General features: G+C 36.4%; 47 protein-coding genes, 3 pseudogenes and 1 other annotated feature. Of the genes and pseudogenes, 14 read left to right on the plus strand and 36 right to left on the minus strand.

Features of this window, described 5'->3' with window-relative positions; genetic code table 11:
* Positions 1-219: 219 nt before the first annotated feature.
* Complete coding sequence (gene rpoE, locus ACFO3L_RS02785) at positions 220-837, minus strand: DNA-directed RNA polymerase subunit delta (RefSeq protein ID WP_379963610.1); 618 nt, start codon at positions 835-837, stop codon at positions 220-222.
* Positions 838-922: 85 nt separating this feature from the next.
* The gene (locus tag ACFO3L_RS02790) at positions 923-1,366 is read right to left on the minus strand and encodes a YwiB family protein (protein WP_379963612.1); all 444 of its coding nucleotides are present in this window, start codon (positions 1,364-1,366) and stop codon (positions 923-925) included.
* Between the two features lie 101 nt (positions 1,367-1,467).
* On the opposite strand from ACFO3L_RS02790, the gene ACFO3L_RS02795 reads away from it, so the two are divergent.
* From ACFO3L_RS02795 to yidA, 3 genes are read left to right on the plus strand one after another with little or no spacing between them, the layout of a single operon-like run.
* On the plus strand, positions 1,468-2,271 hold the full coding sequence (locus tag ACFO3L_RS02795; RefSeq protein ID WP_379963614.1) for a lipoate--protein ligase family protein: 804 nt from the start codon (positions 1,468-1,470) through the stop codon (positions 2,269-2,271).
* Positions 2,272-3,630, plus strand: coding sequence for an HD domain-containing protein (locus ACFO3L_RS02800; RefSeq protein WP_379963616.1), 1,359 nt, complete (start codon positions 2,272-2,274; stop codon positions 3,628-3,630).
* A gap of 17 nt (positions 3,631-3,647) precedes the next feature.
* On the plus strand, positions 3,648-4,460 hold the full coding sequence (yidA, locus tag ACFO3L_RS02805) for a sugar-phosphatase (RefSeq protein WP_379963618.1): 813 nt from the start codon (positions 3,648-3,650) through the stop codon (positions 4,458-4,460).
* A gap of 33 nt (positions 4,461-4,493) precedes the next feature.
* Here yidA and ACFO3L_RS02810 read toward each other — a convergent pair whose 3' ends face one another.
* Positions 4,494-4,949, minus strand: coding sequence for an NUDIX hydrolase (locus ACFO3L_RS02810; protein WP_379963620.1), 456 nt, complete (start codon positions 4,947-4,949; stop codon positions 4,494-4,496).
* A gap of 165 nt (positions 4,950-5,114) precedes the next feature.
* Here ACFO3L_RS02810 and gloA point away from each other — a divergent pair, with 165 nt between their 5' ends.
* Positions 5,115-5,489, plus strand: coding sequence for a lactoylglutathione lyase (gene gloA / locus ACFO3L_RS02815; RefSeq protein ID WP_379963622.1), 375 nt, complete (start codon positions 5,115-5,117; stop codon positions 5,487-5,489).
* Between the two features lie 134 nt (positions 5,490-5,623).
* Here the strand turns inward: gloA and ACFO3L_RS02820 are convergent, their stop codons facing one another.
* From ACFO3L_RS02820 to zapA, 8 genes are all read right to left on the minus strand, one after another.
* The gene (locus tag ACFO3L_RS02820) at positions 5,624-6,652 is read right to left on the minus strand and encodes an alpha/beta fold hydrolase (protein ID WP_379963624.1); all 1,029 of its coding nucleotides are present in this window, start codon (positions 6,650-6,652) and stop codon (positions 5,624-5,626) included.
* 16 nt (positions 6,653-6,668) lie between these two features.
* The gene (locus ACFO3L_RS02825; RefSeq protein ID WP_379963626.1) at positions 6,669-7,931 is read right to left on the minus strand and encodes an ABC transporter permease; all 1,263 of its coding nucleotides are present in this window, start codon (positions 7,929-7,931) and stop codon (positions 6,669-6,671) included.
* Positions 7,924-8,823: an ABC transporter ATP-binding protein gene (locus tag ACFO3L_RS02830; RefSeq protein WP_379963628.1), complete on the minus strand. Its 900-nt coding sequence runs from the start codon at positions 8,821-8,823 to the stop codon at positions 7,924-7,926. The genes ACFO3L_RS02825 and ACFO3L_RS02830 overlap by 8 nt, the downstream gene beginning before the upstream one ends.
* 81 nt (positions 8,824-8,904) lie before the next feature.
* Complete coding sequence (gene uvrC / locus ACFO3L_RS02835) at positions 8,905-10,704, minus strand: excinuclease ABC subunit UvrC (protein ID WP_379963630.1); 1,800 nt, start codon at positions 10,702-10,704, stop codon at positions 8,905-8,907.
* Positions 10,705-10,817: 113 nt separating this feature from the next.
* Complete coding sequence (trxA, locus tag ACFO3L_RS02840; RefSeq protein ID WP_379963632.1) at positions 10,818-11,132, minus strand: thioredoxin; 315 nt, start codon at positions 11,130-11,132, stop codon at positions 10,818-10,820.
* A gap of 78 nt (positions 11,133-11,210) precedes the next feature.
* Positions 11,211-13,577, minus strand: a complete 2,367-nt coding sequence (locus ACFO3L_RS02845) for an endonuclease MutS2 (RefSeq protein ID WP_379963634.1) — start codon at positions 13,575-13,577, stop codon at positions 11,211-11,213.
* 66 nt (positions 13,578-13,643) lie between these two features.
* Complete coding sequence (locus ACFO3L_RS02850; protein WP_379963636.1) at positions 13,644-14,192, minus strand: CvpA family protein; 549 nt, start codon at positions 14,190-14,192, stop codon at positions 13,644-13,646.
* An 18-nt stretch (positions 14,193-14,210) separates the two neighbouring features.
* Positions 14,211-14,651 carry a cell division protein ZapA gene (zapA, locus tag ACFO3L_RS02855; protein WP_379963638.1) on the minus strand — a complete coding sequence of 147 codons (441 nt, stop codon included), beginning with the start codon at positions 14,649-14,651 and terminating at the stop codon, positions 14,211-14,213.
* 143 nt (positions 14,652-14,794) lie between these two features.
* Between zapA and rnhC the strand changes: the two genes are divergently transcribed.
* Entirely contained in the window at positions 14,795-15,727 is a 933-nt protein-coding gene (gene rnhC / locus ACFO3L_RS02860) for a ribonuclease HIII (protein WP_379963640.1), read from the plus strand.
* The gene (locus ACFO3L_RS02865) at positions 15,727-16,845 is read left to right on the plus strand and encodes an NAD(P)/FAD-dependent oxidoreductase (protein WP_379963642.1); all 1,119 of its coding nucleotides are present in this window, start codon (positions 15,727-15,729) and stop codon (positions 16,843-16,845) included. The genes rnhC and ACFO3L_RS02865 overlap by 1 nt, the downstream gene beginning before the upstream one ends.
* A gap of 49 nt (positions 16,846-16,894) precedes the next feature.
* Here the strand turns inward: ACFO3L_RS02865 and ACFO3L_RS02870 are convergent, their stop codons facing one another.
* The 10 genes and pseudogenes from ACFO3L_RS02870 to tnpA form a co-directional block, all read right to left on the minus strand.
* Positions 16,895-18,451, minus strand: a complete 1,557-nt coding sequence (locus ACFO3L_RS02870; protein WP_379963644.1) for a bifunctional metallophosphatase/5'-nucleotidase — start codon at positions 18,449-18,451, stop codon at positions 16,895-16,897.
* A 73-nt stretch (positions 18,452-18,524) separates the two neighbouring features.
* Complete coding sequence (locus ACFO3L_RS02875) at positions 18,525-19,817, minus strand: extracellular solute-binding protein (protein ID WP_379963646.1); 1,293 nt, start codon at positions 19,815-19,817, stop codon at positions 18,525-18,527.
* A gap of 25 nt (positions 19,818-19,842) precedes the next feature.
* Positions 19,843-21,135 (minus strand): MBL fold metallo-hydrolase, encoded by a 1,293-nt coding sequence (locus tag ACFO3L_RS02880; protein ID WP_379963648.1) that lies wholly within the window; start codon positions 21,133-21,135, stop codon positions 19,843-19,845.
* The gene (locus ACFO3L_RS02885) at positions 21,119-21,937 is read right to left on the minus strand and encodes a carbohydrate ABC transporter permease (protein ID WP_379963650.1); all 819 of its coding nucleotides are present in this window, start codon (positions 21,935-21,937) and stop codon (positions 21,119-21,121) included. Before ACFO3L_RS02885 ends, ACFO3L_RS02880 begins: the two co-directional genes overlap by 17 nt.
* 1 nt (position 21,938) lies before the next feature.
* Positions 21,939-22,820: a carbohydrate ABC transporter permease gene (locus ACFO3L_RS02890; RefSeq protein ID WP_379963652.1), complete on the minus strand. Its 882-nt coding sequence runs from the start codon at positions 22,818-22,820 to the stop codon at positions 21,939-21,941.
* The gene (locus ACFO3L_RS02895) at positions 22,820-23,896 is read right to left on the minus strand and encodes an ABC transporter ATP-binding protein (protein WP_379963654.1); all 1,077 of its coding nucleotides are present in this window, start codon (positions 23,894-23,896) and stop codon (positions 22,820-22,822) included. The genes ACFO3L_RS02890 and ACFO3L_RS02895 overlap by 1 nt, the downstream gene beginning before the upstream one ends.
* A gap of 349 nt (positions 23,897-24,245) precedes the next feature.
* Complete coding sequence (locus tag ACFO3L_RS02900) at positions 24,246-25,109, minus strand: MetQ/NlpA family ABC transporter substrate-binding protein (RefSeq protein ID WP_379963656.1); 864 nt, start codon at positions 25,107-25,109, stop codon at positions 24,246-24,248.
* A gap of 104 nt (positions 25,110-25,213) precedes the next feature.
* Positions 25,214-25,456 (minus strand) — a binding site (T-box leader).
* Between the two features lie 114 nt (positions 25,457-25,570).
* The gene (locus ACFO3L_RS02905; protein ID WP_379963658.1) at positions 25,571-25,891 is read right to left on the minus strand and encodes a VOC family protein; all 321 of its coding nucleotides are present in this window, start codon (positions 25,889-25,891) and stop codon (positions 25,571-25,573) included.
* On the minus strand, positions 25,878-26,078 hold the full coding sequence (locus ACFO3L_RS02910; RefSeq protein ID WP_379963660.1) for a VOC family protein: 201 nt from the start codon (positions 26,076-26,078) through the stop codon (positions 25,878-25,880). The genes ACFO3L_RS02905 and ACFO3L_RS02910 overlap by 14 nt, the downstream gene beginning before the upstream one ends.
* Positions 26,079-26,233: 155 nt before the next feature.
* Positions 26,234-26,710 (minus strand): annotated as a pseudogene (gene tnpA, locus ACFO3L_RS02915) (IS200/IS605 family transposase).
* Between the two features lie 362 nt (positions 26,711-27,072).
* Here tnpA and ACFO3L_RS02920 point away from each other — a divergent pair.
* On the plus strand, positions 27,073-27,879 hold the full coding sequence (locus tag ACFO3L_RS02920) for a helix-turn-helix transcriptional regulator (protein ID WP_379963662.1): 807 nt from the start codon (positions 27,073-27,075) through the stop codon (positions 27,877-27,879).
* A 14-nt stretch (positions 27,880-27,893) separates the two neighbouring features.
* Here ACFO3L_RS02920 and ACFO3L_RS02925 read toward each other — a convergent pair whose 3' ends face one another.
* A complete protein-coding gene (locus tag ACFO3L_RS02925) occupies positions 27,894-29,003 on the minus strand; it encodes a Gfo/Idh/MocA family protein (RefSeq protein WP_379963664.1) in 1,110 nt (369 codons plus the stop codon).
* A gap of 16 nt (positions 29,004-29,019) precedes the next feature.
* On the minus strand, positions 29,020-29,751 hold the full coding sequence (locus ACFO3L_RS02930; protein ID WP_379963666.1) for a ThuA domain-containing protein: 732 nt from the start codon (positions 29,749-29,751) through the stop codon (positions 29,020-29,022).
* A 168-nt stretch (positions 29,752-29,919) separates the two neighbouring features.
* Here ACFO3L_RS02930 and ACFO3L_RS02935 point away from each other — a divergent pair, with 168 nt between their 5' ends.
* Entirely contained in the window at positions 29,920-30,711 is a 792-nt protein-coding gene (locus ACFO3L_RS02935; protein WP_379963668.1) for a helix-turn-helix domain-containing protein, read from the plus strand.
* A gap of 49 nt (positions 30,712-30,760) precedes the next feature.
* On the opposite strand, the pseudogene ACFO3L_RS02940 reads toward ACFO3L_RS02935, so the two are convergent.
* Positions 30,761-32,499: pseudogene (locus ACFO3L_RS02940) on the minus strand (glycoside hydrolase family 35 protein).
* A 142-nt stretch (positions 32,500-32,641) separates the two neighbouring features.
* On the opposite strand from ACFO3L_RS02940, the pseudogene ACFO3L_RS02945 reads away from it, so the two are divergent.
* Positions 32,642-33,860 (plus strand): annotated as a pseudogene (locus ACFO3L_RS02945) (IS1380 family transposase).
* A 460-nt stretch (positions 33,861-34,320) separates the two neighbouring features.
* Here ACFO3L_RS02945 and ACFO3L_RS02950 read toward each other — a convergent pair.
* The 4 genes from ACFO3L_RS02950 to ACFO3L_RS02965 form a co-directional block, all read right to left on the minus strand.
* Positions 34,321-34,803 (minus strand): ABC transporter permease subunit, encoded by a 483-nt coding sequence (locus ACFO3L_RS02950; protein ID WP_379963670.1) that lies wholly within the window; start codon positions 34,801-34,803, stop codon positions 34,321-34,323.
* A 643-nt stretch (positions 34,804-35,446) separates the two neighbouring features.
* Positions 35,447-35,749, minus strand: a complete 303-nt coding sequence (locus ACFO3L_RS02955) for a DUF1292 domain-containing protein (protein WP_379963672.1) — start codon at positions 35,747-35,749, stop codon at positions 35,447-35,449.
* 35 nt (positions 35,750-35,784) lie between these two features.
* Positions 35,785-36,213, minus strand: coding sequence for a Holliday junction resolvase RuvX (gene ruvX, locus ACFO3L_RS02960; RefSeq protein WP_379963674.1), 429 nt, complete (start codon positions 36,211-36,213; stop codon positions 35,785-35,787).
* The gene (locus ACFO3L_RS02965) at positions 36,210-36,479 is read right to left on the minus strand and encodes an IreB family regulatory phosphoprotein (RefSeq protein ID WP_379963676.1); all 270 of its coding nucleotides are present in this window, start codon (positions 36,477-36,479) and stop codon (positions 36,210-36,212) included. The genes ruvX and ACFO3L_RS02965 overlap by 4 nt, the downstream gene beginning before the upstream one ends.
* Before the next feature lie 207 nt (positions 36,480-36,686).
* Between ACFO3L_RS02965 and ACFO3L_RS02970 the strand changes: the two genes are divergently transcribed.
* Positions 36,687-37,037 carry a thioredoxin family protein gene (locus ACFO3L_RS02970; protein ID WP_379963678.1) on the plus strand — a complete coding sequence of 117 codons (351 nt, stop codon included), beginning with the start codon at positions 36,687-36,689 and terminating at the stop codon, positions 37,035-37,037.
* 40 nt (positions 37,038-37,077) lie between these two features.
* Here the strand turns inward: ACFO3L_RS02970 and ACFO3L_RS02975 are convergent, their stop codons facing one another.
* Positions 37,078-37,722: a redox-sensing transcriptional repressor Rex gene (locus ACFO3L_RS02975; protein WP_379963680.1), complete on the minus strand. Its 645-nt coding sequence runs from the start codon at positions 37,720-37,722 to the stop codon at positions 37,078-37,080.
* Positions 37,723-37,970: 248 nt separating this feature from the next.
* On the opposite strand from ACFO3L_RS02975, the gene ACFO3L_RS02980 reads away from it, so the two are divergent.
* The gene (locus ACFO3L_RS02980) at positions 37,971-39,908 is read left to right on the plus strand and encodes an ABC-F family ATP-binding cassette domain-containing protein (protein ID WP_379963682.1); all 1,938 of its coding nucleotides are present in this window, start codon (positions 37,971-37,973) and stop codon (positions 39,906-39,908) included.
* A 16-nt stretch (positions 39,909-39,924) separates the two neighbouring features.
* Here ACFO3L_RS02980 and ACFO3L_RS02985 read toward each other — a convergent pair whose 3' ends face one another.
* Positions 39,925-40,068: a hypothetical protein gene (locus ACFO3L_RS02985; protein WP_379963684.1), complete on the minus strand. Its 144-nt coding sequence runs from the start codon at positions 40,066-40,068 to the stop codon at positions 39,925-39,927.
* Positions 40,069-40,201: 133 nt separating this feature from the next.
* Here ACFO3L_RS02985 and ald point away from each other — a divergent pair, with 133 nt between their 5' ends.
* Entirely contained in the window at positions 40,202-41,314 is a 1,113-nt protein-coding gene (ald, locus tag ACFO3L_RS02990; protein WP_379963686.1) for an alanine dehydrogenase, read from the plus strand.
* Positions 41,315-41,371: 57 nt separating this feature from the next.
* Here ald and ACFO3L_RS02995 read toward each other — a convergent pair whose 3' ends face one another.
* Complete coding sequence (locus tag ACFO3L_RS02995) at positions 41,372-42,127, minus strand: MerR family transcriptional regulator (RefSeq protein ID WP_379963688.1); 756 nt, start codon at positions 42,125-42,127, stop codon at positions 41,372-41,374.
* Between the two features lie 184 nt (positions 42,128-42,311).
* Here ACFO3L_RS02995 and ACFO3L_RS03000 point away from each other — a divergent pair, with 184 nt between their 5' ends.
* Positions 42,312-43,118 (plus strand): hypothetical protein, encoded by an 807-nt coding sequence (locus tag ACFO3L_RS03000; RefSeq protein WP_379963690.1) that lies wholly within the window; start codon positions 42,312-42,314, stop codon positions 43,116-43,118.
* A 73-nt stretch (positions 43,119-43,191) separates the two neighbouring features.
* Here ACFO3L_RS03000 and ACFO3L_RS03005 read toward each other — a convergent pair whose 3' ends face one another.
* Genes ACFO3L_RS03005 through yycF form a run of 5 tightly spaced genes read right to left on the minus strand, consistent with a single transcriptional unit; the run spans position 43,192 to position 48,750 of the window.
* The gene (locus tag ACFO3L_RS03005; protein ID WP_379963692.1) at positions 43,192-43,998 is read right to left on the minus strand and encodes an MBL fold metallo-hydrolase; all 807 of its coding nucleotides are present in this window, start codon (positions 43,996-43,998) and stop codon (positions 43,192-43,194) included.
* A gap of 38 nt (positions 43,999-44,036) precedes the next feature.
* Positions 44,037-44,897, minus strand: coding sequence for a two-component system regulatory protein YycI (locus ACFO3L_RS03010; RefSeq protein WP_379963694.1), 861 nt, complete (start codon positions 44,895-44,897; stop codon positions 44,037-44,039).
* Position 44,898: 1 nt separating this feature from the next.
* Complete coding sequence (locus ACFO3L_RS03015; RefSeq protein WP_379963696.1) at positions 44,899-46,212, minus strand: YycH family regulatory protein; 1,314 nt, start codon at positions 46,210-46,212, stop codon at positions 44,899-44,901.
* On the minus strand, positions 46,209-48,041 hold the full coding sequence (gene walK, locus ACFO3L_RS03020; protein WP_379963698.1) for a cell wall metabolism sensor histidine kinase WalK: 1,833 nt from the start codon (positions 48,039-48,041) through the stop codon (positions 46,209-46,211). Before walK ends, ACFO3L_RS03015 begins: the two co-directional genes overlap by 4 nt.
* A gap of 4 nt (positions 48,042-48,045) precedes the next feature.
* Positions 48,046-48,750, minus strand: coding sequence for a response regulator YycF (gene yycF / locus ACFO3L_RS03025; protein ID WP_379963700.1), 705 nt, complete (start codon positions 48,748-48,750; stop codon positions 48,046-48,048).
* A gap of 342 nt (positions 48,751-49,092) precedes the next feature.
* Between yycF and ACFO3L_RS03030 the strand changes: the two genes are divergently transcribed.
* Positions 49,093-50,604 carry a flavocytochrome c gene (locus tag ACFO3L_RS03030; protein ID WP_379963702.1) on the plus strand — a complete coding sequence of 504 codons (1,512 nt, stop codon included), beginning with the start codon at positions 49,093-49,095 and terminating at the stop codon, positions 50,602-50,604.
* The last annotated feature ends 70 nt before the right edge of the window (positions 50,605-50,674 follow it).

Genomic DNA, 50,674 nt, shown 5'->3' on the forward strand with positions numbered 1-50,674 from the left:
ACTTTCTGATTCTAAGTATAATGGGAGATTTGAATATTTTACATATACTCTGTGATTACTCGCTTACTGCTAAACGCCCTTTATTCTTGTGTTTTCATTGCAAACTACGAAAAAAATCAAAATAAAAGAATTCAATCAGAAAACTTCTTTTTAAATGATCGATTCTAAAAAAAGGAATCTCGACGTTATCGTCAAGATTCCTTTTTTATTGAAAGAAGATTATTCTTCTTCCTCACTGTATTCTTCATCGTCTTCGTCGTCTTCAAGATCTTCGTCATCGATGATAGTCAATTCTTCTTCAATGCTACCGTCTAACTCTTCTTCATCATCTTTATCCGCACCGATTTCTTGTAAATCAGAATTGTACGCTTTGATTTCTTCATCATCATCGTCGTCTTCATCTTCGAATAATTCATCATCGTCTTCATCGGCTAGATCAGTATCTTCTGGATCATCATCGTTATAATCAATCGCATCTTCATCGCCAGTAATAAAGGCGTTAACTTTTTTACGTTTTTTACGTTTTGGTTTGTCTTCGTCGTCTTCGTCTTCTAATCCATGGTTAATCTCTTCGTCAATCGAATCAATTGCGTACCATGAACGTAAGCCCCAACGATTGTCGCCTAAAGAAATAAAACTACCATCGATGTTTAAGTCAGTATAAAATTGTGCCAATGAGTCACGAATCTCACCATCTGATTTACCTAAATATGTTTGAATTTGGTTAACTAAATCAGAAAAATCCATTACATCTGCTTTTTGAGATAAAATCGCATGCGCGACTTCAATCATTGATAACTCACTTTTATCGCTGTCTTTAAATACATTAATTTCCACTCGGGACACGTCCTTTCACAGTCTACGTCTAATCATACAAAAATGTAGCGCGAAAAGCAATTTTTTCTCGCATTTTTTTTAATAATTAAGCCGTAAATTTTAAGTATACCTCATAAGTGCCTATTTTTTCATCTTGCATTAATAATTCATAGTTCACTCGAACTTTTCCAGCCATTGGATGATCGGTTAAACTAATTTGTAAATCTTGTGTGTAAACATGGAAAAACATACTACCATATGGTGTTTTATAGATTGTTTCTGTCGTCTCTTGATATTGAAAATGCAATCGCACACGTGCTTCTGCCGTTGTTCGGATTAATTGCACACTTTGGTCCGGATAAATCTTAATCGTCACTGGTGAAAAAGAAACCCCGTCTGGTTGAGGCTCTTCATATCGCACATACAAATTATGCCCCACACGCGCCACTTGTCCCGTAATTTCATATAGAAATTCTTCGTTGCCTTCTTTTTGATTAATCACTGTTTTTAAAAAAATATTCACAGGTATTCCGTTTTTTAAATTCATCATTGTTCTCCTTCTAGTCGTTTCTCTTTCTTTTCATCCACTTTTCTGCTAAATTTCGTATATAATAGGAATAACAGTAAAAATTCAATTAAAAGAGGGTTATTATGCAACGACTTATTTATGATCAAAAAATGGTGAGTAAGGAAAATAATTATCTTCCTTTTGGACTCACAGACATCTTTACCGAATCCGTTCATTCAAATGATATAGAAATTCTTCACTTTTGGCAATTAGAAAACACATTTATCTTAGGAATGAAGGATACAAGAACACCTTTCTTAAAAAATGGACTGAAAAATATCACAAGTCCTTATACGCCAATTGTTCGAAACTCAGGTGGTTTAGGTGTGATTGTAGACGCAGGTATTTTAAATATCAGTCTTATTTTCCCAAAAACAAACGAACTTTCCTCCACAGATGATGCTTATGAAAAAATGTGGCATATAACACAAAAAGCCTTTCCTGAATTAACCATTGAAGCCTATGAAATTACGGACTCTTATTGTCCGGGTACTTATGACTTGAGTGTGAATGGTAGAAAAATCGCTGGTATTGCACAACGCCGTGTAAAAGAAGGGATTGCGGTTATGATGTACTTGAGCGTCAACGGCAATCAAATGACCCGTGGACAGATCGTTGCTGACTTTTATCGAAATAGCCTCTATCCAAACCATCCAGATACAAGTTATCCGACTGTTAATCCCGAAAGCATGGTCAACTTAGATGAATTATTAGGTATGACCTTAACTGTCGATCAAGTCAAACAACGTTTTATCGACTTATTTATAGCAGATCAAACAATCGACGACATTGATGCTTGGGTATCTGAGAATGCGTTTGATGAACAGCTTCAACGAAAACTTGCAAGCATGACTAAACGAAATCAAATTATTCAGGAGGCCGACTAAATGAACATTTATAAAACGCAACTTCTTCCCAATGAAAAAGTTTTCCGCGATCCTGTTCATAATTATATTCATGTCCAACATCAGGTTATCCTCGATTTAATTGATTCAAAAGAATTCCAACGGCTGCGTCGCATTAAACAATTGGGCACTAGTTCTTTTACCTTCCATGGAGCAGAACACAGCCGATTTTCGCATTCATTAGGTGTTTACGAAATTACTCGTCGAATTTGTGACTTGTTTAAACGAAATTATTCTATTGAAAAAATTGGACCTAGTGGTTGGAATGACGAAGAGCGCCTTGTCGCATTGTGTGCTGCCTTACTCCACGATGTTGGACACGGTCCCTATTCGCACACGTTCGAACATATTTTCCAAACGAATCACGAAGCCCTTACGGTGCAAATTATTTGTTCACCCACAACTGAAATTTATCAAATATTAAATAAAGTTGAGGCTGGATTTCCCGAAAAGGTTGCTAGTGTCATTCAAAAAACCTATCCCAATCCACAAGTCATTCAGATGATTTCCAGTCAAATTGACGCCGATCGGATGGATTATTTATTACGTGATGCTTACTTTACCGGGACTGAATATGGCACCTTTGATTTAACCAGGATCCTACGCGTTATTCGCCCTTATGAAGGCGGAATCGCCTTTGGAATGAACGGCATGCACGCAGTCGAAGACTATATCGTCGGACGCTATCAAATGTACATGCAAGTTTATTTTCATCCAACTTCCCGAGGAATGGAAGTTATCTTAGAACATTTACTTCAAAGAGCCAGAGAATATTACAACAAAGAGCCAGAAATTTTCGTCCAAAACTCGCCGCTCCTCGTTCCTTTTTTAGAAGGGTCATTTACGATTGATGATTATTTACGTTTAGATGATGGCGTTTTAAATACTTATTTCATTTTATGGCAAGATGAAGCGGATCCTTTATTAAATGATCTTGCTTATCGCTTCCTAAATCGTAAGCCCTTAAAATCTTGTCGCTTTGAAGAAGAAAAGCAAGCCGATTTATTGCTTCATATGAAGCATTTAGTGGAAAAAGTTGGTTATAATCCAACCTATTATACCGCTGTTCATGCCAGTTTTGATTTGCCTTATGATTTTTATCGTCCAGAGTCAAATAAACATCGAACACAAATTGAATTACAGGAAAAAGATGGTAGCCTCGTTGAATTGTCACAAGTTAGCCAACTCGTTAAAGCCTTAGCCGGCGAAGGTCAAGGCGATCATCGTTTTTACTTTCCAAAAGAAATGGTTGACCTTTCGCTCCAAGATAACTATGATTTGTTTGGAGAGACGTATCAACACTTTGCATCACATATCCATAATGGTGCATTGATTAACTAAATTTATCGGAGGAAACTATGTCTATTAAATTAATTGCAATTGATATCGATGGGACGCTTTTAAATAGCAATCATCAACTAACAGACGAAGTAAAACTAGCCTTAAAACAAGCAGAAGAAAAAGGCGTTAAAATCGTCTTAACAACTGGTCGTCCATTAACTGGTGTGCAAGATTTAATCGCTGAATTAGAGCTTTACAGTGAAAATGATTATGTGATCACTTATAACGGTGCACTCATTCAAAAAACCAAGTCAAAAGAAATTGTTACACAAACGGGTTTAACCTTTGATGATTACATTGCGATTGACGCTTTGGCTCGCAAATTGAACGTCCATTTACATACAGAAACAGAAACAACGATGTACACTTCTAACCGCGATATCAGTCCTTATACTGTTTTAGAAGCACATCTCGTCAACATGCCATTAAAATTCCGTACACCTGAAGAAATGACACCTGAACTGAATATTTTAAAAATGATGATGATTGATGATCCAGCTGTTTTAGATGCTGCGATTACTAACATTCCAAAAGAATTTTATGATAAATATACGATTGTTAAAAGTACACCTTATTTCTTAGAATTCTTAAATAAAGAAGTCGATAAAGGTGCTGCAGTTAAACAATTAGCCGAAGCTTTAGGGTTTGAATCACGTGAAGTAATGGCTTTAGGTGACAATGAAAATGATTTACCGATGATTGAATATGCTGGTCTAGGGATTGCAATGGGAAACGCAACTGAGAACATCAAAAATGCTGCAAGTTTTATTACCGCTTCAAACGATGCTCATGGCGTCGCTGTTGCGATTGAAAAATTTGTCTTAAATTAATTTATACAGCAAAAAAAGGAGATGCGACTTTTGTCAGATCTCCTTTTTATTTTGTTGTAACCATTGCTCAATGGCCCAACGATGGCTTCCTCTTTTTAAAAGTTGCAACGCCTCTGTTGGGGTAACCCAAGCTAAGACATTCGTTTTTTCTGTTGGTTCAGCTACTTTACGCCAGTGTCCAACTCGATAAAAGTAGCCCGGATGTTCATAATAAGTATCGCGATGACGCGAATAAAAATACTCAAGTGCTTCACCAAAATAGGTCGTCATTTCGACTTCATAGCCCAACTCTTCAAGCATCTCACGATTAATTGTTTCTAAGTGGTTCTCACCAAGCTCTATTTCACCTCCTGGTAAAAAATAGGCGCCATTTGGAGCTTGTACAAGAATAATTTTCTCATTTTGTTCGTCTGCAATAACCACATAAGCACCATGTCTGGCTTTGTACGCCGTGCCTTCATTTTTTTCGCCAAAAGTCGGTACGCTCATCGTCATCCTCCAATATTTCTTTTCTTTATTCTAACGAAACTCTCATCAATAAACAAGTATAACATCATCATTTTGTTACTTTATTCAATATCTGAATAGACGTTCTATCCGTGATTAAATCTCTATGTTATGATAATAATATCAATTAGAGAGGATGATTCATCAATGAAAATGGCTCATACTTGTGTACGTGTCAAAGATTTAGAGGCATCACTAGCATTTTATCAAAAAGCTTTCGGTTTTGAAGAGAGTAGTCGTCGTGATTTCCCAGAAGCAAAATTTACCCTTGTTTATTTAACTTTACCAGGAGATGGTTATGAACTTGAGTTAACATACAACTACGATCATGAAGCTTATGACTTAGGAAATGGTTATGGACATATCGCCATCGCGACAGAGGATCTTGCAGGATTACATACCACTCATCAAGAGCAAGGATTCGAAGTCACCGACTTAAAAGGTTTGCCCGGCACACCACCTTCATATTACTTCATCATCGATCCCGATGGTTACAAAGTTGAAGTAATTCGTGCACGTTAGTCACCACGAAAATTGAAAAAAGTCTTAACATAGAAAACACCCATGAAATCAGTTTGCTAAAACTTTGATTTCATGGGTGTTTTCTTATTAATTTTTACTTAAGCCGTTACTTTGAATTGATTTATTTTTCAATTTTACGTTTCAAAAAATTCGAGAATTCGTTGATACACAAGTTGATTGTCAATTTCATTTAATACTTCATGTTTCATACCTTCGTATTCAATTACCTCAACATCAAGATAACCCATCGCTTCAAGCGTAGCTTTCGTATCGGCTAATCCTTTAACACCACCAGTAATCGCCTCGTCTTGTATGCCACTTAAACTTAAAATTGGTAATGTGGGATTTTGACAACGATACTTTTTAATCTGTTTTAACTCATAGTCCGCTTGCCAAATGGTTGAGACACCTTGATTCGTATAGCCTGGTATCATTTGCGTATCGCCATTTAATTTTTCAATCTGGCTCAAATCATTTGTTAACCAACTCTTATCTTCAGCACCATAGCCAGAAAGCTTCTTCAAGAGCCATGAATGCTTTTGTTTACCTGTTAAAAGTTGGGCAATTTTACCCAACTGAACGCCTAATGGTGCGAGTTTTTCATAAGAGACGGTTCCTGTTAGTAGTAATTTATCGACTAAGTCATCATTTTCTTTTAAATAGTTTCTCGCTAAAATCGATCCAAATGAATGGCCATATAAATACAATGGCATATCCGGATATTGCGCTTTAATAAAATTCGTCAGATAGACTTGATCAGCCACCATTCGTTCCACTCCTGGCATATGGCCAAGAGGATTTTGCTCATTATTTGACTCACCATGCCCGCGATTATCACTTGTTAGTACCAAGTATCCTTGCGTTGCTAAGAAATCTGCAAAATCTTGGTAACGATTTTTATGTTCCAAAATCCCATGAATAATTTGGACAATTCCTTTGATTTCTCTTCCTACAGGTTTCGTAATCGTCACGGCTAAAGGCAGCCCATCGTCGACCATTAAGAAAAAATTTTTTTGTTCATGGTTAGTTTCTTCTAGGTGCTCGACTTTTTTAGTTGCTAGAACTTGCTTATCAGGTTGGTCACGGAATAAAAAATAGGTCAATCCAACACCAACACCGACTATGCTTAGTGGAATTAAAAATTTTCGTTGTTTTTTATCCATTGTTTTTTGCTCCTCATCAATTTTTTTGACGTTCATTTTTCATTAAAACAAAGGATTGTTTTAATGCCGCCCAAATGCCGTTATCATTATAAATCAACACATTTGAACGATACATTTTAGAAGAAAAAATGACTAAAGTAATTAATGTTGCTATTAATATTCCGAGAGATAATAAGACTTGTAAGAGTGGAACATTATCATTAGCTAGACGAATCGGCATCGTATAGGATGAAAGAAATGGAATATAAGACGTAATTCGAATCGCTGCGTGCCCCGGATTGCTCAAGCCTAGAGTTAAGCCAATCATATAACCAGCTAAAGATAAGTAAGTAACCGGTAAAATCGCTTTGCTCACATCTTCCACTTTACTTACAAGTGAGCCACACAAGGCTGCTAGAACAGCATAAATGAAAATACCTAAAAGTAAATAAACAATTGTAAAGATTAAAAACTCCCCAAAAATATCTTTGATTGAAAATTCGGATAGAAATGCTTTTATACTCGGTTTATCTTTAAACCAATAGAAAGCAATCCCGAAACTAGCTAAATATACCGCAACTTGTGTTAAAGCTACAAGTAAAATCCCACTTAGTTTACCATAGAAATGACTTCTTGAAGAAACGCTTGATAAGATAACTTCCATAATTCTTGTGCCTTTTTCAGACGCAATTTCTTGGGCGATGATACTAGCATATGTCACAATAAAAATAAAAAGCAAAATCGTACTCATCATACCTACAATTGTTCGAATACCTGAAAAATCAGCTTCTTCTTGCAAGTTCCCTGCTTCATCAAAAGAAACCTTTTGCACGTTTACACTCACAGGCTGATTAATTGCCGCAACCTCTTCAGCTCCTAAACCAAGTGCTTGCGCTCTGAGTGACGATTGGAGCTGGCTCAATTGAAAGTTCAGACCCATTAATGTTTCTTGTGAGGCACTCTCTTGACTTAACATTTCAGCTACGAGTGTATCATTTTCAACTTTTAATAATAACAAAGCGTCCAAACCATCCTTTTGCAAGGCTTTTTCACCAGCTTCTTTTGTTTCAAAAGAAGTAAAACCTTCTTCAAAAGCGACAAATTCTTGTAAGCCCTGAAGCGTAGATTCACCTTCAATGACAATTCCAGATTTAAAATCTTCATCACTATTACTCGAAAATTGCCCAATAAAATAAAAAGCAGCGAGCGCTAAGAAAGGCGCCAGTAACATAATTAAAAAAGAAACAGATTTAATATTTTTTAAATAAACGTCTTTTGTAATAATCCAATATTTATGCATGGCGTTCCCCTACTTTCTGTTTGAAAATTTCTTCTAATGTTGGAGGTTGCTGATTAAACATTGGAATATAACCATCTTTTGTGGCAGCTGTAAACAAAACTTTTCCTGCTTCTGGATCATTTAAAGTAATTTCAAATGATTGATCTTCATGAACTTTTATTTGTTCGACACCTGCAATTGCTTGTATTTCATCTAACGTTAAATTTGATTCTAAAAAAACCTTCGTTCGCCCAAATGATTGACGGATTTCATGAACGACCCCATTTAAAACCGTTTGGCCGTTATTCAACATAATCAAATGGTCACAAATTTTTTCGACATGATCCATATTATGACTTGAGAAAATCACACAGGATCCGGAATTTTTTAATGATAAAATCCCTTCTTTTAAAAGTTCTGCATTAACTGGATCCAAACCACTAAATGGTTCGTCTAAAATAATTAATTTTGGTTCATGAATAAGTGTCGCTATCAACTGAACTTTTTGTTGGTTCCCTTTTGAGAGTGTCTTCACTTTATCTGTCTTTTTACCTTTAACCTGAAAGCGTTCCATCCACTCATCAATTTTTGGTTCAATTTCTTTTTTTGTTTTGCCTCGTAACTGCGCAAAATATAATAATTGATCTTGAATCGTAACTTTTGGATATAATCCCCGTTCTTCTGGTAAATAACCAATAATATCATATTCATTTTTACCAATTGGGCGACCATCCCAAAAAACCTCACCTCGATCGGCTTTTAAAAAATCGAGAATCAAACGAAACGTTGTTGTTTTTCCCGCACCGTTTTGACCAATTAACCCCATAACCGTTCCCGGCTTAACCGTAAAAGTCAGATTATCAACCGCACAATAATCATCAAAGGTTTTTCGTAGATTTTTCACCTCTAACATCTATTTCCCTCCTTAAGCCCTTTTTTACTTCCATCTAAAATCATATATTAAATAAGTTATGTTATAAGCATAACACACTTTTTATTCCGAAATAGGTCCTTTAGTCTGATTTTGTAGATGTTCATAAACATTTTTTGCCACATTTTTCGGTAAGCCTTTTTCAATTAACTCTTCTTGCGTCGCAGCTTGAATATTTTTTAGGGATTTAAATTCTTTCAATAATTGTTTTTTTCGTTTCGGTCCAAGCCCCTCTATATTGTCTAACTTAGAAGCAAAACTTGTTTTACTCCGTAGTTGACGATGAAATGTAATCGCAAAACGGTGGACTTCATCTTGAATCCGTTGCAATAAGAAAAACTCCGCCGAATTGCGTGGTAACGAAATAACAGCTAATGGATCACCATAAAGTAATTCACTCGTTTTATGTTTATCGTTTTTAGCTAAACCTGCCACTGGTAAATCAATACCTAATTGGTTTTCTAGTACATCTTTTGCTACATCGACTTGACCTTTCCCACCATCGATGATTATCAAATCTGGTAAGGATAGTCCTTCTTTTAACACTCTCGAATAACGTCGATAAATGACTTCTCGCATCGAAGCATAATCATCTGGCCCTTGAACAGTTTTTATTTTAAATTTGCGGTAATCCTTTCTTGAGGGTTTTCCATCAACAAACACAACCATCGCCGAAACGGGATCAGTCCCCATAATATTCGAGTTATCAAACGCTTCAATTCTGAGCGGTGACGGAATATGGAGGGCATCTCCTAAGCGATCAATTGCACCAATTGTCCGTTCCTCTTTACGTTCAATTAAATTAAATTTTTCTTCAAGCGCAATTTGAGCATTTTTACTTGCCAATGCAACAATTTTCTTTTTATCGCCCCGTTGTGGTTTCAAAACTTTGGTAGCAACAACTGCCTCTACACTTTCTAAATCAATGTCACTCGGAATTAAAACTTCATTTGGCGGAAAGTGTTCATTTTTTTGATAAAATTGACCAATAAAAGTTAAAAAATCTTCGGGTGCTTCATTGTAAAAAGGAAAAATCGAGACATCACGTTCAATTAATTTTCCTTGACGAACAAAAAATACTTGGACACACATCCATCCTTTATCCACACTGTAGCCAAAAACATCACGATTAATAAAATTTGATTGCGTGATTTTTTGTTTGACCATAACCGTTTCAATTGCCCGAATTTGATCACGAAATTCGGCTGCTTGCTCAAAAGCTAAATTTTCAGCCGCCTGGTTCATTTTGTACGTAATATTTTCTTCTATTTCTCGATAATTGCCATTTAAAAATTGACTAATCTCTTCAACAATTCCTTGGTAAACACTTGGATCAACATCAAAATAATATGGACATAAACATTGTCCCATATGGTAATACAAGCAGGGACGCTTTGTATTACCGGGTCCGCATTTGACTAGCGGGAAAAGTCGGTCCAGTAATTTTTTAATCTCATTGGCCGCTTTGACATCCGGATAAGGTCCAAAATAATGAGCTTTGTCCTTCAAGACTTTTCTCGTAATCATTAACCGAGGATATTTTTCATTTGTAATTTTAATAAAAGGATAGGTTTTATCATCCTTTAGCATAATATTATATTTTGGGTCATTTTTCTTAATTAAATTAATTTCTAAAAGCAAAGCTTCAACATTTGATTCCGTCACAATGTATTCAAAATCTTCAATCTCACTAACCAAACGGGTAGTCTTCGTATCATGGCTCCCGGTAAAATAGGAGCGGACACGATTTTTCAATACTTTGGCTTTTCCAACGTAAATAATTGTATTGTTTTTATCTTTCATCAAATAGCAGCCCGGTTCATCCGGTAAAAGGGCTAGTTTATGTTGAATTTGTTCATTCATCCTACTCATTCCATTCTCAATTTATCCACTGAATTGATTATACCACGAAGGTGTGCTCAGCTAAAAAAGAGAGCCTAGAATCCTGTTTCGATTCCGACTCTCTTTTAAATATTTTATAAATGAGGTGCAATTAACGCTTCTAATTGCTCTTTAGTGTGAACACCAATCGCTTTTTCAACGACTTGACCATCTTTTTTCAAAATTAATGTTGGAATACTCATTACGCCAAATTGTGCCGGTGTCGCAGGATTTGCATCCACATCCATTTTCGCAATCTTTAAATCTTCTTCGTCATAAGCTTGACCTAATTGTTCTAAAATCGGTGCTTGCATACGACAAGGGCCACACCAAGCTGCCCAAAAATCAATTAAAACTAAGCCTTTATCTGTTTCTTGTGCAAATGATGCATCTGTAATTTCTACTGTCATTTTATTACCTCCAATTTATGATGAAAGTATAGCATCAAAATCATTTCTTGACTAACTAGATGCTTCACTTTTCATACTTTACTTAAATGTAACGATGGTTGCGCCATTTCCACCTTGGTTGGCGGGCGCAAATTCAAAGTGCTTGACACTACGATGATTTTTTAAATATTCAACAATCCCCTGACGTAAAGCACCAGTGCCTTTTCCATGAATAATCGTCACTTGCGGATAATTTGCAAGCAAAGCACCATCAATATATTGATCAACCTCATTTAACGCTTCTTCGTAACGTTTACCGCGTAAATCAAGTTGTGTTTCAACATGTGAACTGTTACCCGAACGAACGGTTGAAATCACTCTACGAACGGGCTCTTTCGTCGGTGCAAGTGATTCCAACTCGCTTTCAGCGACTGTCATTTTTAAAATACCTAATTGGACTTGCCATTGATCATTGCCAATTTTTTTCAGTAACTCACCACGTTGACCGTAAGAAGTTACCATGACTTCATCACCAACTTTAAGTTTCTTAGCCGCTTTGGCTTTTTGTAAAACTTTATTTTTGTGTAAATGGTCTTCGGCGTGTGATAAATCGGACAACTTCGTTTTCATGTTAATCAATTCATGTTCTTTAACGCGATTTTGACCACTAGTTAATTGCATTTTACGAATATCAGAAATGATTTTTTCTGCTTCTTCTTTTGCCTTTTCAACTAATTGATTGGCTTCTTTTTTCGCTTTAACAATTTCTTTTTCACGTTCTTCATAGAAATAACGGTGCGCTTCTTCTAATTCTTTTTGAATTTTCTCGGAAGCTTCAAGCGATTGACGCAATTCAAGGTATTCGGTTTCTGCCATTTTACGACGATTCTCTAAATCGGCAATCATTTCATTTAAATCTTGACTTTCACCATCAATAATTTGCTTAGCTGAATCAATAATTTGCGCATCTAGACCTAGACGTCTTGAGATTTCAAATGCGTTGCTACGCCCGGGCACACCAATTAATAAGCGATAGGTTGGACTTAACGTATCCACATCAAATTCCATGGAAGCATTTATCGTATTTGGTCGATTGTAACCATAAATTTTCAATTCTGGATAGTGCGTGGTCGCCATTACATATGTTGAACGGCTACCCATCTCATCTAAAATGGCAATCGCCAAGGCAGCCCCTTCTTGCGGATCCGTTCCTGCTCCTAGCTCATCAAAGAGCACTAAACTTTTTTCATTAGCACGACTTAAAATATCAACAATATTAACCATATGCGAGGAAAAAGTCGATAAATTTTGCTCAATTGACTGTTCATCACCAATATCTGCAAAAATCTCGTCGAAAATGCCCATTTGACTTTGCTCATCAACTAAAAGGGGCAATCCTGCTTGCCCCATTAATTGAAGTAATCCCAATGTTTTTAAAGCAATCGTTTTCCCACCAGTATTTGGTCCCGTAATGACAATTGCTTGATAGTCTTTTCCGAGAGCAATATCATTTGCGACTACTTTTTCGACCGGAATTAAGGGATGTCTCGCTTGTTTAAAATCAACCGCATTGTCCAAATTGATTTTAGGAACAATTGCTCGATATTCTTTAGCAAAACGAGCTTTCCCATTCATAAAATCAAATTTACCAATAACATACGCATTATGAATAATCTCTTTGCGATATGGAACTAACTCGGCTGATAATTCTGATAAAATACGAGCAATTTCATTTTTTTCAGCAATTTGTTGCTGACGTAAACGATTATTTAGTTCTACGATTTGCTTTGGTTCAACAAATAATGTCTGGCCTGAAGCACTTTGGTCATGAATGACACCACCAAAAATACCGCGATATTCGCTTTTAACAGGTATCACATAACGCTCATTTCGCATCGTAACAATGGCATCACTTAAATAGCGGGCATTGTTACCACGAATAATCCCATCTAATGTTTCCCGAATATTTTGCTCACTTCGACGAACTTGTTGGCGAATCTGACGCAACGCATCCGATGCCTCGTCAGTAACACGTCCGTCTTCATCAATCGCGGTTTTTAAGCGTCTCGTTAATTCTGGAACGTGCGTGAGTTGTTTCGCCCAATCATAAAGTCGTAGAAATTCAATTTCATTCTCTTCTAATTCCTCAATAAAACGGTGCAATTCACGCGTCGTTGTTAAGACACGGGTAATTTGTGCTAACTCGACACCATTTAAATCGGCACCAATTTCAATCCGTTTCATATGTGGTCGAATATTTTCAATCTTTGGAACAGGAATACCGCCACGTAAGCGTTGGACTTTGATACCGTCTTCGGTTTCCTTTAACCAAGTTTCGATCCGGACACTATCTGAAATCGGGGCTAACTCGGCTAACTCTTCTTTTCCTTGTGCAGTTGCTAAATAAGGAATAATCATTTGTTTGACTTGCTCAAACTCTAATGTTTTTAAAATGCGTGAATTCAATTAACTCACCTTTCTTTCTATAACAATCAAAAGAGGGACGTTTTTGTTCGTCCCATCCCTTATTTTTTAACCAATCATTTGGTCAATCCATATTTTTTGGAAATAATCTGCTAAAAACGGACTTTTCTCAACAATCCATCTCGGAAGCGATCCTGCTTTAAATAAGTTTTGAATGCCATCAAGTGGAATCAACGTCAACAGTTTAAAGAACATGAATATCCAAACATAAGCAATCATCATGTTTAAGAAACCTGCCACAATCCCATCTACCGAAGGAATCAATTGTTGATACCTTAAACCACTTGCTAAAATCCCAATAAATTTTGCCACTAAATAACCCAAAATAAAAAAAGCAATAAATGCCAAACTTGCATAAAAGGATTTATCTAAATCAAATGATTCCTGCTGACTAAAAAAGACCATTTTTGTATCTGGTGAAACGGATAAATACGGTACATATAGTGAGATTTTTTCTCCCCATACTTCGTAATATTTTTTTGCGATTAAAAATGCGACGAAAAATCCGCCGGAATAAACGAGCTGTAAGGCCAATCCTCGACGATACCCGCTATAAAATGCCAGAAGCAATATTAATAAGATTATTAATCCAACCATTTCTTACCCTCTCTCCTGCTAACTTTTTGCCGCTTTACTCTGAATCGTACGCTTTCTTTCCTCATTCAGAATATTTTGCGCTTCCATGTGACTATGAATTTCCACCTCGCCACGTCCAGTACGTTCAAGGACTTCACGTGCTTCAAGCTCAATGGCTTCAATCCGTTTGATTCGGTTTTCCAGTTCAACCGCTTTAATCGCCTGCTCTTTTAACGAATCAACCTTTTCTTTAAGGATTAAAATTTCTTCTTGCTTTTTTAATTGATCAGACAATGCGTTGATACTTAATAAAATTGCTGCTTCTTCTTCACTGATTTGCGGAGACAATTGACGAATGTCTTCTAATTGTTGATTGACTAACTTTGTCACACGATCCATATGTTGGCTCGATTCTTGACCGATAATTGTATATGATTGATTTGCAATGACTGCCTTGTAACGAATTTTTGCTTTGGCCATTGAACTAAACTCCTCCTACTAAAAAACTACTCCTAAACATTATAAAAGAAAAATTGTTTTTTTGCTATGTGCTTTCCTCTTTTATTAACTTATTCTTCATTTTTATATGATAAAATAGAAAAAAATAGTAAAAGAGGTTTATTATGAGTCACGTTGTTATCCAATTACCAAAAAATAAAATCATTGAACTACAACAATTCTATCAAAAAGAATTATTAAATAAAAATATTCCGTATGCCCAGTTTGTTGCAAAAAAAGCTGGGACAACGATTACTGCCTACACTTCCGGCAAAGTACTGTTTCAAGGAGCAAATGCCGAACAAGAAGCTGGTCGATGGCAACTAGGGATTTCTGTGGCGCCTACTACTGCTTCAAAAAAACAAGTTTCAACGAGTACTTTACCTAGAAACTTATCGGAGTTAAGTTTTATTGGCAGTGATGAAGTCGGCAACGGTAGCTATTTCGGACCACTGATTGTTTGTGCGGTATATGCTGATAAAGACAACTTATCGTCCCTTAAACAACTTGGGGTCAAAGATTCAAAAATGTTAACAGACAACGATATTCGTCAAATTGCACCAAAAATAAAAAAAATGGTTCCATTTAAATTACTTGAAGTGACACCAAGTAAATACAATCAAATTCAACCAACGTACAACGCCGTCCATATGAAAGTTGTCTTACATAATCAAGCGATTCGACTTTTACTTGAACAAATCGCTCCAAATCAACCAGAAGGCATTCTAATTGACCAGTTTACACCTGAAAGTAACTATCGAAAGTATTTAAAATCAGAAAAATTCGCAATCACTGAAAAGCTTTATTTTGTCACAAAAGGAGAGCAATATCACCTAGCCGTTGCGGCAGCTTCGATCTTATGTCGCGCCCAATTTTTAGAGAGTTTGGAAACGGGCTCAAAAGAAGTCGGTGTCACCCTACCTTCTGGTGCCGGAACCAAATCCGATCAAGTTGCAGCAACAATTTTGCGTAAAGGTGGCTTAGAACTTTTAGGCCAATATGCAAAGCTACATTTTGCTAACACGCAAAAAGCACAAAAGATTGTTGGTGATTTATAATGAAAAAAATTGCAATTATCGGTGGCGGCATCATTGGTATGACCTTAGCCAATTACCTCGATACTCAACAATTTGAGATTACTTTGTATGATGATGGTATCGGCCAAGCAACAAAAGCGAGTGCTGGTATTATTTCCCCTTGGCTTTCCAAACGCCGCAATAAAAAATGGTATCAATTAGCTAAAGACGGGGCAGCTTTTTTTCCAAAGCTTGTAAAAGATTTTGAACTTGGTACTTCCGTTTATAATCAAACGGGGACAGTTATTTTTAGAAAAGACGACGAGCTAGATGCCCTTTATGATTTTGCCCAACAACGTTTAATCGATACGCCTGAAATGGGTTCGATTGAACGTCTTAGTGAAGAAGAAACGACTGCAGCTTTGCCATTACTAAAACCAAGGAAAGCTTTAAAAATCAGTGGCGGTGGTAAACTTGATGGTCTCGCTTATTTAGAAAAACTTGCTCAACTTGCTAAAGGAAAAGGTATCCGACTCATCAATAAAAAAGTTGAACTGCGACAATTAGATAACAAATTGGTGATTCTAGATAACGGAAATTCAGAAATTTTTGATATCGTCTTCGTGACTGCTGGTCCAGCCATCAAAAATTTACTCGCTCCTTTAGGTTACAATGTCGATATCCGACCACAAAAAGGACAACTTTTAGAGTTCGAAACCACTCATCTTGAAAGTCATGATTGGCCAGTTGTGATGCTCGATGGTGAAGCCGACTTTATTCCTTTTGAACAAGGGAAAATTTTAATCGGTGCCACGCATGAAAATGAAGGTGAATGGGATTTAACACCTACACAAGCCGCATACGATCAACTTTGGTCGCATGCCAAAGAATTTTTAGTAGAGCCGTACAGTTTCCAAAAATCACCATTCAACTACCGGGTGGGCACGCGTGCTTACACATCCGATTTCGCCCCCTTCTTTGGCGAAGTTGAACCAAAGTCAAACTTATTAGTCGCTAGTGGATTAGGATCCTCTGGCTTAACTGTCGGTCCCTTAATCGGCTATCTACTAGCACAAAAAGTTAATCACGGAATTTGGCAGACTGAACATTATCAAAAACCGATTGAGTCATACATAAAAAAAACAAGGATTGTGACCTAAGTCATAGTCCTTGTTTTTCTTACTCATAAACCGTTCATAAACACTTGAGCTATACCGTCTTAATGACAAAGTTATTGTTTGTTTCTGCGATAATTTTCGGGTGTTTTTTTAGGTAATCAGAAATTAATTCGGTCATATCCACTGGGATTTCTTTGATAATTTTGTCTGCTGTAAACATTTGATAATTCCCACCGCCTACACCGCGGTATTGATTCATAACTACTTGCAGAGTATCGGTATCAGCAACAGCTTTCCCCTGATACGATAATGAAGTCACACGTTCACCCATTGCTTTGGTTAAATCAATCGCATATTCAATGCCTTCGTACATATCATAATTATAATATTGCGGCTTTGGCTCAATGTATTTCGGATTGAAAACAACCTCACCATTTTCTATGATAAAATAAGTTGCTGTTTGTTCTAGAGCCATTTTTAAGTCTTGTCCAGTAATTTCTAGTACCGCCAATGTGTTTGGATAAATATAATTGGTTAAGACGTCACGCATCGTAATCATTGAACCAAAGCCTCGACCATCATTATTAAATAATGAGGTTAAGGAAATATCTGCACCACTAGCATCCATTTGAACTTTATTAATAAATTCCACGTATGGATGTTCTGCTAAACGAGCTGCATTTGGATCTTTAATCGTCATATCACCCGTCACTTCTCCAAGTGTTTGGTCTAACCAGATTTCAACTTCTTCACTTAAATCAGCTATTTTTTCGATAATTGCGTTATCTGTTGGTACATTTTCTGTTGAGTGAATTCGAGCTTGACTGTCAATAACTGTCGGCTTGCCGGCTTTTTCTTCGATTGTTAAAGTGATTTCACCAAGAAACGCGCCTCTAAATCCTGGTTGAATTACAGGAACACCGTTGACTTTTGTCGCAATCTCACGATGTTGATGGCCAGTAATTAACGTATCAATCCCTTCAACTTCGTGTAACAAAGCATAACCTTCGTTTTCACCTGTTAAAGCCTCCGTTGGTTCGCCCGTTACTAAGTCACGTTCAAAACCACCATGATACGCCACAATCACCACATCAGCTTCTTCTCTTAGTTTTGGTACGTAAGTTTTAGCCGTTTCGACAATGCTCTTAAAACGTAAACCACGGATTGTTTCAGGTTGTTCCCAATGAGGGATATATTGTGTCACCATACCTAAAACAGCAATTTTAACACCGTCTTTTTCGATAATCATGAAAGGTTGCCCGAAAGCCACTTCACCAGCTTCATTTTCGATGTTAGCTGCTAAGACAGGATGATTGTAACTTGCAATCGCAGATGTTAAATAATCGATACCGTAATTAAACTCATGATTGCCGATGATACTCGCATCATATTGAATATCGTTTAAAACATCAATAATCGCTTTAGCGCCATGTTGCTCATTTTTTCGAACGTAATAACTTAACGGTGATCCTTGAATGAAGTCGCCATTTTCAATTTTTAAAACTGGTCCTTTTGCTTGGGCTTCCAACTCTTTCATCTTCGTTGCGATACGAGCCGCTCCAAAAGGCAGATCCATATTTCTTTCGGTAAAATTAGTCGGTAAAATATATCCGTGTAAATCACTTGTTGCTAAAATTGTTAATTCCATTTATTTCCCTCCTAACTAAAAAAAGAGGAGCGAGTGTTCAATAACGCCCCTCAGCTCCTCTTTTATAACATAATTATTGATTTAAAGCACTTTCTAATAAAGGTGCAGATTCTTCAATTAATGCATCCAAATCTTTTGTTGGGTTTGCTAAAATATTTTCCATGATTACACGGATTTCATTGTAAGCAGCATCGCCATTTTCGATTACTGGAATTGAGAATAGTTCAGTTGTTGCTTCGCCTAATGATACAGGAACTTTCATACCTGAATTTTTGTATTCGTCGCTTTGAACAACAGAATCAACAATTGGCATGTAGCCCGTTGCAATTGCCCAACCTAATTGAGATTCAGGTGTTGCTAAGAATTTCATTAATAGGTAAGCAGCTGTACGTTGTTCTTTTGATGCGCTATCAAACATATAAAGGTCTGTTCCTTGTTGTAAGTTGATTGCTTCTGGACGGTTAACTGCATTGTATTCAAATTTACCTTTTGTATCAGTTGCTGTGTAACCTTCACCAGCAGTAGAACCGATATAGATTGCTAATTGTTCGTTAGCGAATGGACCTGATAAGTATTTATCAGAACCAGCAATACGGAAGTAACCTTCTTTAACACCTTCGAAGTAGTAGTTAATTAATTCTTTCGATTCTGGGCTTGAAAGATCCATTTCAGGGCTTAAATCAACGCCACGGTTTTTCATACCAATTGCATAGAAGTTGTTTAATGAATCAAAACCAGCTCCGACAACCTTACCTTCTGATTTTTCGTAAATTGTTTTTGAAACTTCTTTTAATTCTTCAAAGTTTGTTGGTACTTCAACGTCGTATTCTTCAAACATATCAACATTATAGAATAACATTTCTGTTGATTTATTGAATGGAATCCCAACTTGTTTGCCTTCGATTTTTGCACCATCCAATAATGATGGGATGATTTGTTCTTGTTCGCCCCAACCAATTGTTTCGTTTGACATGTAAGGATCTAAATCAACTAGCATATTGTCTAACGCAGCATCTCTTAACCAACCTGGGTAAGCTTGTGTTAATGTTGGTAAGTCTTTAGGTGATGGTAGCGTTGAATTGATTTTTGCTTGTAAGTCACCATAAGATGATTGGTTTTGCAACTCCACTTTGATATTTGGATTTGCTTCCATGAAAAGATTTGTTAAACGTGTTAACTCTTCTTCTTGTGCACCATTCATTGCGTGCCAGAATGTAATGTTTGTTTCTTCAGTGATTTCTGTTACAACGCTATCTTTAGCGCCTTTATCCTCACTGCTAGAATCAGTATTCCCTCCTCCACATGCTGCTAATGCAAAAGTAGCGGCTACGGCCAACGATGTTACTGCGAAACGTTTGAACTTCATTTTTTTCTCCCCTTAAACCATTTTTTTATAAAATAATGCGTTCGCCCCGTTCAGGCAATATTCTTTCACCATACGGATTTTCCAGCTTTTCTGGTCGAAGCGTATGGATTGGAATCAATAATTTAGGCTCAATCAATGCAATGATTTTATTCAAATCTTCTGGAAATGCATGTCCTGAACATGCTAGTCGTACAAACTCGATGTTGTTGTCCGCTAGCGCTTGTAAAAAGATTGCGTATTTAGGGTCAAATTCTCCTAAAGGTTGGGCGTCACTATGAATGTAAAGACCACCTTCTGGTAAATCTTCATAGTTATCCACAATTTGCCAAATATATTTGGTCCGATCCGCTAATAATGTTTCATAGGAAATTTCAAGCGTTTCATCCAAACTAGCAATTTTCATTGCTGGATTATTATAATAATAAGGAACAACTGTCCCAAATATTTCTAAAATTAAGGCCGCCATTGTTGCTTCTAAGACAACGGTACGCGGAGAATCTTCAATCATCTTCTCAAAACGTTTCACGTTGGCTGGGTAACCATTAAAGGTCAACGAACGTTCTGGGTTTTCAGCGATTAATTTAACGAAATGTTGAATTAAATCTTCTTCGCTTAGAACTTTTAATTGTTTTGGATCTTCTTCTCTTTCTGGGAAACTAACACTCACGCCTTCCATCATTAAAACATCTGTATGTTTCGCTAGTTCACAAAAAGCTAGTGAATCTTCGACATTATGACCGTGTAATCTTAAATCACCTGTATAAGTAATAAATTGGTCTGGTGTCCGAATTAGAAGGGCTGCTGCGCCATAAGCATCATGGTCAACTGGTACAATCTCAACGGAAATCTTCCCCACTTCAATCACATCGTGGGCATTTAAGCCAATCATCTCACGCGTAAAGTTTTTCGCTTCAAATGGAGAAGGAATTAAAAAGTCGCCTGTTTGGTTTAATGTATTTAAAATTGCTTTTGATTCTTTCATTGTATAAAGTGGAACTTTCGGATCCAAATAATTAATCATCCGCGAATGATCTAAATGAACATGCGACATGAAAACCGCTGTATGTTCATATTCGTTCTTATCATCTCCTTGATACTCATAACCTAAACGGGTATCATAAAGTCCTTTTAATTCTGGAATCAAGCCATTTTCTAATAACGTACTTAATTCATCATTGGGTAAATCAAGTTCTGGGCGAAATTCGGTCCCAAAGTCAAAGAAGATATGCGCGTCTTTATATGCGACTTCAATGACAGTTCCACCAATGGTTAAAATACCACTGTGAAAGGTAATTGTTGTGTTATCCTTTGATACCATTTTTTGCCACTCCTCGAATGATTTCTTTTCTAAAGACTAAATAAATAATTAAAATTGGGATAACGGTCAACGTTGCAGCAGCCATTTGCAAATGAACATCACTACCTGCTTCCGTTGTAAAAGCTGAAAGCCCGTTATTCAATAGACGGTATTTTTTATCATTCGTAACTAATAACGGCCATAGGAATGAATTCCAACTTGAAATAAACGTTAAAATTCCAACTGTTACAAGGGCTGGTTTTGACATAGGTACTAAAATACGCCAAATGTACTCTAAATCTGTTGCCCCATCGATTTTCGCAGCCTTATAAAAGGTAGCGGGGATACTTCTTAAATAACCATTTAAATAGTAAATATAAAAGATACTAGTTAAAAATGGAATAATTAGAGCAGTATATGAATTCAATAAGCCCATTTTTAAAATTGTATGATAGTTTGTAAAAATAATTGATTCATAAGGAACCATTAACAGTGAGACCATTACCACTAAGACCAAATTTTTATATTTAAAATTCAAGCTCGTTAAGGCAAACGATGCTAACACCGCCGTCACCACAGTCGCAATTGTCGTTACACTAGAAACAAATACTGTATTAAAGAAGTAACGAACAAATGGTGCTTTTGTAAAAACGGTCGTAAAGTTTTCCCATTGTAATTTTTCTGGAATAATGGTTGGTGGAATACTTGTTGCTTCACTGTAAGTCATTAATCCTGATAAAATCATATAAATGAACGGAAACAGTGTCACAATTGCCATAATTACCAAGAAAAAGAGCGAGATGCCAGTAGCTATTTTTTTCATTTTAATTCCCCACTTTCTTTAATAATTTATTTTGTAAGAAAGTGATAAGTAAAATTAACAAGAATAAGATAACTGTCGCGGCCATTGCAATTCCTGGGCGACCAGAAATATGAAACTTATCATAAATATAATAAACCGCTGTTGTTGCACTGTTCGCAATTCCAGCTTTTCCGCCAAATAAAGCGTAAACTTGTGTGTAAACTTTAAAAGCACTAATCAAATTAACCGTTGATAAAAAGGCAATCGTCGGTACAAGTTGCGGGAAAGTAATCCGACGGAAAATTTCCCAATCTGTTGCGCCAAACATTTTAGCGATCTTAAAGTGTTCTGCATCAATGTTTCTCAAGCCTGATAACAAAATGATAATATTAAAAGCTAAGCTCGTCCAAATTCCAAAAATAATTAAAGTTGTCATGCTCATATCCACTGAATCAAGCCAGTTGATGGCTGGAATACCGACTAAACCTAGTAAATAGTTAACGATACCATATGATCCATTAAAGAAATAACGAAATACAATCCCAATAGCAATCGTACTTGTGACATAGGGCATAAAGAAGATCGTTTCAAAAAACGATTTGTGTTTCACTTTTTCAAAAATAATCCAAGCAATAGCTAATGAAATAATTAACGCGATAGGAACGGTACCTACAGCAAAGAGTGCCGTGTTTTTTAGCGCACGGAAAAATAGTGGATCCGTTAAAACTTTTTGATAGTTCTCAAGTCCACCGAATTCTTGTCTAATTAACGTCCCCGTCTGGAAACTCATAAAAAAAGAACGAAATAAAGGATAAATACTGAATAGTAGAATAACCGCTAAAGACGGAAATAGGAACAACCATGCTTTGCGCTCATTCTCCGGATTATAGTTTTTCTTCATCATTAGTATATTCTTTCTCCATCTTCTTTAAAAATAAAAGCTTTATGGTATGCAAAATCAAAGTGACGGTGTTCGTTTTCTTCAATGACTTCTTCTACACTAACGATTGATTTGACGTTCTCATTACCCAATCGGAAATTTAAAATACGTTCGCGACCGATTAACTCAACGCCTCTAATTGACGTATCAAATAGACTTACTGTTTCCTCGACAGGCATCACGTCTTCTGGACGGATACCAAAGAAATATTTTCCGTCTGTTAATGGTGATTTAAATCGGTTTACCTCGAAGCGGTTTGTATCGAAATTCCATGCTTCATGAAGCATTTGACCGTCTTTGACTTCTACTGGTAAAATATTAATAATTGGGTTACCAATAAATTGAGCAACAAATAAGTTCGCTGGCTCTAAATATAAGTTTTGCGGATCATCATTTTGCTGAATTACGCCTTCATTTAATAAAATAATTTTATCACTGATTGATAGGGCTTCTTCTTGGTCATGTGTAACAAAAATTGTGGTGATACCAACTTCTTTGACTAAACGACGAATTTCTTCACGAATTTTCAAACGTAAACGAGCATCTAGATTACTTAATGGTTCATCTAATAACAAAACTTCTGGTTTTTGAACTAATGCACGCGTAATCGCAACACGTTGTTGTTGACCACCAGATAACGTTCCAGGTTTTTTATGACTCAAATCTTCAATGTTCGTTAATTCCATGTATTCCTCAGCAATTTTTTTCGCTTCATCTTTAGCAATTTTATTTTTTCCAACAGTTAAAGGAAACATGATATTTTCTAAAACAGTCATATGCGGGTATAACGCATAGTTTTGGAATACAAAACCGATGTTGCGATCTTTTGGTTCTGTTTTAATAACGGAATCCCCTTTAAACTGAATATCGCCACCTGTTGGTGAAAGCAAACCGGCAATTAAATTTAGAATAGTCGATTTTCCACAACCACTTGGACCTAGTAAACAAACCAAATCTCCTTTTTCGATTCTAAAATTAACCGATTTCAATGCTTCAAAACCATTATCGAAAACTTTATTCAAATCGATAACATCAATCATTATTAAATAACCCTCCAAGTAAATTTCTTCATTACATATATTAGTTTAACATTCCCTTGACAAATTTATGTTTAAATTACTATGATAATTTCACCTATTTTTTTAATCTAATTTTAAAAGTACTAGTGTTCACAAATACTTACTTTCTGAAAAACATTTATTTTACTGTCAAGACAGTCTCTCTTTCGTTTTAATCTTAATTTGAAGTGGTTGTTTAGTAGTCCTATGTGAAAAAGTATGCGATACTTTTATCTGTAATTTCATTCAATAATATCTGTTTTATTATTCCTTCATGAATTTTTATAAAAAAGAGACGTAACTTGCGTCACATCTCCTCGTTCATCATGTATTAAAATGCTGGTACAACTGCCCCTTTATAGGTGTCATTAATAAATGTTTTTACTTTTTCTGATTGTAAAGCAGCGAGTAATGCTTTAATTGCTTCTGAGTCTTTATTTTCTGGTTTGACTGCAATAATATTTGCATAAGTTTGAGCCGCTTCAGAGTCTTTATCTTCAATTTGTAACGCATCTTTTTCAACATCAAAACCAGCTTCTAAAGCATAGTTCGCATTGATAACTGCAACGTCGACATCTTGAACCGCACGAGCAACTTGGGCTGCATCCAATTCAACGATTTCTAAATCTTTTGGATTTTCAACAATATCTTTTGGTGTTGAAGTAATATCCGCACCTTCTTTTAGTTTAATTAATCCAGCAGCTTCTAATAGTAATAACGCGCGAGCACCATTCGTCGCATCGTTTGGAATCGCAACTTTTCCACCTTTAGCAATAGCATCAAGTGAAGTCGATTTTCCAGGATAAATACCTAGTGGCTCAAAGTGGATTCCACCAACTGAAACTAAATCGATACCATGTTCCTTATTGAAGTTTTCTAAGTATGGTAAATGTTGAAAGAAGTTGGCATCTAAATCGCCATCATTTAAAGCCGTATTTGGTAAAACATAATCATCAAAAACTTTAACGTCTAATTCAAAGCCTTTTTCAGCTAAATCACCTTTAACTTGTTCTAAAATTTCTGCATGGGGTGTTGAGCTAGCTCCCACTGTGATGACTGTTTTTTCTCCTTCTGATCCAGAACCCGCTGCCTCAGATGATGACTCTCCTTTGCCACCTGTACCACAGGCTGCTAATCCTAATGCCGCTGCTGCAAAAACACCAAAACGTAAAACACTCTTTAAATTCTTTTTCATATCATTTCTCTCCTTTATTGTTTAAAACCTTTTATTATTATATTTTACCCAAGATTGGGGATTTCCTATTTTATAAAACAAAAAAGTCCTTTATCAGTAATCTGATAAAGGACGAATCATCGCGGTGCCACCTTTGTTCGGAAGCCTAGACTTCCCTCTGCCCATCACATCAACTAAAATTGTTGTAATGGCGTCCAATATAACGTTTAGACCTGACGAAATCACCTACATATCGATGATTTATCCTACGAGACCATCTTCATTTTCTAGTACATTAGTTCCTTTCACCAAATGGAACCTCTCTAATGAATGCTTTCAAAAATTACTCTTCTCATCAATGGATTAGCTATTAATGTTATACTGTACTTTACATGAGAAGTTTCTCATTGTCAACCATCTTTTTTAATTAAATTGAAATTTAAGAACATTAAACGCTTTCTTTCTTACATCATTTTAGAAGTTTACGCAAAGTGATTATATACGGCTTCTAATTGAGCAATATCAATCTTTTTCATTTTATATAATTCATTTGTGACTGCTTCGGCACGGGCTAAATTGCTCGTATCGACTAACTTGAGCCAATTATTTGGTTGGATTTGCCAAGAAACGCCATATCGATCTTGCACCCAACCAAAATAGTCACTAAACGGATATTCTTGAAGCGGCATAAGCGCAAACCCACCATCAAGTAAAGCATGCCATAACGTGTCTAATTCTTCTTTCGTTTCACAATCAACAAAAAATGAGATCGCTGGAGTAATCTTAAAATCATCCCCCACCATTTAATAAAAGAAAACGTTGATTGGCAATACTGAATTCGACAGTTAAAACACTACCTTTTGGTTTATGTATATCATCCAAATAATATTGTGTCTCCCGGATTTCACCATTTGCAAAAATAGAAGTATAAAATCGAGCGGCTTCCTCTGCTTGATTATATAACCATAAGCAAGGATAAATCTTTTCCATCTTATTCGCCAACCTTCCTTAAATAAATCAAAACCTCCAGTGTGAACTGGAGGTCTGTTCTTCGGCTGAAAGCCTCTATTGCCGGCCTAAGCCTAAAAGGCTTACTGAATCGGTTTCCCTCGTGCACCACATTTACTCACTGATCCTAAAAGGATCTATGATTTCTTCTTATTTTTTTCTCCGGTAAACGGATCATACTCCTCGAATAATGTTAGCTGATCTGCTACGTAATCATCTTGAATTTGGTTTCGTATATATTCTTCTATCTGTTTCTTATTTCTTCCCACGGTATCGACATAGTAGCCTCTACACCAAAATTTTCGATTACCATAACGATATTTTAAATTTGCATGTCGATCGAATATCATTAAGCTACTTTTCCCCTTCAAATAACCAATAAATCCAGAGACACTTAATTTAGGTGGGATACTAACTAGCATATGGATATGATCTTTACATGCGTTAGCCTCTATAATTTCTACGCCTTTTCTTTCACGTAACTCTCTTAATATTTCACCGATACTTTGTTTTTATTTTCCATAGATGATTTGTCTTCGGTATTTTGGTGCGAAGACGATGTGATACTTACATTTCCATGTTGTGTGTGATAAACTTTGATTGTCCTTTTTCATAAGGAACCTCCTATTTGATTGATAGTTTGTGGTCGGGAAACCAAATCTATCTTATCATTTTAGGAGGATTTTTTAATACCCCGCTGGAAGCTCTCTAGAACCACCCGCATAGCAGGTGGTTTTCAAAACATACAAAAAAACTACTTCCTCTTTATTTTAAAGAAGAAGTAGAAAAAAGACTATTGAAGAAAAGGGTTACTTTTTTGATGATTTAAACCATTCTTACATTAGTAATTGAATAAATATATGATTTTTTAAATACCGTATACAAACAATAAAGAAACAAATCTAATCTGACAGAAATTTTTTCCTGTGTTACTATTTTAAATATAAGATTTAGAAACATCGAGGTGGACGAACGTATGACTGTTTATTTTAATTTATCCAATCCGAAACTTCCATTTAGTATTGAAAGTATTGGTAATCACTGGGATCAAGTCAGCTTACAACGAATGAAAGGCTACCCTTTATATCATTGGTTACAAAAAGAAAAAGGTATCGGTGAAATTTGGATTGAAAATCAAAAAATTCGATTGAATATATTGAATATAGGGGAAGGAATTTTAATTGCTCCTTTTGTGGCGCATGCTTATTATCCAATAACAAAGGACTGGCAAACGAATTTCGCAACCTTCGATGGCAATCTAAAACAACATTTCAATGATATTCTAGCCAATCAAACCTTTATTCTTGTCAAAAATAGCGAGCATTTTTCATTTACCCACAACATTCAAAAAATGATTACTGCTTTTGAAAAAGAACCGGAACAGTTTTCCTTATCAGTTCTTTGTTATCAATTCTTACTGAAACTAGGTCAGTATTATGAACCGATAGAAAATGATGAACTTTTTAAAAAATATATTCAGCCTAGCTTAACAGAAATTCAAGAACACTATACGGAAGCGATCACTGTGACTCAACTCGCTCAAAATCGTTATATTAGTCCCCAGTATTTTAGTCGTGTTTTCAAAAAATTTATGGGTCAAAGTCCCTATCAATACTTAACAGATTATCGGATTCGTCAAGCGAAAGAGCTCTTGATTAATAAACCTGAACTATCCATCCAGCAAATTGCGATCAAAGTTGGATTTGATTCGACAAGTCAATTTATTGATCTCTTCAAAAAACGAACCGGCTACACTCCAAAAAAATTCCGAGGGCTCTATTAAACCCTCGGAATTTTCTAATTTTCAATGATTCCTAAAATCATAGCCGACTCCATTGGCTGCTCTTTCATATATGGCGACTCAATTTTCTCGTAACCTTTTTTATCACTACTTCGTTGAAAAGCCGTCATAATATCTAAAACATGAAAGGTTTGTTCCATATTCGCCCGTGGATGTCTACCGTTTTGCAAAGCGACTGCCATTTCTGCCAACCCAAGACCACGTGAATTTTCCTGATAATCAAACATCAATGGCATTTCTTTAAAATCGTCTGCTCCTTTTCGTAATAAATAAACTTTCTCACCAAAAAAATTCGGATCCGGTACAATAAGTGTTCCTTTTGAACCATAAATTTCAAAACGTGCTTGCTCTTGATAGACTACATCAAATGTCGTTAATAAATTACCAATCGCTCCATTTTCAAATTCTAAAATCCCTGTCACATAGGTCGGAACTTCAACGTTAATTTCTGTTCTCGCTTGCGGTTGACTCGTAATCATACGTGAAGCAAAAGATTTCCGCGTAACACTCGTTACTCCTGTTACGCGCCCCATTAAATTAACCATCGCTGTTAAATAATAGGGGCCCATATCCATCATCGGCCCACCACCAAATTGATAATAAAATGCTGGATCTGGGTGCCAAGTTTCATGCCCTCGACAAATCATCGCTGCATTACAACCAACAATTTCACCAATAAAATCATCTTCGATTAATTTACGACACGTTTGAATCGATGCGCCTAAGAAAGTATCCGGTGCCCCACCAATCATTAAGCCTTTTTCTTTTGCCAAAGAAACGAGTATTTCACCCTCTTCTTTTGTTGCAGCCAGTGGTTTCTCAGAATAAACATGCTTGTTTGCTACTAAAGCTTGTTTCGTTACTTCGAAATGTTCATAAGGTCGTGTTAAATTTAAAACAATTTCCACCTCAGGGTCCGCAAAAACGTCGGCCATCGATTCATAAATTTTATCAACATGATACTTTTCAGCTGCCCGTTCGGCTTTTTCTCGAACCAAATCGCAGACACCAATAATTTCAATTTGTTTAAATAACTGTGTTAAATTTTCTAAATAAATCCCACTAATATCGCCTACGCCAATTAAAGCAACTTTTGTCATTTTCATTATTTAACCTCCTACATTAATACATTTTTGCATCATTCTCAAAACGTTCTGTTGTCAATTGCAAACGCTCCACTTCTCTTTTACTTTCCCCAGCCCAAAGTAATCCTTGCTTCATCAGTTTATGAGCCATTGGACTTTCATCAAAAATTCGATCTTGATGCCCTAATGATTGATAGAAAATTCGACCATTTCCCCAAAACTTTGTCCACGCAACGGGCATATCAATGGGTTTATTAGAAATGTGGTAATAGGGGACATCATCATGTGGAAAACGCGTTGTCGCCAAAATTTCAATCGCTGGATCGACATGTAAATAGTATTGCTCCGAAGAAACGCTAAAATCACTTAACCCTGCAATAATTGGACTTGAGCCATGATTAATATGAACCGTATAGTGGATGCCATCACCACCAGGATGCGAAACCCACTGACCACCAGTCATAAATTGCCATTCAGTATCTTCTCGAAAGGCATCACACATCCCACCGTGAGCACCAGCTAACCCCATGCCTTTTCCTACGTGCTTCGAAACATTTTCTCTTTGTTCAGCTGAAATTTTACCCATTGTCCAACACATTACAAGTAAGTCAATCGAAGCTAAATGTTCTTCCTTTTCTAGATAGGTCAAACTATCTTCAATCCGAACTTCCCAGTCACCTTCTTCTCTTAACATCGTTGCAAATCGATGACTTGTCAGTTTTGGCTCATGACCGTCCCAGCCCCCTTGAATAATCAATGCTTGTTTCATCGAATCTCTCCTCTCTTTTTAAAGCGGTAACAACGATTAGTAACCGCTCTCATTTAATAGGTTTAATCTTTCTAATAGCACTTGTATTCTATCAATTCTTCCGTTAAACTTCGTGACAGATAGACAAAATAAGTAGACAAAAATTGGCATCTTTTAAGGAGGAGAGAAATGTTTGCCTTTTATGAAAACCATCGAGAAAATGAACCTTTTAGACGAATGGATATTCAAAACTTTCATTTTCCAAATCACTTACACAAAGAGACAGAAATAGTTTGCGTCACTTCGGGAATCTGTATTTTAAAAATTGAGCAACAAGAATATCAACTGACTGAAGGAATGATTGCGATCATTTTCCCACATTGCGTTCATAGCTATTACTCAACTTTTGATTACCAAGCAACCATCCACTTAATCGATTCTTCTTTCCTTTCGGATTACGAATCATTATTAACGGCCTATTGCCCTAAAAATCCCATCTTTGATAGTTCTTATGAAATGAAGAATCTATTAGCGCAAATAAAAGCACTCGATTCGACTGATGATTATCGTCAATATTATTTACAAAAGGCACTTTGGCATTTAATTTTCGCTCAATTTATTCAAGTCTTTGAATTACGTAAACGCCAGTCCGAAAAACTATCTTTAACCCATCAAATTTTGACTTACATCGATACTCATTATCGCGAACCAATTTCTGCTGCAGATATTGCACTGGCTGTACACTCAAATGTTTACACGGTTTCGAAGATTTTTGCCAATAAAATCGGAATGAGTTTGCCATTATACTTAGCTCACTTACGTATTTCCTACGCTAAACAACAACTCGAAACAACGACACTTTCTATTTTAGAGATTGCGTTACAAGCTGGATTTGAAACCCAACGTAGCTTTAATCGTCATTTTTTACAGCAAACAAACTTAACACCAAGTGCTTATCGTTCGAAATATTTAATACATTAAAAGGTGCTACGACTAATATCGCAGCACCTTTTGCTCTCTTTCCTATTAATTAACCTAGATCAGGTATATCTGTTAACGTAACGAAATCCGCCACTTCACCATCCGATTCAAAAACAATAAGTTCATTTGTCCCAACTTTTAAAATGGGGGCTGGAATATATAAACGTTTTTGTAGTCCTTTTTTCCAGTAACGACCAATATTAAAGCCATTAACCGGCACAAAGCCTTTACCCCAACCCGTTAAATCAATAAAAGTATCACCTGTCTCATCCATTTCGACTAGAAAGCGTGAAAAGCTTGGTTGCCCAACTATATAGTCTTTCGAAAAATTGACTTTCTCTAAATTATCCATCAGTAATGAATACATTTCCCACTCGCTTTGGAACGCTCCGTTAATTAGAACACCGTCTTTAATCCCTTTATGTTGATGATTCATTTTTACAGAATAATTTACTCGTCCCATATTTTCAACTAAAATCCCTAATTCATTGTTGGGTGCTTCTAATACAAGTGACTCTTTCTGTCCAATTTCTAAATCATACTGGATTTGTTGCAGTTTATTATTAATAAAAATGTGTGCTCGGTCCATTGTCGAGATAAGTCGGAAATCATCGATCGGACGAGCTGGACCAATTTGACTACGATAATAAATATATTCGCGTCCTTGATTCAAAGCTTCCATTGAAACTGGATAATTCGAATAGACTTTTTGACTCAGCTTATCAATTATTTCAAATAGCGAAACACGCTCTGCTACTTTTTGCTGTCCATAATTTTTTTCTGAATTTTTGTTGTCAATGGAAACTCAGGAATTTCTGCATATTGACGAATCACTTCTTTAAAGGCTTCGTATTTTGGTGTGATATCACCCCACTCAGCTAAGAGTGCATCATAATTATAACTCGTTACATCTGGTAGTAATTTTTCGTAGTAGTTCGCACCACTCGTAAAACCAAAGTTGGTCCCTCCATGGAACATATAAATATTGACTGAGCCCTCAGATAAAATATCCGATAATTCATTTGTCGCTTCCTCAACACTTGTCGTATGATGTGCCTCATCACCCCAGGCATCAAACCAGCCAATCCAAAACTCCATTACCATCAACGGCCGCTTGTCGCCATGAAATTCTCGTAAACGTTTAAAATGTTCTTTGACTTTCGAGCCACAGTTAATTGTTGGCAAAGCTATATCTGGAATTGAGCCATTTTCTAACATATCACCCCAAGGTCCATCTGATGTCACTAAAGGAACATTGACTCCTTTTTCAATCATCATTTCTGCCATTTTACGCATATAACTCTTATCATTGGCATATCCACCGTATTCATTTTCAACTTGCATCAAAATAATCGGACCATCCGTTGTAACCTGTAAATCAACTACTTGTTCTAAAAGTTGATCAAAATAATGATTGATTTTTTCCATAAAGGGTGTGTAATCAAAACGTAATTTCATATTTGAATCTTATAATAACCAATAAGGCAGTCCACCAAATTCCCACTCCGCACAAATATAAGGTGCCGGACGTAAAATAACGTAGAGACCAACTTCGTGAGCCGTTTGAATAAACTTGCGTAAATCAAGCCCTCCCTCAAAATTGAAGATCCCCTCCGTCGGTTCATGCATATTCCAAGCAACATAGGTTTCGACTGTATTACAACCCATTAAACGCAATTTTTCTAACCGATCACGCCAATATTCTGGTACAACTCGAAAATAATGAATCGCACCTGAAATAATTTTGATTGGTTCACCATTTAAATAGAATTCTTCTTCCTGAATAATTCATAGTATTCTAAAATGCTCTCTAAGCGTTGTTCCAACACTGTTTTTTGTTTAGTTATCCGACACCCTTTGGGTGTACAAAAAGAACCCCAATCTGCTATGGTTAAAGCGACTAAACTAAACCATGAAAGGGGTTCTCTCAATGGCTACATTACAGGAAAAACGCGTAAATTTCAACTCAAACATGGTCGTAAATAATACGGACGGAAATCTTTCCACCGATTCTGGGCTGATTTTGGTAAAAGAATTCATGGATTCCATTGGCTTCTCAACATTAGCTACCCATTCTCTCACCTTCCAGGACAACCGACGCTACTGGCATCATGACAACATTTCCTTGCTGGAGCAACTCTTGTTCCAGTTGATTGCCGGATACGCTACGGATTCTTCCGCCAGTTTACTGAAGGAAGATCCTATTTTCCGTTTGGTGCTTGATAAGGACGGGATTGCATCGCAAGCGTCTCTTTCTCGGTTCTGGGATCGAATAACGGAGGCAACCATCTCCCAATTCCAAAGCCTGAATCAAGCCATAATTGATAAAGCGCGGACGAAACGGAATGCGACCGAACTCATCATCGATTTGGATTCCACTCATTCCGATACATTCGGGAATCAAGAGGCTGCCAACTACAATGCCCACTATGGCACGAACGGGTACCATCCCTTGGTTGCTTTCGATGGCCTAACGGGTGATTTCCTGAAAGCAGAACTTCGTTCTGGCAATGTTTATACCTCAAATGGGGTGAAAACATTTCTGGAGCCAATGCTGGAGCATTACAGCCACACCCTCCCGTGCACCGATATCATGGTGCGTGGAGATAGCGGATTTGCGACACCGGAAGTCTATGATACCTGTGAAACCTACAAAAGTTATTATGTGATTCGCCTCAAGGCGAATGCGAAACTGGCCAAGTTGGCCGAATCTTTCGTCTTGATCGGCGACGACCATCCCTGGGAACACCGGGAAGTCTACTATTACTCGACAACCTATCAAGCCAGCAGTTGGGAAAAAAAAGAGGCGTGTCTGCATCAAATCGACACGCGATGCAGGGGAATTAACGTTTCGCCATGAATACTTGGTGACGAACTTTTCGGAGAATGTATCCGCCAAAGTAATGTTCCAGCTGTACCACAAGCGTGGCACCATGGAGAATTATATCAAGGAAGCGAAGAACGGTTTCCATTTCGACAAGACGGATAGCTCCTGTTTTCTGGAAAACCATGGCCGGATGATGGTAAGCCTCTTGGCTGGCAAGCTGGTCCGCAGCGGCCGAAAGTTGTTTTTGAAGACGATCTCTTCCCATGTCTACCAAAACCTGTTCTACCACTTATTGGACAAAATCCAGCAACTCTGTTGGTAGGGCCGAGAGCCAACTGAAATTTTAAAAAAATTAATGAATTCCAAGGGGATCGTGCGCCCAAAAACCGGAAGTTTTTCGTACTGATTTTTGAACGCAAACAAAATTTGAAACAATGGTGCGATTCACATTCGGAATACAATGATGAAAAAGTATAAACCAACGGTTTTCCTAAATTAATAAGGAAAATTTAGAAGTATGAATAATTCAGGTTTATTATTCATATTCTTCATTTGTTAACCTCCTAAAATAATGCATAGTCTTTATTTATTTTTCTGACAATCCAGTTACTTACTATAACTAAAACAAAGCCGAAAATGGATTGATATAATCCCACCCCTGTTGATGAGGTAAAATTATTTTGTGACATCATCATACGATAAACAGAAGTTTCAATAATATTTGTTGTTGTATAAAGCTGTGAGTTGTTTCCAACTAAATTCCAAAACAAACCAAAATTGCCTCACATGATGCCACCTAATGAAAATAAAAATAGAATGATAAAAGTTGGCTTTAAGTTTGGAAGAATAACAAAACGAATACGTTGCCAGCTTGTAGCTCCGTCGACTTGGGCCGCTTCAATCATACTTTTATCAATTCCCATAATCGCAGCAAAATAAACAATTGATCCATAACCAGTAGATTGCCATAGTTGACAAAACACAATAATAAATGGCCAAATTCCTGCCATACTATAAATTTTTAAAGGATTTCCACCGGCTTCACGTATAATTGTATTCAATACACCAGTATCGTAATTAAGAATATTAAAGGCAATCGCACCAATTAATACGGCAGAAATAAAATAGGGTAAAAACATTAATGTCTGGGAAATTTTTTTGAAATACTTATTATGAATTTCATTCAGCATTACTGCTAATGCAATTTGTAAGACATTTCCTATGCCAATAAAGGCAATGTTATAAAGAACAGTATTTCGTGTCAAATTCCAAAGTTTTCCAGACTTTACTAAGAATTCAAAATTTTTAAATCCAACAAAAGGACTTCCAAATATTCCATCTCGAAAGTTAAAGTTAGTAAATGCAATATAATTACCTGGTAACGGTGCATATGCAAATATTAAAAAAACAGAATTGCTGGAATACACATAATAATTAACGTTCTGCTTTCATTAACCTTCGAAAAAAATGTTTTCTTCTTAATTAACTTCCCCTTATTTTCCAAAAATTCCCCTCCTCCTATACCTGAAAACGCTTACATTTCTTGAAAATAAAAAGTAATTACATCTGTTTTTTTCAAACGTATAATTACCTCCCTCATTGTCTTTTAGATTTATATTAAAATTTACTTTGATTTGTTAGTTGTATCTAACCAAAATATAATACTTCCTGTCAAACAAAAGTATTACCCACAACACCAATTTAATTGATAGTCCTCTTTTATTAAGTCTTCGATTGGTTGCTTTTATCCATGGATAAAAGCAGCCATCTATCACAAGAATCGAAAGAAAAAACCGTTGAAAACTTTGTCAAACACTTAAATATTAACTAGAACACGTTCAAAAGCACGTTCAAACAAAAATAAAAAAAGGACAAACCCTATTAAATCAAGGTTTGTCCTACTTATTATTAAGCTTCTTCTTCTTCAGACATGAACGTATTGAAAACTTCTTCAATCATATCCCATTCTTTGTCTGTTTCGATTTGTTCTAAGTTACCTTCTGTGCCATCTTCGTTTTCGATGTAAGCATATGCTTGTAATTCAACTTCTTCATCTTCTGGAATGCCCGCTGGGTAAAGTAAAACGTAGTTACGTCCGAATTCTTCTTGGCCATCGATGGTTAAAAGAATTTCGTATAGCGTTTCATTTCCTTCTTCGTCTACTAATGTAATGTGTTCATGTCCTTCATGATCATGTGTATGTTCTGTCATATTATTTCCTCTTTTCTTAATTTTATGCAACTTGATTAGAAGCTGCTACTATTTTGATCTAAATAATTTTGTAAAATCATTACTGCCGCTACTTTGTCTATTACTTTTTTACGTTTTGAACGTGACACATTGCCTTGCTCGACTAACATCCGCTCTGCTTGTACTGTTGTCAAACGCTCATCTTGATAGACTACTGGTACTTGGAATCGTTCTTCAAGTGCTTTACCATAGGCAAATGACGCTTCCGCACGCGGTCCGATTGTATTGTTCATATTCTTTGGTAAACCAATACAGACTTTCGTTACCTCATATTCATCAATTAGTTGTTTCACACGTTTAAAGCCAAAGTGTCCAGCTGCTTCATTAATTTGAATGATTTCGATACCTTGGGCCGTCCATCCCATTGGATCACTGACAGCTACTCCGACTGTCTTAGAACCGACGTCTAGTCCCATAATTCTCATGATAAGTGCACTCCATGATCCTTCAAGTAGTATCTAATTAAAACTTCTAGTACTTCATCGCGTTCATGGCGACGAATTAAATTGCGAGCTTCACGATAGCGTGGAATGTAAGCTGGGTCTCCAGAGAGTAAATAACCGACAATTTGATTAATCGGGTTATAGCCTTTTTCCTCTAAAGCTTGATAAACAATGGATAGTGTTTCACTCACTTCTTTTTTCCGATTGTCATCAAAATCAAAACGAACCGTTTCATCCGTAAATCCCATAAAGCAACACCTCTTTCTCTTTTTGAACTCATTCTATCTGTTATCTATTGTACTAAACCTTGCCTTAAACTACAAATAAATTATTTCTCAACAATTTCAATATACGCTTTATTTGTGACCTTTTTTTGAAGAATATATAAGTAAATACCCAAAATTTGACAAGTTTATTTTTACTTAGTATATTTCACTTTAAGGAGGGATTCATTGATGATCAATAAAACATTTGAACAAACACTCGAAGCAGTTAATTCTGAGGGTCTTGTTCTAATATATATATCGATGCCAAATTGTTCTGTCTGTCATGCAGTCAAACCACGAGTTGAGCAAATGTTTGCCAATCATGACTTACCGATGTACGCATTAGATGCCTTTGAATACCAAGAAGTTGCAGGGACATTTCAAGTAATGACTGCGCCAGCTATCTTAGTCTTTTATCAAGGGAAAGAAGTTCACCGACAAGCACGCTTTATTAATTTTCAGCAACTAGAAACTTTAGTTGATAATTATTTAGCAATGTCTGAGCCGACAAGCTATGAAGCGATTTTCGATAACAATTAAAAAAAGGATTTATGACCTAACAAGCCATAAATCCTTTTTTTTAATCTTCAGGAATCACGCCACCTGAATGTAAGAAATAAATTAATGTTTGTAATTCTGTTGTTAAATCCACGTTTTGAACTAAAATATCAGCTGGTGCAGTAATTCTAGCTGGAGTAAAGTTTAAAATACCTTTAATTCCTGATTCAACTAATTCATTAACCACATCTTGTGAATATTCAGCAGGAACCGTTAAAATCGCAATTTCAATTTGTTGAATCGCAATTTGTTCCTTCATATCAGACATTGGGAATACTGGGATACCATCCACAATTCGTCCAACAATTTCAGGGTTAACATCAAAGGCCGCACTCACACGGATACTGTTACTTTGATGGAATTTATATTTTAATAAGGCACTTCCTAAGTTACCCACACCGATTAAAGCCACATTGGTCATTTGATCATCATTCAAGGTTTTTGCAAAGAAGTTCATTAAATCTTTCACATCATAACCATATCCACGTTTTCCTAATTCACCAAAATATGAAAAGTCACGACGGATTGTTGCGCTATCGACTTGTACGGCCTCACTTAACTCTGTTGACGATACTTTCTTTTTGCCTGCATCGTTTAATATTCTTAAATAACGATAGTATAAAGGTAAGCGTTTCGCTGTTGCCTTTGGTATTTGATTTTCTTTCACTGTTCCTGTACCTCCATTTGTGAAAACTTCACTATTTACTGTCTTATCATAGCAAACTTCCCCCTATAAAAGCAATTCGCTTGCTCACAAATCCCGTTTTTTTGTAAGAAACTTTTTTTTGAGAGTCGCGACCGCTATAAAACTATGATAAACTGACTTCAAATAGATGATTATGTAACGGCATAAATCAAATAGCACATCAACAATCAGGCTATATTTATGGCCCCTAAACAGAAATGAGGATTTTTATGATTTTACTACAAGGAAACCAAATTGCCCGGCTTTTCGGAGCAGAGGTTTTATTTGAAAACATCCATATAGAAGTCCATTCGCGTAGTCGAATTGGACTAGTGGGACGAAATGGCGTCGGTAAATCGACGCTTTTAAAAATAATTGCTGGGTTAGAAGCGCCCGATCGAGGAAATATTTCTAAAGTTAAGGCACTAACAATGGGTTATTTAGCTCAAAATACTGGTTTGGATTCTTCAAATACAGTTTGGAATGAAATGCTCGAATCCTTTCACGAAGTTCGAAATATGGAAGCTCGGATGCGTGAGTTAGAAGTAATGATTAGTACCGTTGATATCTCAACTGGCGAAGGTGAACGTTATTTGAAGGAATACGATCATTTACAACATACGTTTGCTGAAAAAAATGGCTATAGTTACGAAAATGAGATTCGCTCAGTCTTGCACGGATTTAAATTCGATGACAGTTTCTATCAACAAAATATTCAATCTCTATCCGGTGGTCAACAAACACGTTTGGCACTTGCTAAAATGCTGTTACAGCAACCCGATTTACTGATTCTTGATGAGCCAACAAACCATTTAGATATTGAAACACTCGCTTGGTTAGAAACTTATTTGTTAAACTACAAAGGCGCTCTTTTAATTGTCTCACATGACCGTTATTTCTTAGATAAAGTTGTCAACGAAATTTATGAAATTAGTCGTCATAAAATGACCCATTACAAAGGAAACTACAGTCGTTTCTTAAAATTAAAGGAAGAACAATTAGCTCTTGATTGGAAAGAATTTGAAAAGCAACAATCCGAAATCAACAAATTAGAAGACTTCGTTGCACGAAACTTAGCACGTGCTTCAACAACGAAAAGAGCTCAAAGCAGACGCAAACAACTTGAAAAAATGACGCGACTTGATCGTCCACAAGGCTCTGAAAAATCAGCTAACATTCTATTTGAAATTGACCAACCTTCTGGTAATGTCGTTTTACAAGTAGAAGACGCTACAATCGGTTATGATGAACAGCCACTAGCTAACCATATTGCACTTGATGTTCGTCGGAAGGATGCCATTGCATTAGTTGGTCCTAATGGTATCGGAAAATCGACCCTCCTTCGCTCGATTCTAAAAGAAATTCCATTTCTTGAAGGTGAAATGCGCTATGGAACCAACGTCTCAATTGGCTATTATGATCAAGGACAACAACAATTAAACCTTAGTAAGTCTATTTTAAAAGAATTATGGGATGAACACCCCCTTTCACCTGAAGTTGATATTCGTAGTATCTTAGGTAGTTTCCTTTTTTCTGGTGAAGATGTCGAAAAAACAATTGGACTTTTAAGTGGGGGCGAAAAAGCCCGTGTCGCATTAGCTAAACTGGCAATGAATCACGAAAATTTCCTGGTTTTAGATGAACCAACCAACCATTTAGACATCGATAGTAAGGAAGTTCTAGAGAATGCCTTAATCGATTATGAGGGGACAATTCTATTTGTTTCACACGACCGTTACTTTATTAATCGCATTGCGACAAAAGTTGTGGAACTTTCTGAGAATGGAAGCCGTTTATATCTGGGTGATTACGACTATTATGTGGAAAAGAAAAATGAAGAAGCTGAACTTGCTGCTTTACTGGAAAAACCGGAGACAGCCGTCGCAACTTTTTCTGAAGGAAAGAAAAATTTCCAAAAAAGTAAAGAAGAACAAAAATTAATTCGTCAGTTAGAAAGGAAAATTACACAACTTGAAGAGGATTTAGCGACTATTGAAGAAGAAATTAGCCAGCTAGAAGAAAAAATGACGGATCCGATTATCTTAAATGATCACATCGAATTATTAAATCTTCAAAAACAGATCGAAGAAAAAGAAGCACAGCAACTCGTTGATTTAGAGACGTGGGAGACAACGAGTCTTGAATTAGAAGCATTAATTGGTGAATAGCCACAGTAAATAGATATCAAAAATCTTTTTTTGTGTGTAACAGGAGGCAAATTTGAACAATTGGTTCTTTCAATTGCTCGAATTTGCCTCCTGCTTCTAATAGTTTAAGCTTTTTTGCCCGTCGATCAAATAACATCTCTTCATCGGATAAAAATTTCATAGGCATCCCTTTGCCATCATCTTACTTTCTCTAATATTTTCTTAAAATTTTCTGAATTTTCTATACGAGATTGTTTTCTAACCGTTTTTGCTCTATAATTTTTACAAGGGAAAAAACAATGGAGTGATTAGATTTGAAAATCGGAATCGTAAAAGAAATTAAGAATAATGAAAACCGCGTTGCCTTACCTCCAGCTGGTGTGTATGAATTAATTCAAGCTGGACACGAAGTTTACGTTGAAAAAGATGCAGGTAAAGGTTCATCTATCACAGATGAAGCTTATCAGGTCGTAGGGGCAAAAGTCGTCGCAGATCCAAAAGATGTTTGGGCAAATGATCTTATTTTAAAAGTAAAAGAACCGATTGAATCCGAATATAAATATTTTAGAGAAGGTCTCATCCTCTTTACTTATTTACATCTAGCAGCCAACAAGCCAGTAACTGAAGCCTTAATGAAAGGCAAAGTCACAGCAATCGCCTACGAAGGGGTGCGAATGGATGATGGCTCATTACCGTTATTAGCACCAATGAGTGAAATTGCTGGTCGAATGGCCGTCCAAATTGGTGCCCAATTCCTTGAGGGCTTGTCCGGCGGTAAAGGAATCTTATTAGCTGGCGTACCTGGCGTGCGTAAAGGAAATGTCGTTATCATCGGTGGTGGTGTTGCCGGCACAAACGCTGCTCAAATCGCTGTTGGTTTTGGTGCGAACGTCACAATCTTGGACGTCAGCGTGGCGCGTTTAAAAGAGCTTGATATCCAATTTGATGGGAAAGTTCAAACATTACTATCAAACGCATTTAACATCGCTGAACAAGTAAAGAATGCTGATTTAGTTATTGGAGCAGTCTTACTTCCAGGCCGAAAAGCACCAACACTTGTTACTCGAGAAATGGTACGTAGTATGGAAGATAAGTCAGTGATTATTGATATTGCAATTGACCAAGGTGGTATTTTTGAAACAACCGCAAAAGCAACGACCCATGATAATCCAACTTACGTAGACGAAGGCGTGATCCACTACGCTGTTGCCAACATGCCCGGCGCGGTTGCACAAACCGGATCTTACGCCTTAAGTAACCGTACTTTAGAATTCGTTAAGTACCTAACAAGCATGCCAATTCAAGAAGCAATCCAAACGAATTCGGTGCTTGCTCGTGGGTTAAATATTTATAATGGCTACCTCGTTGAAGCTGGGATTGCAGCTGACTTAGATTTACCTGCAACTGATTTATCAACTGTGCTATAACTTAAAAAAAAGAGGAAAGAATCGTTCTGATGATTCTTTCCTCTTTTTCCAGTTCTCTTAAGCATAGTATTGAATGATTTGATTTAATGCTTCCGCACTACCTACACCCGCTCGATTATCATAATAGGCTGTAAAACGTTCATCCATTACATACATCATTGCTACACCTTTATGAGCATCTGATTGGTAGGTAGCCCATGAAAATTGCAGCCATTTTTTATGGAGTTTAAAAATTTCTTTCGCTAGTGTCTGGTTAATATCAGGTTGACTTAAGTAAGTCGTCAATTTGTCTAAAAGTTCAGATTCTGTCACTTGCATATCTGAAAATTCATCTTCACTTAAGTTTAAGTATTTTTTATTACTTACCTGTACAACTTCTTCACCATATTTCTGTCGGATTTCTTGACCATATTTTTCTTCATTTTTTTGAATACTTTCTTCTTTTAATCCTTTAAATTTTTCTTCATTTGTCATTTGATATTTTCCTTTCATTCCCTCAAGTGTCTTCTCAACCGTCTCAATTATTTGTTGTAATCGATTCCGTTCTAATAACAATTGTTTTTTCTGTTTCTCCAATGCCTGTTTCAAATCAAAATCAGGATTTTCAAGAATTGTTTTTATTTCTTCTAGTTTTAATCCCATCTGTTTATACAATAAAATCTGTTGTAATTTATCGACCTCAGCATCACTGTATTTACGGTAACCAACATTACTAATTTCTTTTGGTTTTAATAGCCCTAATTCATCATAATAACGGAGTGTCCGTCCACTAACTCCCGAAATTTGACTCATCTTTTGAATCGAATATAGCATCCTTTCATCTCCTTTCAATTTTATTTTAAAGCTTAACGTAACGACAAGGTCAAGTAATTATTACATGAGATTTCAATGACATATTGCTCACTTTTTAACATAACAGGTGAAATATTTATTTTTATCAGTATAATATAATGTAATCAAACTAAAAATCGTACACCATTAAAAGGAGTGATCTCTATTGGCATTTCAACATTCATTAGTCGTTATTAAAAATTATTTTACAGCAACAGAAGAATGCATAGATAATTATCGATTTTGTTTAAAATCAATTAAAGAGCTACTTGCACATTGTGTATTTGACCCCTATCTTGCGTATGAATTAGCGAATTATGTCGATCCTGCCATCTCTCCAGCGTACGAGGAAGAAATATATGCCATTTTACCCATTATTGGACGTGATAAGCACACGAGTTTGATTTTATATAAAGATTCATGGCTAGTTGTTGAACTAGCCCCAATTGAAATCGTCAAAGAGATACTCATGAGATTTAATCAACTTAAATATGAACCCTATATTGAAGCCATTCAGTCTTTTTTTGAGAAAAAAATCAGAAGAGTACCTGTAGCCACGAATCGTTATAGCTTAATGCCAATTGGTGGTAAGAATGACAAACAAACGATTTGGATTAATGCCGGACGTGTTTCAGAAATTATTTCCAATCCTTTTAATAGCACCGTGATTTTGGACAACCATTTTAAACTTGCTGTGGAACGCGTCGAAATGCGAATTTATGAATTAATGAGACGTGGTTTTATTTCACATGGCGTAATCAAACGGGATTTTAGTAATCTTGCGACTCGTCCCACAACTTTTTTATTCAATTTTTTAAATATTTCTTCTACAGAAGTGACTCGTAAAGTTTTAAAAGAAATTTCATACAACGATCTTCCTGGTAAATATCTTGATTTTCGTAATCGTTACAATCAATCCTATGATAATTATCAACGGAAAATTTTTCTAAAAGAGCTAGATATTGAAGCATAGGCAACAAAGAGGGAATGCGACAGTTGGTCACATTCCCCTTTTTTTTATGAAAATTTTATATCACTTTTTTTATTTAAATGGTAAAAAGAGAACTTGCTTGATCTGGATCTGTATCATAAATCTCAAATGCTTCGCCAACACCGAGTCCTTGCTCTTTTAGTACATTTTCCATGGTTAGATGGGCCAATTCTTTTAAATTATTTTCTCGACTTAAATGACCCAAATAAATACGTTTTGTCGCATCGCTTAAAATATCTGCCATCACTAACGCACCATCTTCGTTGGATAAATGGCCCTGATCACCTAAAATACGTTGCTTCAAGCTCCAAGGATACGCACCCATTCGTAACATTCCTAAGTCATGATTACTCTCTATTAAATATGCATCTGCACCTTTAATGACTCCTCTTAAGGCATCGCTACAATAACCGGTATCGGTTAAAATTACAAATGAACGATTATTTTTATAAAAGCGGTAAAATTGTGGTGCTGCTGCATCATGTGAAACACCAAAACTTTCAATATCAACATCACCTAATGTTAAAATTTTTCCCATTTCAAAGTGGTGTTTTTGTTCAATTGGTACGTTACCAATCAAAGGATCCATTGCCAACCAGGTTTTTTCGTTAGCGTAGACATCAAGTTTATATTTCCGGGCGAGTACACCGACACCATGAATGTGATCGCGGTGCTCATGAGTAACTAAAATTGCATCTAAATCTTCTGGTTTTTTCCCCACTTCACCTAACAAAGAGGTTATTTTTTTCCCGCTTAGTCCCGCATCAACGAGGATTTTCTTTTTTTCTGTTTCGATATATAAAGAATTCCCTGAACTGCCACTAGCTAATACACTTATTTGAAATGTTGATAATTGACTCACTATTAAGACCTCACTATTTCTATTTACTTACATTATTCTTAATCTTCTACGGTTGCTACAACTGAATTCGTAATAATTCGGTTTGTAAAAGCGTTAACCATCTCTGTCTTGATTTCGTGATCGCTCGTTTCAATCTCGATAAACCAAGTCGGAACGAAAATCGCCTGTCCTCGAACAATCAAAGTCATTTTATAGGCTAGTTGACGCCATAATATTTTGGAATTCGAGGGGATTTGATTATTAATGTATAAAGTATTAATCGCATCTCTTTCTGAATAAGTCGGCATGATTTCTCGTAAAGGCTGCAATTCTGAAATATGTGTTTGAATATATTCATTTACGCGCCAGTGTTCAGTTTCTTTTTCTAGAAAGAACGTTATACGGCTGGCTGGATCGTTGATAATAATATCTTCATAAAATTGCCCCGCGATAATCTCTGGAAAATCATTTGATAATGTCGACTCTTCGACATTGTATTGATACTCTTTGCCAAATAGCACTAAACCTTGTTGATTCAAAATTTTAGCAATCACTTCTGGTGCTTGATTAACATCTGTTAATAAAATGACATCTTCAACTTTATGCTTCAACAAATTATCCTCAATCGTTGTTTGTCTCCCTAACAAATCGGGATTATTTAAACGTAATCGTTCACTTTTACGCGCTTCATCAAAATTGGTCGGTACACCACTTAAATAGTACCCTTCTCGTTTTCTAGATGAGAAATCTCCTTCATAAGTAATATTTTCTGATTCTAATCGTTTATGTAAAGGAATGGTTTCATTCGTTCGAGAAGTAATCGTCTGATTCATCTTTGCTTCACGGTACATACTAAATAAGAAGACATTTAAACCTAGAAACGCAAGGAAAAAGATCCATTCAATTCGTTTGAAATCCATCTTACACTCCTCCGCCTTCCGTTAGCTGATTAAGCAATCCTTCATAACTTAACCACGTATCGCCATATTTGATAAACCAGTTTGGGATTAAATCTACTACTCCCGTATTTTCTATATTCTTCCATTCATAGCCAATCATGAACGTACGAATTTGTTTTAAATCCGCTCCATTTTGGTACAAAGTCTGTACCAGTTTTTCGGTCGCCGGTAAAACAACTTCTTCTTGTGATGGGATTGGAATTTGCAATGTCTTTAAATTCCCTTGGATATTGATATTTTTTTGATTACCTTGACCACTATCCGAAAAGCTAAACGCCAATTGTCCTTCAAAGTCCTCCGCAAAGATTGGGAATCCTTCAACAAACATACGATAGTCAATTTGATTACGCGCTTGATTTAACACCCGAACCGAACCATAATTTGAGCCCATTCGCTGTACGTAAGGAAAACTCATTTCAAAAATACTTAGATCACCTATATTTTCTAATACATTTTCAAACAAAACAATTTCTTGATTTTGTTTCATTATTAGCGTTTCTGTCCCATCGTATAAATAAGTATCTGCGCTTGTTCCATTACTACGCACATCTTTTGGATTGGTAAAAAAAGCATCGCGAAACAGCGTATAACGTCTAGTCGAAGAAATATAACTATATTTCTTCAGTGTTAATTCATTTTGGGTTAAGAATTGATTCGATAAAAAAGCAACGGATTCAGAAACTGGACGCCACTGATAGTCAACTTTTTTGATTATTTCTAATACCTTTGTTAGCTTTTTTTCTGGCCTAACCGTGTAAACGGTCCAATCTTCCTCATTAATAAAACGAACTTCATTCTTTTGGACATCTAATTGTATTTTTGTAAAATAGACTTGGACTTGTTCTTCTTCACTGATATCTATATTTAAATTAAATAAATCCAGATATTCCGTTATTGGGAAAAGCATGCCATATGTTAATTCAAAACCATGTTCAATATCGATTGCCTTCGAATAGTCATTTTCATTAAAGTAACTTTTCCACTTGGTTCTATGATAGGTTTTATTTGATAACGCTTGTTGAATTTGCAGAAGTAAACTTTCATTTTGTGTCTCTTGATTCTTATTATTTTCAGAATAACGGACTTTGATTGGTAAAAAAATATTCTCTTTATTAATTTCTTCAACCTTTTCCTCGATTGTTTCAAAAGCACTTTCATTCTTTAAAAAAGTATCACGACCAACCGGACTCATCCAAATTAAATAAGATAAATAAAAACTTGTGGCGACCATCAAGATTAAAAGAACATGTAATATATTTTCTTTAATTTTAATCAATCCCACCACTCCTCTTCATACGGCTCATATGGCAAACTGATAAAAAATGTCGAGCCATAGTTCTCACGACTTTCGGCCCAAATTGAGCCACCATGTGCTTTCAGCACATCCCGCGAAATCGCTAAACCTAATCCTGTTCCACCTTGTTGGCGCGCGCGTGCTTTATCCACACGATAGAAACGATCAAAAATTTTAGCCAAATCTTTACGCGGAATACCCATGCCTTGGTCGGAAACACTTAAAATCACATGATTATGCGTTTCAATTAAACGAACAGTCACGGTCCCGCCATCTGGCGAATATTTAATCGCATTGTTCATGATATTATCAATTACCTGAATAATCCGATCCGTATCAATTTCCAACCACAGGTCACGTTTTGTAAATTCTCTTTGAATTTTATATGATTTCTCGGTATTGTTGACCATCATATCGAAGCGATCCAAGACAAAATTCACCAAATTATTGAAATTCACAAACTCCAATTGTAATTGCGCATTGCCACTATCTAATTTTGATAAACTCAACAGATCGTTAATCATCCGAATCATACGGTCCGTTTCTTCTAAGGTCACTTCTAGAAAATGCGGTGCGATTTCACCGTCTTTCCAAGCGCCATCATGTAGTGCTTCGATATAACTTCGCATACTTGTTAGAGGCGTCCGTAACTCATGTGAAACGTTGGAAACAAAGTCCCGACGTTCCTGTTCCGTTTTTTCTTGTTCGGTTACATCATGTAAAACCGCAACTAGACCGGAAATAAATCCTGATTCACGACGAATCATTGAAAAATCAACGCGCAAAATTAGACGATTCATATGCGAAACATCCGAAGAACGCTCAAGCAGCATCTCTTCCGTATTTTCAAGTAAAGAACGCAACGTGTAAGATTCTTCTATATCCAATAATTTTAAAACGGATTCACCAATAGACTCTTCTTGTTTTAAATTTAATAATGACAGCGCCATTTCATTAATCATAATCACGCGACCACGGCGATCTGTTGCGATTACCCCGTCGGTCATATAGGTTAACACGCTATCTAGACGGTTTCTCTCTGCTTCCATCGCCTCTTGTGTTTCTTCAATTCGTTCAGCTAATTGGTTGAATGTCTCCGCTAATTGTCCCAACTCGTCGTGTGCTTTAATATCAATTGTATGACTGTAATCACCTTTAGCAATTCGCAAGGCTTGTTCACGCATTTCTCCGATTGGCTGTGTAATCGAGCGCGCGACTAACATTGAGACAATGATTGCAATCGCAATCGCAATTATTGTAGCAGTAACGAAAATTAAAGCAATATTCGAAATTTCTTGATATTGCTTTTCTAAATCGCCACGAATATAGAGTGAACCAACCACAACATCGCCAACCGACTCCAAGACCCGAATGTTAATCAACACCCGATTACCACTCGTTTCATCTAAAGCAATGAAACTCTTATCTGTAAATTGGTCAATGTAAGAATCGATACTTTTTTTACCAATAGAGCTTCGGTCATTGACGTCAGTCGTGGCACGAATTATCCCCTTTTCATCAACGACTCGCATTTCCAAAATATCTGCTGAATCACTATTGTCTAGTATCCGCTGAATCTCGTTATTCGTCTCATCGATGTCTATATTTTGACGATTCAAATAAGTACTTATCGTGCCAGACAGTGTTTCTGCTTGGGTATTCATTGTATCTTTATAATTTTCAATCATAGAGCGCTCTAAGCCACGAATAAAATACGCCCCGATAATCTCGATTGAAATGAATAAAATCAAGATAAATGTCAGGGCGATTTTAAAGTTCACTGAGCGATAAAAGCGAACTTTGTTTTTCATTCAACTACTCCTGTTCTGGATTGCGTAAATAGTAACCAACGCCACGTCTAGTCGCTAAATAATTTGGATGACTCGGACTATCTTCAATTTTTTCACGTAAACGTCTGACTGTCACGTCAACCGTCCGTACATCACCAAAATAATCATATCCCCAAACGGTTTGTAAAAGGTGTTCACGGGTCATTACTTGTCCGATATGTTTAGCTAAATAGTGTAATAATTCAAACTCCCGATGCGTTAGCTCAATCGTACTACCATTTTTTGTAACCATATAAGCATCTGGATGGATTGTTAAATCGCCAATTTCAAGCTCAGTTGTAGTCGGAACATCGGCTTCTTTATTGGAACTAGCCCCGCGTCTCAGATTGGCTTTGACACGAGCAATCAATTCTCGATTTGAAAAAGGTTTTGTGACATAATCATCCGCACCTAGTTCAAGTCCTAAGACTTTATCAATTTCTGAATCCTTTGCCGTAACCATAATAATTGGCATGTCATACGTTTTACGTACTTCTCTTGCTACTTCTAATCCATCAATTTTTGGTAGCATTAAATCAAGTAAAATTAAATCTGGTTCGATTTCTTTAACTTTTTCAAGCGCTTCTTCGCCATCATAAGCCGTAAAAACTTCATATCCTTCTTTCGTAAGGTTAAATTTTACAATATCAGAAATTGGTTTTTCATCATCTACGACTAGTATCTTCTTCACAAAAATCCCTCATTCTTCTTCTTTTTTGTTTTTTAGTCTTATTGTCATTATTATTATACATGATTTTCTTCAATCTTTCATCAAAAGGAAAAAAGCTCCCATTTTTCTTAGTAAAAAATAAATGACAAAAAGGTTTCACAAATAAAAAAAATTACTATTGAAAAATAACTCACATTTGTTTTTAATAGAAAAACCACGAAAAGTCCTGTTTTAAGCCAACAATTATCAAATCTAACATTTTTCTTTTAAAATTTAGTGATATTTATCACAATATCATTGATTCTTATCACACGTTCGCTTACATTAGAAAAGTAAACATCGAATCAAGTAAGGAGATTTATCATGAAAAAAATATTTTCACACGTTTTATTACTATCTTCCGTTCTTTTATTCTCAGCCTGTTCGAACGGAAACTCAGCAAGCAGTTCATCTACCACGGTCTCTGAAATAAAAGAAAAAACGACTGATACCACTTCAGGCGCCTCTGTCCAAGAATATACTGACCCTACGACATTAAAAGACAAGTATGATGTCATCATTGTCGGATCTGGTGGTGCTGGGATGTCTGCTGCTATTCAAGCAAAAGAAGCTGGAGCAAACCCTGTTATCTTTGAGAAAATGCCGATTGCTGGTGGGAATACTTTAAAAGCTTCGGCTGGAATGAATGCGTCACAAACAACTTTCCAAAAAGAACAAGGCATTGAAGATTCGAATGATTTATTTTTCGAAGAGTCACTAAAAGGTGGCGGCGGAACCAATGACCAAGAACTTTTACGTTACTTTGTTGATCATTCAGCTGATGCAATTGATTGGTTAGACTCAATGGGTATTACTCTAGATAATTTAACGACAACTGGTGGTATGAGCGAAAAAAGAACCCATCGCCCAACGGACGGTTCCGCTGTTGGTGAATATTTAGTTGATGGTCTTTTACGTAATATCCATGAAAGAGAAATCCCCCTTTTTGTCAACGCTGATGTAACGAAAATTAATCAAACAGAGGATCAAATCTCAGGAGTCACCGTCACAATTGAAGGCACCGAAAAAGTGATTAACGCAGACGCAGTTATCGTAGCTACAGGTGGTTTTGGTGCGAACATGGATCTTGTTGTTGAAAACAAACCTGAACTTAAAGGCTATGTTTCAACTAACCAAGAAGGTTCAACAGGTGATGGAATTAAAATGATTCAATCACTTGGTGGACAAACCGTTGACTTAGACCAAATCCAAATTCACCCAACGGTTGATCAAACAAAATCATTATTGATTACCGAAGCCGTTCGTGGCGAAGGGGCTATTTTAGTCAATCAAGCCGGCCAACGATTCTTTAATGAAATGGAAACACGTGATAAAGTCTCTGCAGCCATTATCGCTTTACCTGAGCAATCTGCTTACTTAATTTTTGACGCAGGTGTCAAAGAACGGGTCAAAGCAATTGATTTTTATGAAAAACAAGGATTAACTGTCAAAGCAGATACACCAGAAGCACTAGCCAAAGCAATTGAAACGCCAGAAGAAGCGTTAAAAGCAACCCTTGACACTTGGAACAAAGCTGTTGCAAATAAAAAAGATGATGCATTCAAGCGCGAAACAGCGATGGATAACGACTTATCACAAGGTCCTTTCTACGCAATTAAAATTGCGCCTGGTATTCATCATACAATGGGTGGCGTAAAAATTAATACAAATGCGCAAGTTATCAACACTGAAAATGTGGTGATTCCGGGTCTATATGCTGCAGGTGAAGTTACCGGTGGTTTACATGGAAACAATCGTATCGGTGGTAACGCAGTTGCCGATATCATTATTTTCGGTCGTCAAGCTGGAGAGCAAGCAGCTTCTTTTATCAAGTAATATCGGTTGTATAATATTTGGTGTTGATGGAAAAATCTCATAGAGATTTTCTTTCAGCACTTTTTTTAAT

This window comes from Enterococcus eurekensis (assembly GCF_042654605.1).
Taxonomy (GTDB): domain Bacteria; phylum Bacillota; class Bacilli; order Lactobacillales; family Enterococcaceae; genus Enterococcus_I; species Enterococcus_I eurekensis.

Coding starts and splice junctions, on each gene's coding strand:
- ACFO3L_RS02790 (WP_379963612.1), bottom strand. CDS start 1,366: ATGATGAATTTAAAAAACGGAATACCTGTGAATATTTTTTTAAAAACA.
- ACFO3L_RS02795 (WP_379963614.1), top strand. CDS start 1,468: ATGCAACGACTTATTTATGATCAAAAAATGGTGAGTAAGGAAAATAAT.
- ACFO3L_RS02800 (WP_379963616.1), top strand. CDS start 2,272: ATGAACATTTATAAAACGCAACTTCTTCCCAATGAAAAAGTTTTCCGC.
- yidA (WP_379963618.1), top strand. CDS start 3,648: ATGTCTATTAAATTAATTGCAATTGATATCGATGGGACGCTTTTAAAT.
- ACFO3L_RS02810 (WP_379963620.1), bottom strand. CDS start 4,949: ATGAGCGTACCGACTTTTGGCGAAAAAAATGAAGGCACGGCGTACAAA.
- gloA (WP_379963622.1), top strand. CDS start 5,115: ATGAAAATGGCTCATACTTGTGTACGTGTCAAAGATTTAGAGGCATCA.
- ACFO3L_RS02820 (WP_379963624.1), bottom strand. CDS start 6,652: ATGGATAAAAAACAACGAAAATTTTTAATTCCACTAAGCATAGTCGGT.
- ACFO3L_RS02825 (WP_379963626.1), bottom strand. CDS start 7,931: ATGCATAAATATTGGATTATTACAAAAGACGTTTATTTAAAAAATATT.
- ACFO3L_RS02830 (WP_379963628.1), bottom strand. CDS start 8,823: ATGTTAGAGGTGAAAAATCTACGAAAAACCTTTGATGATTATTGTGCG.
- uvrC (WP_379963630.1), bottom strand. CDS start 10,704: ATGAATGAACAAATTCAACATAAACTAGCCCTTTTACCGGATGAACCG.
- trxA (WP_379963632.1), bottom strand. CDS start 11,132: ATGACAGTAGAAATTACAGATGCATCATTTGCACAAGAAACAGATAAA.
- ACFO3L_RS02850 (WP_379963636.1), bottom strand. CDS start 14,192: ATGGTTGGATTAATAATCTTATTAATATTGCTTCTGGCATTTTATAGC.
- zapA (WP_379963638.1), bottom strand. CDS start 14,651: ATGGCCAAAGCAAAAATTCGTTACAAGGCAGTCATTGCAAATCAATCA.
- rnhC (WP_379963640.1), top strand. CDS start 14,795: ATGAGTCACGTTGTTATCCAATTACCAAAAAATAAAATCATTGAACTA.
- ACFO3L_RS02865 (WP_379963642.1), top strand. CDS start 15,727: ATGAAAAAAATTGCAATTATCGGTGGCGGCATCATTGGTATGACCTTA.
- ACFO3L_RS02870 (WP_379963644.1), bottom strand. CDS start 18,451: ATGGAATTAACAATTTTAGCAACAAGTGATTTACACGGATATATTTTA.
- ACFO3L_RS02875 (WP_379963646.1), bottom strand. CDS start 19,817: ATGAAGTTCAAACGTTTCGCAGTAACATCGTTGGCCGTAGCCGCTACT.
- ACFO3L_RS02880 (WP_379963648.1), bottom strand. CDS start 21,135: ATGGTATCAAAGGATAACACAACAATTACCTTTCACAGTGGTATTTTA.
- ACFO3L_RS02885 (WP_379963650.1), bottom strand. CDS start 21,937: ATGAAAAAAATAGCTACTGGCATCTCGCTCTTTTTCTTGGTAATTATG.
- ACFO3L_RS02890 (WP_379963652.1), bottom strand. CDS start 22,820: ATGATGAAGAAAAACTATAATCCGGAGAATGAGCGCAAAGCATGGTTG.
- ACFO3L_RS02895 (WP_379963654.1), bottom strand. CDS start 23,896: ATGATTGATGTTATCGATTTGAATAAAGTTTTCGATAATGGTTTTGAA.
- ACFO3L_RS02900 (WP_379963656.1), bottom strand. CDS start 25,109: ATGAAAAAGAATTTAAAGAGTGTTTTACGTTTTGGTGTTTTTGCAGCA.
- ACFO3L_RS02905 (WP_379963658.1), bottom strand. CDS start 25,891: ATGGTGGGGGATGATTTTAAGATTACTCCAGCGATCTCATTTTTTGTT.
- ACFO3L_RS02910 (WP_379963660.1), bottom strand. CDS start 26,078: ATGGAAAAGATTTATCCTTGCTTATGGTTATATAATCAAGCAGAGGAA.
- ACFO3L_RS02920 (WP_379963662.1), top strand. CDS start 27,073: ATGACTGTTTATTTTAATTTATCCAATCCGAAACTTCCATTTAGTATT.
- ACFO3L_RS02925 (WP_379963664.1), bottom strand. CDS start 29,003: ATGAAAATGACAAAAGTTGCTTTAATTGGCGTAGGCGATATTAGTGGG.
- ACFO3L_RS02930 (WP_379963666.1), bottom strand. CDS start 29,751: ATGAAACAAGCATTGATTATTCAAGGGGGCTGGGACGGTCATGAGCCA.
- ACFO3L_RS02935 (WP_379963668.1), top strand. CDS start 29,920: ATGTTTGCCTTTTATGAAAACCATCGAGAAAATGAACCTTTTAGACGA.
- ACFO3L_RS02955 (WP_379963672.1), bottom strand. CDS start 35,749: ATGACAGAACATACACATGATCATGAAGGACATGAACACATTACATTA.
- ruvX (WP_379963674.1), bottom strand. CDS start 36,213: ATGAGAATTATGGGACTAGACGTCGGTTCTAAGACAGTCGGAGTAGCT.
- ACFO3L_RS02965 (WP_379963676.1), bottom strand. CDS start 36,479: ATGGGATTTACGGATGAAACGGTTCGTTTTGATTTTGATGACAATCGG.
- ACFO3L_RS02970 (WP_379963678.1), top strand. CDS start 36,687: ATGATCAATAAAACATTTGAACAAACACTCGAAGCAGTTAATTCTGAG.
- ACFO3L_RS02980 (WP_379963682.1), top strand. CDS start 37,971: ATGATTTTACTACAAGGAAACCAAATTGCCCGGCTTTTCGGAGCAGAG.
- ACFO3L_RS02985 (WP_379963684.1), bottom strand. CDS start 40,068: ATGAAATTTTTATCCGATGAAGAGATGTTATTTGATCGACGGGCAAAA.
- ACFO3L_RS02995 (WP_379963688.1), bottom strand. CDS start 42,127: ATGCTATATTCGATTCAAAAGATGAGTCAAATTTCGGGAGTTAGTGGA.
- ACFO3L_RS03010 (WP_379963694.1), bottom strand. CDS start 44,897: ATGGATTTCAAACGAATTGAATGGATCTTTTTCCTTGCGTTTCTAGGT.
- walK (WP_379963698.1), bottom strand. CDS start 48,041: ATGAAAAACAAAGTTCGCTTTTATCGCTCAGTGAACTTTAAAATCGCC.
- ACFO3L_RS03030 (WP_379963702.1), top strand. CDS start 49,093: ATGAAAAAAATATTTTCACACGTTTTATTACTATCTTCCGTTCTTTTA.